This window comes from Polaromonas sp. P1_F2 (genome assembly GCF_056405735.1).
On record NZ_JBFUBN010000016.1, the window covers coordinates 1 to 57,142 of the forward strand.

Here is a 57,142-nt window from a genome sequence, read left to right on the forward strand (position 1 = left end):
CTGGCCTGCCTAGCGGCGCTTCCGGCAAAACGGTGGTGCTGCGTGGCACGGTTACAGACACGAGTACCGGCCAGGTGAAGTGGAGCTGCGGTGGCGGCACCAGCCCTGTTGAAGCCAAGTACCTGCCAAGTTCTTGCAAAGACTTCTGATCGATTGAATTGTCAAAAAAGCCCCTTGGCCTTTCGCCAAGGGGCTTTTTCTTTGCTTCTACGCTCTCCATTTCCATGCGAACTTCGCACATCATTGCGCTGGCTGCACTCGTCGTCAGTTCAGTTCTTGTGGCCGTTTATTGGCCGGGTTTGCAAGGAGGCTTCTTTTTCGATGACGGACCCAGCATCCTCTTTGCGCAGGGCGTGCGCCTGGAAAACCTTTCGCTGGAGTCGATTCATCAAGCGCTCCTGAGCGGCGGCGCGGGCCCTTCCGGGCGTCCGGTAGCGCAACTGAGTTTTGCGCTCAATTATTATTTCAGCGGTTTCAATCCGCTTGTGTTCAAGGCGACCAATCTTGCGATCCACCTGGCTTGTGGTTTCCTGGTGTTTTGCCTGGCGCACCGCATTCTGACCACCGCCACGTCCGTGGCGAAACAAAGTAACACGCTGATCGCATCCGGCGCGGTGGCTGCCTTGTGGCTGCTGCAGCCTATCCAGCTTCTTCCTGTTCTGCTCGTGGTGCAGCGCATGACGAGCTTGTCCGCTTTTTTTCTTCTCGCCGCCCTGCTGCTGCATATAAGCGGACGGGAACGAGGTGGCCAGACCGGTGCCGCCTGGATCCTGCTGGCGTGGGCGATTTTCTGGCCGCTGTCTTTTCTCAGCAAGGAAACCGGCGTACTTTTGCCTCTGTTTGTGCTCGCCTGGGAGGTGACTTTGCGCAAAGCCTCCTTTGGCAGGCTGGATCGTTTTGCCCTTGGCTTTATTGCCTTGACCGGGCTTCTGCTGGCGGGGGTGGGCGTGTATGTGCTGCTGGGGCGCGCGCAATGGTTGTGGGCCGGCTACGCTCTCCGCCCGTTCTCGCTCATTGAGCGACTGCTGTCGGAGGGGCGGATACTGTGGTTCTATCTCGGCCTGATGGTTGCGCCGCGAATAGGGTCGTTTGGCCTGTACCACGACGATATCGCTGTTTCCACCGGCCTGCTCTCTCCATGGACGACTTTGCCGGCGCTGCTCGGCTTGGCCGGCCTGGCCTGGCTGGCTTGGAGGGTCCGCAAAAGTGCGCCACTCGTGGCCTTCGGGATTACATGGTTCCTGGTTGGGCACAGCCTGGAATCCACCGTGCTGCCGCTGGAACTTGCCCATGAGCATCGCAACTACCTTCCTCTGCTGGGTGTCTTGCTGGTCGCCGCATGGGCACTGGTTCGCGCACTGGAGGGCCCGAGGCAGCACAGAACGGCGGGCCTCCTGCTTGCGGCGATCGCTCTGGGGTACTCTTCCTTTGTCACGGGGCTTCGCGCGAACCAGTTCGGCGATGAGCTGCGGCGTACCCAGATCGAAGCCCTGCACCACCCGGCCTCGGCCCGCTCCCGGCATGAAGCGGGGCTTGTCCTGTCCGACCTGCCGGACGCGACCCTGCCGGACTCGCGGATCTACGCTCTCGCCCGTGGGCACTATACGGCAGCCACCGAAGTCGATCCGAATTTCAAGATGAGCTTGCTTGGCTTGATCCAGCTGGACTGCAAGGCCAAAAATGCGGTGGAACGGGCCGAGATTGACGAGCTGTCCCGCCGCTTGCGTCAAACACGCTTTGCACCGGGCGACAGCGGCGCGCTCTACAGCCTCAAGGCAATGGCCATTGCGGGCACGGCATGCCTGACCAGGGCCGAAGTTGACGGCTTGTTCGCGGCCGCTCTTGCCAATCCCGATGTCTCGCCTGGGGTACAGTCCATCCTGCATTCCTGGCACGCAGACTACTTGTGGTTGCGCGAGCGCGACGGTCCGGCAGCCCGCACGGCCCTTGGAAGATCATTGGCGCTGAACCCGGGCAATCCGAGCAACCGCCTCAAATGGGCACAGCTGCTGCTCATTTCAGGGGAACGGGAGCAGGCGCGGCGCCTGCTGCTTGAGTTGCAAAACGAAAGCTTTTCGGCAGAAGAACGGCAAACAATCAACGAACTGCTGGCAGCAAAATAAGGTGACACGGCAGTTACGCGAACCACCCAGGCTTTCAATGACCCACACAATCAAAATCTCTGTTGTCATCCCCGCCAGAAATGAAGCGGCAAATTTGCGCGCCATCTTGCCCCAGCTTGTTGCGCTCCTGCCGGATGCCGAGATACTTGTTGTCGACGATGGATCGACTGACGACACGGCTGCCGTATGCCTTGAGTCCCGTGTCACGCACCTGTGGCATCCCTACCCCAAAGGCAACGGCGCGGCGATCAAAACCGGTGCACGCGCGGCGCAGGGCGAGGTGATTGTCTTCATGGACGGCGACGGCCAGCACAAGCCCGAAGATGTTCCCGCTCTGCTCGAAAAATACAGGCAGGGTTACGATATGGTGGTAGGCGCACGGCAGACGGGCTCGCAAGCCGGTCTTCATCGCGCCGCCGCCAATGACATCTTCAGCCGGTTTGCCAGCTGGATGGTGATGCAGCCGATTGCCGACCTGACTTCGGGATTCAGGGTGGTTCACGCAGCCCGGTTTCGCCAGTTCCTGTACCTGTTGCCCAACGGGTTTTCGTATCCCACAACCATCACCATGAGCTTTTTCCGCGCCGGTTACGGTGTGGCCTATGTTCCCATCCATTCACCCCGCAGGGCGAATGGCGCCAGCCATATTCACCCCCTGCGCGACGGCTTGCGGTTCCTGTTGATCATCATCAAGATAGGAACGCTTTTTTCACCGCAGAAACTTTTCCTCCCGATCAGCGCGGGCTTCTTCCTGAGTGGCCTGGGCTACTACCTGTACACCTATCTGACCGCCGGCCGTTTCACGAATATGAGCGCGCTGTTGTTTATCTCTGCAATTTTCACTTTTCTGATCGGCATCGTTTCCGAGCAGATCTCTGCGCTGCATTACAAGAATATCGATACCAGTGATCATGAAGGCGACTAGCGCGACCGCCGAGCAAGGCATCCCATCCATTGCCGGCCCTTGAGTACTGAACATGACTCAAAATTTCACCTTCCTCAAACTCGCTCGCAGCGTACCGCCTCCCATGAGGCTGAGCCTCATCGTCCTGGTGATGCTGGCGGCGGTGTTGGGGCTGATGCAGTATGCGACAGGTGGCCGAGTCGCCTATACGATGGACTCATTGACCTACCGCGATGCCGCGCTCCAGTTCCTCTCGGGTCACCCGATGCAGGCTACCAATGTGTTCTCGCCGGTGCCTGAGTTCCAGCCCCTGGTTCATTGGCCGCCGGCCTATCCGGCACTCTGGGCGGCTACCCTGAGCCTGGGAAGCGGGGATATCGACAAAGTCTCTTCCCTGCTGAATCCGATGCTGCTGGCGATCACCAGCCTGTCCATCTTCTGGATTTGCTGGATGGTCACCGGCAGAGCGGTCATCGCCGGCATCATGGGGATCGTCAACGCGTTTACGCCGATGAGCATGATTGTTTATGGCCATGCTTGGAGCGAAACGCTTTTTATCTCCCTGTTGTTGCTGGCCTACGCGGCATTCTGGAAGTATCGGATATCCCGGGAGAAAATCATCTGGCTTGCCGTTGCCGCCGTCCTTATAGGAAGCAGCAACTGGGTTCGATACGCCGGGGTGATTTTCCGGCCTCTGTTGGGATTCTCGGTTTTCACGGCGTCGGGTTCCGTCGTAGGCAAGCGGATCGCGCATGCTGCGGGCGCCATGCTGCTGGGCGCTGCAGTGGCCGGTCCGCTGTGGCTTCGCAACTGGCAGCTGACCGGGAACATTTCGGGCTCAAGCCGCGGGGGCGTGACCAGGGTCGACAGGTTCTTCGAGGATATGACGACCATTCTTGACCTCTTTGAGCATTCTTTTTTTGCATTCAGCATGGTGCTGCGCGCGAACCTGGAGGTTCCAATTCTCATTGCGGCTGCTTTTGTAGCCTATAAAGCTTTTCGCCGCAGTGGCATTCAGTGGCTTCGCCCCCCCGAAATCTGGCTGCCTCTTGTCTGGCTGACCGGTTATCTGATGTTCCTGCTTTATGCCAGGAAAGTCCAGGTCACGGTTGATTTGGATCTGCGCATGCTGGCAGTGGGGTTTCCCTTTCTGCTTCTCGCGATGGCGCCTGCGGTAAGTGCTGCATTCTCGGAACGTTCTTTGGAGACCCGCAAAGTATTGATGGTCTTGCTCCTGGGCCTGCTGGTTTACGCCGGTCTGGACCAGGCGCAGAGAGTCCACCAAAGCTACGCGTCCGATGGGATACCCCGCTGGCGCTCCAACTTCGGCCTTGGATTCCGGGATTTGCGCGATACCTCACCGATCAGCCGCGCGCTCAAGGAAAGTATCGGTCCCGTCAACTCTTCCACAGTCGTGCTGACGGACTATCGCGCCCTTTACCTCAGGTATTTGACCGGGGCAAAGGTGTACTCCCCCGGCAATGGCTGCGCGTACTGGCAGGATGTGCCGAATGGTGGCACTCTGTTTATCGGTGCCGCGAAATTGCCGGAATGGGCCTTGAACTGCCTGGAAGAAAAACCGCGATGGCGGCTGCTGTGGCCCTCCGGGAAAGCCGTACCGTCGATGTATGCTAATTGATGGTATGCAGATTTGGAAAGTCATAGTTTGAACATCCTGATGAGCAGCACCTCCTATCCGGAAAGCCCTCTGGACTGGCGTGGCCGTTTCATTGCCAACCAGGCGGGCGCGCTGGCGCGGCGCGATGACGTCCATCTTTCGCTTTGGGCGCCGCCGGGCGAGTTGCCGGCCGATGTGGCTGCTGCCACGACTTCAGCCGATGCACGATGGCTGAGGCGGCTGTCGCAACAAGGCGGTATCGCGCACCTGCTTCGTACTCGACGGGTGATGGCTCTTGGGAGCATCCTGATCTTGCTGGTACGACTGGGCCGCGCCTATCGACGCCGCCCCGTCGACGTCTTTCACGTCAACTGGCTCCAGAATGCCTTGCCCTTGTTGGGTACCAGGACACCGGCGCTGATCACTGTGCTGGGAAGCGATTTTGGCTTGTTGCGCCTGCCAGGCATGAAGGCCATGTTGCGAGCTGTGCTGCGGCAACGCCGCGCGATCCTGGCCCCCAACGCCGAGTGGATGCGGCCGGCCTTGGAGCAGGCCTTTGGTGACCTGACTGAAATCCGCCCGATTGCTTTTGGCGTGGATGACCCCTGGTTTAAAGTGGCGCGCCAGCCTCCGGCAGGCAACGCGCGGCATTGGCTGGCGGTGAGCCGGTTGACCCGCGACAAGATCGGCGACCTGTTCGCCTGGGGCGAAGGGCTTTTTGGGGATGCACGGCAATTGCACCTGTTTGGCCCCATGCAGGAGAAACTTGAACTTCCATCGTGGATTCAGTACCACGGCCCCACGCATCCGGCGGACCTGCTGGAAAACTGGTTCCCCAAGGCCTGCGGATTGATCACCCTGAGTCGTCACGATGAGGGGCGGCCGCAGGTGATGCTGGAGGCCATGGCCGCGGGCCTGCCAGTGCTTGCTTCCGACTTGCCGGCCCATCGAGATATGGTGCAACATCGAGGCACAGGCTGGCTTGCGGCCAGCCGTGAGGAACTGGGCCAGGGCCTGGACTGGCTGGAGGATACCGCGCATAACCAGGCGACAGGGCAGGCGGCTCGCGGCTGGGTCAGGGAATCGATAGGCACCTGGGACGATTGCGCCGGCCGCTATGCGATGGCCTACCGGGACCTTCTGGAGCACCGCACGTGATCGAGGGAGCGGGAAAATAATGAATGGTGCAGCCATGAAATCAGGCTCCGCGGAGGTGGCTCTGTCCAAGCTCGGCATAGCAGGGGCTTCTTCGCTGGAACACCCCGCCGGCCCTCTCTCAGATTCGGTGTGCGCGATCATCGTTACATACTTTCCCGGTGGGCAATTCGGTGAGCAGCTTCGAGGCTTGATGCCCCAGGTGGCGCGTGTGGTCGTTGTCGACAATACCCCGGAAGAAGGTGCGGCTCGCAAGCTGGAAGGCATGCTTCATGGCCTGCCCCAGGTCCATCTCATCTCGAACCGGGCCAACCTGGGCATTTCAGCCGCGCTGAACCAGGGCCTCCACCACGCCGTGAATGCCGGATGCAAATGGGCGCTGACGCTTGACCAGGATACCCAATGCTATCCAGACATGGTGAGCTCGCTTCTAGCCGTGTGCGAAGCCTGTATGCCTACGCCCGCCGTGGTCGGGGGCAACTATCTCGATCCCAGAAGCAGGCATCCCAAGGTCGCGATCGGCGAAGCCGGGACTTTCCTGGTGCAAAAAACGGTCATTACCTCCGGAACCTTGGTGGGCGCCCGCCTGGCGCTGGCGATAGGGGGGTTCAGGGAGGACTATTTCATCGATCAGGTGGACCATGAGTTCTGCCTGCGGGCCAGGGCGCACGGGCTGCAGGTGGTCATCAGCCGGAAGCCTGTCATGGCCCACAGCGTAGGCGAATCCGGCGGGGTGCGGATGCCCTGGCTGGGAGTCCTGCCAAACCACCCGCCGGTGCGCAAATACTATATTGCCCGCAACACGGTGGTGACGGTGAAGGCCTACTGGCGGCGGGAGCCGCAGTGGTGCCTGCGGCGGCTGGCCCGCCTGCTACTGGGGCTTGGAGGCATGGTCTTTCTGGAGAAGCAAGGCTTCGCAAAAGTCCGTGCATTCACTAGTGGAATCGCGGATGGCTTGCGCGGGCGCATGGGGCCTTGCACGCGAGAGGCGGTTCTCCACCCCCATGCCGGTGCATCCTAGATTCCCGCTGAAATTTGACTGACAGTGCCATGATTCAACGAGCCATCAAGATACTTCAATCTCGTGGAATCTCGGGCCTGCTGCACGCGGCTCGCGTCCGCGTGCGCGGCTTGTTGGCGAAGCCGTCGGCGCTCTTCGTTACCCACCAGAACGCGTTTGCAGGAAAGTCGGGAATTGAAATCGGCGGCCCTAGCCGAGCCTTCTCCCGGGGCGGCGTTTTTCCTGTCTATCCGATCGTTGGAAATCTCGACAACTGCAATTTCCGATCGAGCACGGCGTGGGAAAAGAATCTCCGACAAGGGCAAACCTTCCAGTTTGATCCGGGAAAGCCCGCTGGCCTGCAGTACCTCGCCGAGACAACAGCCTTGAGTGAACTCCCTTCCAGCGCCTACGACTTCGTGCTTTCTTCGCACATGCTGGAACATACCGCCAACCCCATACTCGCCCTGCTGGAGTGGAAGCGTTTGCTGGCCGATGGCGGAACCCTGGTGCTGCTACTTCCCGATAAACACCACACTTTTGACCACCGGCGCCCGGTGACAACCCTGGAGCACCTTATCGACGACTTCAATGCCGGAAGAGGGGAGGACGATTTGACCCATTTGCCGGAGATTCTGGCGCTGCACGACCTGGAGCGCGATCCCGATGCGGGGGACATGGAGGCCTTCAAGGCACGCTCCCTGCGCAATGTGGAAAATCGATGTTTACACCACCATGTGTTCGATAGGCATCTTGCAGTTAATTCTGTCGAACACATTGGGTTAAAAGTTCACGCAGTTGAAGAGATTAGTCCACACCACATATTGTTATTGGCTTCTTAGGGGTTAGCACGGCAATATCTTGAAAATCATGGATGCCGCCATGATGGTAATCGACTACCTCGAACCATTTGCCCCAATGTTCACGCAAGTAAGCCTCGGGTACGAAGCTAATGCCGTACTCAAACGGCATATCAATTATTTTTTCCGGTGAGTTTCCTTGAAACCAATCGCGGATTCTTTCGAAAAAGGGAAAATTCTGTACTGAGGTAGTTAAATGGCCCCGTTGCAAGATAAACGCGTGCCGATTGCTGGAAAAATCTTCTCGTGCTTTCTGGAATCGAAATTTGTCCATATCAAGCATGTTGAGAATGAGTGGCTCGTTAAGCGCGCGATCTAGCGCGCGCTTACCATGCACTGTGATGAACAATAGCCCCCCGGGACGACATACTCGGTAAAGCTCGGCAAGAAATTGGTCCTGACTGTTTTCGTTGAGATGAGTAAAGATGGAAATGGAAATAACCGCATCAAACTCATTGTCTAAATAGGGGATTGGGGGTGTGACCTTGGAAAGTTTAGCTTTCATAAAGGTCAAGTTTTCATTAACCCAGTCAACGTGCCTGCTATCAATATCGCATCCGGAAATTTTGTTTGGATGATTCATGAACATCCGGGCGAGCCTTCCGCATCCGCAGCCGAAATCAAAAATAGACTCATACTCTGTTAGTGGTTTTGGAGAGGCTAGAGTAAGTGCTCGATAGATGTCAGTACCATGCGCCGCAAAATCCCGTTCACTCTGCAAGCCCGAAACATTGCACATTAGTTCCTTGGGCGGAAAAGGGCTGACATAACGAAGCAACGAAGTATCCTCGAACACCTTCGTACGATTTAGTGTCATCCACTCGTCAAAACTCATCGAAGTTCCTGTAGATACATCCGCTAAGAAGTTCGAATTAGATGGGACCATTTTGTGGTTGCTTGTGTCTATAGTCATCTTTTTGGCTTATGGTCTGGGGGGTGTAGTGCTATTGCTCTTTAGCCACTGGACTGTCCGAGATAAGCCTTCGACAAAAGGGACTTGCGGTTTCCAGTTTAGGAGTTTGGTGGCTTTCGAGATATCTAGGATGCTTATCGGGACATCAAATGCCCTGGCCGGCAAATATGATCTTTTTACGGTTGCTCCGAGCAAGATTTCGATGGCATCGAGAATTTCGTTCAGACTTTGGCCAACACCACTACCAATGTTAAATACACGGCTACTTCCCTCGTAAGCAAGGGCTGTTGTCAAGGCCGATACAGCATCGCTCACATGAAAATAATCACGTACAACAGAGCCATCTCCCCAAATTTCAATGCTCTCATTGCGGAGTGCTTTGTCGAGAAATACTGCAACTGCCCCCTGAGCTGCCGCTATGCGTTGCCGCTCGCCAAATGGGTTGGCCATGCGTAAAACGCAGTACTCCATCCCGTGCAGCAAGTGAAACAGGTGGAGGTATTTTTCGATCGTCAACTTGGCGATCCCATATGAACAGATGGGCTCCGTGGGGTGAGACTCCTTGATGGGAACCTCCTGTGGTATCCCATAGACCGTTCCGCCGGAAGAGGCAAAAATGATCTTTCGAATCTTGTGCTCTCGCGCCGCCTCCAGCAAATGCAACGTGCCAACCACATTGGTCTCGACGTCGTAGGCCGGATTCTCGTTGGAAGAGCGCGGTAGGGTGGTGGAGACCAGGTGATAGACAACGTCACATCCAGAAACGGCATGAGCGACATGCTCGCGATTGACGAAATCACCTTCAAGCCACTCAAGCGACGCATGGGAACGCGATGACGTGAAGCGAAGCAGATTGGGGCGATCGAAGATGCGCACTTCATATCCCTGCGCCAAAAGGGCTTCACTCAGATGAGACCCCAGAAATCCCCCGCCTCCAAGAATGAGACATCTCATTTTTCCTCCCGCCGTTCCACCAGAACTGTATCGTAGAGAGTCTGAAGTTCGTCCGCATACTCCGAGATCGTTTTTGGGTAGACGGCGTTCGCCGTCAACTGTCGATGTAGATCCCGGTCACGGGCCAGCCGCTCTATGGTTCTGGCAAGGCCGGAAACGTCCCCAGCTTCGAACAGCAGGCCATTTCTTTCATGTTCGACCACTTCCGTCATACCGCCGAAATTCGAGGCAATAACCGGGCAGCCGGCCGCCTGGGCAGAGTAGATGACCAAGGGCGTATTCTCGTACCAGATTGAAGGTACGACCAGAACATCCAGATCCGCGAAGATTTTTCCAATCTGTTCATTCTTGAATGTCCCGCAGAAGCGAATGCGGTTGTCCGCGTCTGCAAGCTGTAGCAACTTCTCAAAGTACCTTGGGTAGAGATCCGTTCTTCCGTAAATTTTCAACTCCAGGGGCATGGTCTCTGGCAGAAGCCGGACCGCGCTTATCAGCAGGTGCGCCCCTTTATGTTCGCTCAGTCCGCCTATGAAACCGATGCGAATCCTTCCCGCAGCGTCCGGTATGTGCGTTTCACGCGCGACGGCGCGGATACCAAATCGGCTGAAGACTATTTTGCCCGGTTTCAAGCCATTTGCTATCAGCATCTCTTGCATGAGATGGGTGGGTGCCACTACGCGATCCAGCTTGTTCATCCGCTCCCTCAGAAAACCTGGACGCTGGTAAAGGGCGCGCACCATGGGAGAAAACCGGGATCCAGCAAATGCGCCGCGATTGACAGCTCCGATCAGTGTCGAAACCACTCGATGAGGCAGGCGGTTGAACACCCATGATATGGGTTGCGGCTGGCTATTGTTAACCGCGTGCTTCATGCAGTTAACGGCATCTGGATCAGGGCCATTGCATGATGAATTGTCCGGCAGGCGAAGTTGGTTGTTGGGACAAATTAGCCAGAAGTCCGTAGGCGTCATCACCATTGGTATGCCGAGCTCATGACATGCATCTATGGCAGATGCAGAGAGCAATCCCAAGTGAAAAAAATGCGCGATATTCGGCTTGAATTGCGCTAGGTAGCCTCGAAACCAGCGAGCAAAGAAAAGGTTGTTGTACTCCGCCTCGGCAACATTTGATTGCTCTCCCATTGGGGCGGCATCATGCATGAATCTGTGAACCTGAATGCCTTCATATTCGTATGTATCAAAGCGCTGGGAATCCACCAAGCCGGGTCGGGCCGGGAAACCGGTGCAAATCTCCACATCGTGCCCCAGACTTTGCAATTGCTTGGCCGTGTTGAAGGTCAGTATCTCCGTTCCGGATGAATAATCGGGTAGAAAAACATGGGTAGTGAGGAGGACTCGCACTGCAGCTACCTTCTTATGGATTACTACGCATCGAATCTGACAATAGATTCGTAGATGCGGACAACTTCCTCGGTCATTTCGCGAGTAGTGCGATGGTATTCAGTGGTTTTCGACATTCTGTTAATCATCGCGGGATCTTGGACGACTCTCAGCAACACTTTCTCCAGATCATCGACGCTCCCCCGGAGAAACACAAAACCGTTTCTCCCATCCTCGACAAACTCGGTCATTCCCTCTACGTCGGAAACAATGACCGGCGTGTGCGTTGCTAAAGAATTCAGGAGAACCAAGGGGCTGTTCTCGTACCAACGAGAGGGAATTACCAGGAAGTCAATTCCTAAGAACACATCAGCAAGCTGATCCTTGGGGAAAGTTCCGTGAAAGAAAATGGCCATCCCCGATGCTTTGTGCCTAAGCGAAGATACGTATTCAGGGTCTTGGTCTTCCGATCCATAAATATGCAATTCTGCACCGGATGGCAAGCGGGCAAATGCATCGACTAATACATCGGTGCCCTTGTGGGGGGTTATCTGTCCAATATAGCCAAACCTTACTGGCGCACCTACGAGGGGGGCCGTCTTTGGTGTGCGAGGGACATCGACGCCAAAGTGCATTACGTGCAGCGGCGTAGATAGCCCATTTGCCAAGTAGGCGCGCCTTAGAAAACGAGTTGGCGCAATCGCCGCTCGATACGCCGCGTAGTGACTCAACAGAATGTCAGGCCTCTCTGCGATATCCGCAACTAGTCTTGCCAGCCTCCCATGCCTTACATTGGGAAGTCGGGTAGCGAACCGCAATGCCCGTGCCATCGCCGATAAACCAGAAGGATACCGCCCCAGCAAACTAGCCGTCACGCCAGCCTGACCACTGCCAGTCCTCGCCTTCAAGTAACACGTCAGGCAGTTGGTTCGATCAGCACTTGGCCCGTCGCATAGAGTTCCGTCGGCGGCCTCTAGACGATTATTAAAACAGATTCCAAAAAAATCCGTAAGTGTCGTAATCGCAGGAATTCCCAATTCCTCGGTCGCATCGAGCAATGACGCCGTATGATTTATAAGGTGGGTAACGTGTACAAGGTCGGGCTTAATCGCGGAAAGCAATTGCTTATGCAGTTCAAGGAGAGTTGCCTGGTAGTATGTTTCTCTAACAGTATGGTGAGGGTGGTAATTCTTGTCCAAGCAGTACACCGGGATGTCCATATATTCATACATGGTGATTGCCGATTTACGCTTTGCCTCCCCTGGATACACAGCGCTTACAACAACCGGTTCATGCCCCATGGCAATCAAATTGTTCGCCAACTCCAGCGTATAAGTTTCAGTCCCGTAAAAGTGGTCTGGAAAGAAGCAGTGAACAAAAAGAGCAATCTTCATTTGCGCTCGTCAATCATGCTGCGGTAAAGAAAGTCGTATTTCTTGATCATTTGTTCAACTGGAAATAACGATTCCGCGCGTAGCCGATTTCTTTCTCCGACTCGGCGCCTCATTTTCCGATCATCCAGTAACTTGATAATGATGCTCGCAAGCCGGTCGATATCTCCGACTGCAACAAGCAGTTCATCGTCATCAACAATCTCCTCCACCCCGCCTACCTTGTAGCCAACTACGGGAATCCCCATGCTCATTGCGAAAGAGCTCACTTGACCAAAGCTTTCCTTCCACACCGGGGCCACAAAAACGCTCATCTGTGCGTAGATATCCGGAAGCTCTCCATAAGGCACGGCTCCCGTAAAAGCAAATGAGTTCGCCACCCCATGAGCAAGAACGGCCTGTTTATAAGGAACAAGAAAACTTCCATCACCAACAATGAGAATTTTCGTATCCGGCCTGCGTTTGGCCACTTCTATAAAAACGTCGATTGACTGCTGACTCAATTTGTCAGGCTCAAGTCGATAGACCATGCCGATGCAGTTCTCCGGGATATCGCCAGTTCCTCTGCGTGAAAAAAAGTTCACTTCGCTCCCCGGATGGATGACGACACTGCTCTCGCCAGAACGGCCGAAACTCCGCATGACATAGTCGCTTACATACACATAGTGCCGAACAATTTGGCAGCGATATGGGACAACGGGCGTATTTACATTCTCGACAACCTTGCAGCCAATCTCCGCCGCCGCGCGGAAGACTTTGTCGTACCAACCGAAGTCTACGTCTCCCCAATAATGCACATGAAGCACATCCGGCTGGAATTTCTTTAGAAATGCCACTATTTCATAGGGACTTCTGCACTCATGAACAGCGACCCCTTGATATGCATTGGGTGCCGGAATAAAGCCAGTAAGGATTTCCTGGTGATATATGTGGCCAAGACCCTCTACGATATCCACCACAAGGCGTGAAGAGCCACCAGTCATGAAATTTGCGATTGCATGAAGCACCCGGAACTGCGGGTGAGCGGCTGATGCCAACCGAACTTGATACGCAGCTACCTGACGAGGACCTGCAAAACGGCGAAAAATCCTCTTTAAATTTCTCGTCAAAGGCCGGAGAAGCCACTTTAGGACATCAGGAACAATGCAGGAAATCGTTAGGTAAGCGACCATGGCGATTTTCTTGCTGGAACGCTTTTCCCGGGTTAAGACATTCCAAAGACGTTCAACTTTATAAACATCGTTTTCGGCGCGCTGCAACTCAATCCGCAAAGAGTTAATACGCGATTGACTATCCATCAGCTCTTGCTGAAGTTCGTTTTGGATCGCATCGCTGCGTTCCGAACCGAATATTGATTTGTCAGGTGATGTACCGGAGTTCACGTGATTTTTTGGCGTAAAAAAGTGGATATTGGCCGCAAGACTGCTTTTAGCCTGGTGGGCACCAGAACGACCGCTAGCAGATAGAAAATCCGTATAACCCCACGAAAAGATTTCGGATCATTCTGCAACGCCTTCTGCAGTCGAACTCCAGGAGAAGATCGCAGCTCAGTCAGATCACGAATAATTTTCTCCAACTGCTCATCGTTTCCTCTGAGTCGTACGGCGAAGCTGCCATCGTCTTGAAGACCACGTCCAGCAACGTAAGCCTCCAAATGATGAAGACTGTCGGCGCAACGACTGGCAATGTCTAGAATTTGCGCGGCCTCCCGAAGTCCAAACGTGAAAGGGTGCTCGATATCGCCGTAGATTTCTCTCCAGTTGCCTCTCAAGGCTTGTTCCGCGAGAGATATTCCTCGAGTCCAGAATGCCCTGGCGCCCTCTTTGTTACCAGCCTGAAGCGACAACATGCCTGCAAGCCGACAGGCATCCACCGTCTTGGTGGCAAGCAAAGGGCTGTAGACAAGGGGATCTGCCGCCGCACAGTTTCGAAACGAATCAAGAGATTTGCCCAATTCACCAATGGATTGCCAAAGAAGGCCACGGACATACATAAGGGAAATTGCCCATCGCCTAAACTGCGGTCTGGGGTCATTCCAATCGACGTAGGTGTCAATTTTCACAATCATGGTACTGACGGAGGCCGGCGTTGGTCGATCGGGAGATTCGAGTAGACCATATGCTAGAACACACAAGGCAGCACCAGTGTCCGGAGAGCTGGCGGATGATGCAGCCAGCGCGCGTTCTGCAAGTGCAGTCCTCTGACGTAAGTTACGATTGCGCCAGCCGATGCTAACAATGCCGCGTATAAGCCAAGGGTTTTCATAGTCGCGCGCAAAAGCCACGGCGTTTGGTGCTACGCCCTTCCAACGAAGGGCCGTTTCCTTGTACGGAGCACTCTTGGATTCGACCGGGTCTTTCATTCCCACAACTAACCACCATTCGGTTTCTACGGGTTGTTTCCCTTCTGGAGGAAACTCGAATAGCGAGCGATGTTTCTTGCCAAGCTTCATGCCTCCACCGGCAGTTTGCGCATAGGCTGCCTCCAGCATAAAGTGCGATTGGACTTCTTTTGCCAAGCGTCCCCAATCGTAGACATGCAGATGATGGGAATTGGGATCCATTCCTTCCTCATTTATCCGCAGATTGGGCACGCTGGCGATAAAGCGGCCGCTAGGCCGAAGGACTCGCTTCGCCTCGGCAATCAATTGTTCCGGATCAAGAACATGCGCCAGCGTTCCAAAGGAAATGAACACATCTACGGAGTTATCTGGCAAAAAGCTCAGGTGCTGGGCATCTGCGACACGAAATGAAATACGTCCGTCTTTCTCCGAAAAATTTTCGGATGCGTAGCGAATGCACTTGTCGTCGAGATCGGTGCCTATTACAGATGCTGCAAGGCTTTGCCATACCAGGAGATGGCTGCCGTCACCCATGCCGCAGGCCGCATCCAGCACCGTATCGCCTTCCCGGATGTAGTTGGTCGCCAGATGGTAGCGCGCCATGTGCGCATCCGATTGGCGGCCGGTTTCGCGCGACATATCCCTGCGCAGGTTCCGATGCTCGATGAGTGTGCTGAGCGGATGCAGCGACAACACATCGGGGGGGATTTTTTCCAGCGGTATTGCGATGTGGTCGTCCTCCAATTCCAATGCGTGAAAGGGGATGACCTGATAGTAGTGCGGATGCTTTCGAAAGCCGGCCGCAAACGCGGCTTCTTCCCACCAGCCACGATCTCGGGTCTTGGGACTCTTTCGTCCGCCACCATCAGAGCCGACGCGCGCGCACAGGAAAAGACTTCGCCGGCAAACTCGATGCAGCTCAAGCAGTGCCGGTGTGATATCCCGCACGGCAGGATGTTCGAGGCCGCCCGTGCTGACCACGACTTCGAAACTGGCATCAGGGAAGGGCAACGCAAGCATGGGGGCGGTATGAAACCGCCCCGGCATAAAGCTGTTACCGTGCGCGGTTGCGATCGGTGAAGCCTCCACACCCTGCGCGTCCGCTCCCTGCTTGAGCAATTCGCGAACCACGGTTTGCGTGCCGCTGCCTACAACAAGGATGCGGCCCACCCCGCAAGTGCTGAGAATTTTCCGGGCAAGGAGTGCGGGATCGCCAATCGACGCCGTACCTTTGCCAGGATACTTCTCGTTTTCGTCGCTGACATCCGAATCGTCAGCCACGAAGCGTCGCCTTTCCCCGTAAGTCGCACAAGCCGCCAAAGAAATATTCACGCGAGTTCATTTCCACGCGGAAGGATCCGATTTCGTCGCGCCAATGGAGAACCTGCTGCGCTCCATAATGCCTGTCCAATTCTCGAGAGACGAACGCCTGCACCTCGTAAGTCCCCGCGCCGAGGTTGCATTCAAGGGCCAACGTGACGACGATTTTCTCCCCGCTGCGGAAGGATTTATCCCAGAAGATTTCTCCTTGATCGCGGCCTGCCCAGATTGAAATGTCCTGGTTGAGCGTCCCCCATGAATAGATTTTCCAGCCTTGCAGGGTCCTGATGACTGTGGAGACATTAAGGTGGTCGAGCGCAGTTTCCAGCGATACCGTCACCTCGAAATTCATCCGCTCCCCGGGGTGGAAAACGCTGCAGGGTTCGCCGTCGCTATCCAGCATGCGTAGCCCGACGACTTCTGCCCCGCCGATGCCATATTCGCCGTCGCGGTCTTTCGCCGCGGATACCGGAGGGCGGGTGGTGATTGATTCCTCCTTGGCCACGCGGAGTGCTTCACTTTCGAACAGGACTTTCCGATACCGATGGCTGGCTTCGGACGTCTTCCCCCAGAACAAGGCAGTGCCTTGCGCCAGCAGCAAGGCCCGGCTGGTCAGCGTGCGCACGAGCTCATGATCGTGGGATACCAGGATGACGGTCACTCCGCGCTCCTGCATCTGCTTGATTCGTGCATAACAGCGCTTCTGAAAGAACGCGTCTCCCACCGCAAGTGCTTCGTCGATAACCAGGATGTCCGGGTCGACATGGACCGCGACCGCAAACGCCAGCCGCAAATACATTCCGCTTGAATAGGTGCGAACGGGTTGGTCCATGAATTCACCAATTTCGGCGAAAGCGGCAATTTCATGGAAACGTGCCTTCATGTCCTCCTTTGGGACGCCGATTACCGCGCCCTGGAAGTAGACGTTCTCCCGACCAGTAAATTCAGGGTTGAAACCCGCGCCCAATTCCAGCAGTGCTGAAATCCGCCCGTTAATTTCCACCGAGCCCGATGTCGGCTTGAGGATTCCGCAAATCAGCTGCAGCAGCGTGCTTTTACCTGACCCATTTCGGCCGATGATGCCGATGGTCTCTCCCTTTTTGATCTCAAATGAGACATCCTCCAGGGCGGTGAATTCGCGATGAAATCGCATCCGTCCTAACGTCAAAGCTTGTTTGATCCGATCGCCGGGATGACCAAAAATACGGTAAGTCTTGGTCAGGTTTTTGACGGAAATGGCGACATCAGAGTGCATCGGCAAACTCCTCCCGGCTGTGCTGGAAGAAGGCGTAACCCAGCACCGATACAACCAGGCAAGAACCCAGCGCAATGCTCCACGCACTCCAGTCAATGGATTGCCCGGTGACGGCGGCGCGGGAGGCTTCGATGACTATTCCCAGTGGGTTGTATAAATAGGCGGGCCGTAAAACAGTGGGTACCGCATCCACCGGATAAAACACGGGAGACAGAAACATCAGCATTTGCACGAACATGGGAATGATCTGGGTCATATCTTTGATGAATACGCCCCACGCCGCCACAAACCACGAAAGACCCAGGGCCAGCAACAGGACGGGCAGTAGCAAGAGCGGGAAAAGCATGACCTGTCCGTGAATGCCGCCCACCCATGCCAGCGCGGCAACCAGGATCAGGAAGTTGAATGTGCCATGGACCAGGGCCGCACCCAGCGGAACCACGGGCAGGATATGCACAGGGAAGATGATCTTCTTCACAAAGCTGGGGTAACCGCGTACGGCTGCCGGCGCGCGGGAAACCGTCTCGGCGAAGACATTAAAAGTGATCAAGCCGCTGTAAAGCAGCAGCCAGAACGGCAGGCCGCTGTCCTGTTGGGGCCAGCGGGTCTGGAAGACCTGGCCGAAGATGAAGGCAAAAATCGCCAGCATCAGCAACGGGCTGAGGAAAATCCACAACACGCCGAACATCGCGCCCCTGTAGCGCAGCAGCACGTCCCTCTTGATGAGCTGGCCGAGCAGGTAGCGGTGGCGCCAGACGTCTGCGAAGATCCGCACCGGGTTCACGATGACCGCGCTCATGACGGGAAAGCGGGTCCGCATGCCCGCAGGAAAAGGCCGGCAGGGCCGGTGCCTGTTGGCGGGTGCTGAGGCAGAGTTTTCATTGTTTTAGTGGGCGGTGGCTTACAGGCGCCAGACCGCGAACCCCTCCGCATTGAGCCTGTCACCATCAAACCGCGCCTTGACATCGATAAAACATCCGCCATGTTTCAGCTTGTCGACATAGGACGCGTGCGGTTTGGACAGAAATGGTTCGTGGGCCACCGCAACCACCACAGCGTCCGCTTGCGGCAATGAATCCCAGGCAATCAGCTCGACGCCATACTCCAGCCGCGCCTCGGCCGCATCGGCGACCGGGTCATGCACGAACACCTCTACGCCGTAGGCGCGCAGTTCGGTGATCAGGTCCCATACTTTGGAATTGCGCAGGTCCGGCACATCTTCCTTGAAGGTGATCCCCAGCACATTGACCTTGGCGCCTTTGATGTGCCTGTCCGCCTGGATCAGCTGCTTGACGGTCTGCTCCGCAATGAACTTGCCCATGTTGTCGTTGATGCGACGCCCCGCGAGGATCACTTCGGGGTGGTAGCCCAGCATCTCGGCTTTGTACGTCAGGTAGTAGGGATCGACGCCGATGCAGTGCCCGCCGACCAGACCCGGGCGGAAAGGCAGAAAGTTCCACTTTGTCCCTGCCGCTTCCAGCACCTCCAGCGTGTCCAGGCCCAGCATGTTGAAGATGACGGCCAGCTCGTTCATCAGGGCGATATTCAGGTCCCGCTGCGTGTTCTCGATGACTTTTGCGGCCTCCGCCACCTTGAGCGACGAGACTTTGTGCACGCCTGCGCTGACGACTTTTTCATACAGCGCCGCAACACGCTCCAGGGTATCGGGGCCGTCTCCGGCCACCACCTTGACCGTGTTCGCGAGCGTGTGCTGCCTGTCGCCGGGGTTGATACGTTCCGGGGAGTAGCCGACGTGGAAGTCTTGCCGCCATTTGAGGCCCGATATCCGCTCGAGCACAGGAATGCAGATTTCTTCGGTGGCGCCTGGGTAGACGGTGGATTCGTAGATGACCGTTGCGCCCGGTTTGAGTTGCGCGCCGACGGTTTCACTGGCGCGGATAAGAGGCGTGAAATCGGGCTTGCGGGCGGCGTCGATCGGTGTTGGAACCGCGATGATGAAGACGTCGGCGCCTGCCAGTTTGGCGGAGTCTATGGTGAAGGTCAGCTGGGTGGCGGCACGCATGTCCGGCTCGGCGACCGTGCCGCTGGGGTCCAGGTGCTTGTGATAGCTCTCGATTTTTTGCGCAGAAAGATCGTAACCAATGGTCGGCATCAACCGGCCGAACGCAACGGCCAACGGAAGACCGACGTATCCGAGTCCGATTACTGCGACTACTTCCATGATTCTTGTTTCCCGTTCATACATTGGGTCCCGTCCGCCGGCGGTTTCGGGGCGGAACGGGACGATGCTAACGCATGTAGGAAGAGGGGGGCGGATTGTGTTGCGCCTGGAGCTGGTTGCGCCGCTCGACCAGGTCCGGGGGCGTGTGTTTGCTGCCAATGCACCCTGGATCCTCGCCGGATCAGGTAACCTCGCAGCCATCAGCTTTTGCGGCGCTGCCAACCTGACGCGGCACCCGCATGCCGAGCACCTCGACCCTCCGCTTATGCAATCAATGGTTTTTTCCTTTTTCATAGCCCTGCCCTGGCTCAATCCGCTTGCGCTTGGGCCCTCCCCAGGTGTTGTGCCCTGGCTGGTAACGTTCGCCGCAACGGCGGCCTTGGTTTTTTATGCCTCGCTGCGCCCCGTGTCGGGCGAACTGCCCTTGCATGCCTCTTTTGCCCAGCGTTGGGCGAGGCCGGCGGCGTGGGCCTGGTTGGCGGCCGGCCTGATCAGCAGCCTGATAGGCTTGGTCCAATACTTCGGCGCCGCGGCCGCGCTGGGGGGTTGGGTGAGCCAAACCATGCCGGGCGAGGCATTTGCCAACCTTCGCCAGCGCAACCAGTTCGCCAGCCTCACCAATATCGCCCTGGCGGCTTTGGTCTGGCTGGTTGCACAGCGCGGTGCTTCCGGGCCGCGGCAGTGGATGGTGCTCACGGGCGCCGCCCTGCTCGCCGTCGGCAACGCTGCGTCTTCCTCCCGCACGGGCCTGTTGCAGCTGCTTGCGCTCTGTGTGCTGTTTGGGGGGTGGGGGGCGTGGCGCCAGCCTCGCGTTCTACGCCTTCTGGCCACGGCGGTGCTGGCCTATGCCTTGGCGACACTCGCGCTGCCCTGGTTGTTGGGATTCGACCCGGCGGCGCACGGGATGCTGGCACGGCTGCGCGGTGGCGAGCTGGCATGCGCGAGCCGCGTCGTGCTGTGGTCCAACGTGTTGCACCTGATCGCGGAGAGACCATGGTTCGGCTGGGGCTGGGGGCAACTGGACTATGCGCACTACGCCACCCTGTATGCCGGACCGCGGTTTTGCGACATTCTGGACAACGCCCATAACCTGCCCCTGCATCTGGCGGTTGAGCTGGGCATCCCGGTGGCGCTGCTGGTTTGCGGCCTTGGGACATGGTGGGCGGCGCGGCAGCGGCCCTGGCGCGAGACGGATCCCGCGCGCCAGCTGGCCTGGGGCGTGCTGGCGGTGATCCTGCTGCACAGCCTGCTGGAATATCCGCTGTGGTACGGGCCATTTCAGATCGCTTTCGGCCTGTGCGTGGGCTTGCTGTGGCGCACCGACGATAAAACGCAAGAGCTTGGCGCGACGAGGGCTCCCTTGTCCAGGAGGCTGCTGGCTGCGGTGATGATGGGGTGTTGCGCCTACGCCGCGTGGGATTACCACCGCGTCAGCCAGATCTACATGGCACCGCAAGATCGCAGCGCGGCCTACCGCGAGGGCACCCTCGCCAAGATCGGGGACTCCTGGCTGTTTCGCAACCAGGTCCGTTTTGCCGAGCTGGCGCTGACGCCCCTGACACGGGATAACGCCCGCTGGACCTTCGATACGGCGACGGCTTTGCTGCGCTATTCGCCCGAGCCGGTGGTGATCGAAAAAGTGATTGAAAGCGCCGTCATGCTGGGCCTGGACGATGAGGCATTGGCACACTTGGCGCGCTACCGGGCGGCTTTCCCGAAGGAGCATGCGCGCTGGGCCGCAGCCAAGGCCGGCTTGCCCCCGGGCATCGAACGCCTGCCCTAGGCCGGCTCAGGAGTTGGTGAAACTGCCGGATTTACCGCCGTGCTTTTCGAGCAGCTTTACGTCGGTGATGGTCATGGCGCGATCGGCCGCCTTGCACATGTCGTAAATTGTCAACAGCGCCACCTGCACCGCCGTGAGTGCCTCCATTTCCACCCCTGTCGGGCCTACGGTTTCCACGGTGGCGCGGCAGGTGATGCTGGAATCGCTCTCTTGCGGCAGGAAGTCGATGGCCACGCGGGTCAGTGCCAGCGGGTGGCACAAGGGGATCAGTTCGCTGGTTTTCTTGGCGGCCATGATGCCGGCGACGCGCGCGATGCCCAGCACGTCCCCCTTTTTGGCGTTACCCTGGAGAATGATGGACAGCGTCGCCGAATTCATTACGATACGGCCCTGCGCAATGGCGACACGGTGTGTAGCCGCCTTGCCCGCCACGTCAACCATATGGGCCTGGCCTTGGCCGTCAAAGTGGGTGAGTACGGGAGGGGAAGCCATGCTTTTACGAAACCTTTACAACGGTCCCTCATCATAAGACCATGTTTGTGAATCAGAGTCCTCTCCAGAGCCGTCTGCTGGCGGCGGGCGTGCATTTTGGTATCAGCGTAGCGATTGCGGCTCTTGCCGCCACGCTGGTTTTTGCAGTCTGGTACCCCTATCCTTACCGGGAAATCTCGGGCGGCCGCGAATTATTCATGATCGTGGTGGCCGTTGATGTGGTCATGGGCCCCCTGCTGACATTGGCGGTGTTCAATGTTAAAAAGGGCTCCGCAGTACTGCGTCGCGACCTGACGGTGATCGGTTTGTTCCAACTCGCCGCGCTGGCCTACGGCTTATGGACGGTTGCCGTGGTGCGTCCGGTGCACCTGGTGTTTGAAATAGACCGTTTCAGGGCAGTTCATGCCATCGAGGTGCCCGCGGACGAGTTGGCGCGGGCGCCGGCGGGCTTGGACACGCTGCCGTTGACGGGGCCGACGCTTCTGTCGGTACGCGAATTCAAGGACGACAAGGAGCGCTCTGACGCCACCCTTGATGCTTTAGCGGGATTGCCGCTGGGCGCGCGTCCCGGGTTCTGGCAGCGCTACGATCAAGGCAAGTCCCAGGTTCTGGCCCGCGTCCGGCCGCTGGAGGAGCTTAAAAAGCGCTTTCCGGATAAGGCCGGTGAAATTGACGCGGCGCTGAAATCGGCCTCCGGCGGTAGCGGTAAGGCCGGGCCCATAGGCTACATCCCCATGGTGGGGCGGAAAACATTCTGGACGGTCCTGCTGGACACCAACACCGCAAAGGTCATTGCTTTTGTACCCATCGATTCGTTCTGAACACGGGCGGCCGCCAAGGCAAGGCCGGATGCTGGGCCGATTGGCGCTGGGTGTTCTCGCGTGGGTGGCCTTGGCCAACTTCTCTCTAGCCCAGGCGCCCGCCAGCGCGCCCGGCGCCGCGACGGGCTCCCTTCCTTCGCTGGGTGAAACGTCCGAGCTGGCCGCCGCCGCGGAGCGCCGTATCGGCGACCGCATCGCCGCCAGCATTTACCGGGACCCGGACTACATCGACGACCCGGTGCTGGTCGACTATGTGCAAAGCCTCTGGCTGCCGCTGGTCGCCGCGGCACGTACGCGCGGTGAATTGCATGTGGAGCTTGAGGAGCGCTTTGCCTGGCAGGTGTTCCTGATCCGGGACCGCAGCATCAATGCCTTCGCCCTGCCCGGCGGTTATTTTGGTGTGCACCTGGGCCTGATTGCCGCGGTCGGCAGCGCGGACGAAATGGCCGCCGTGCTCGGCCATGAAATCAGCCACGTTACGCAGCGGCATATTTCGCGCATGCTGACGCAGCAGTCGCGCCAGACGCCGTGGATGATCGCCGCCATGGTCCTGGGCGCACTGGCGGCCGGGAAAAACGGCGATGCCGCCAGCGCCGCCATCGTGGGTGGCCAGGCGGTTGCGGTGCAAAACCAGCTCAATTTTTCCAGGGACATGGAAAGGGAGGCGGACCGTATCGGTTTCGGCGTCATGACCGATGCCGGTTTTGAAAGCCGCGGCATGACCGCCATGTTTGAAAAGCTGCAGCAGGCCTCACGCCTGAACGATAACGGCTCCTTCCCCTATTTGCGCTCCCACCCGCTGACGACCGAACGGATCGCCGCGGCGCAGGCGCGTGTGCAACTGGCCTCCATGGAGGCCGAAAAGCCATCGCGAGAAAAATTGGTCGAAGCCGGCAAGGCCCGTGTGCTGCACGCCATGATGGCCTCGCGCGCGCGCATCCTGGCGGCGCCGGGCGTGGATGCGCTGCGGTCCATGGTGACGGAGGCCCAGCGCCGCACTTCGCCACTGGTCATGCAGGCACCGGCTTCGGCGGAAAACGTGCGCGATGTCGGTGCTGTGTACGCCGGCGCTTATGCGGCGTCGCAGCTGCGCGATTTCGCCGGCGCCCGAACCTTGCTGGCAAAACTCCGGCCGTTCGTCGCGGAGGCGCCCCAAGCGGCGAGTGCCGCGGATTTGCTGGCCGTCGACATCGACCTGCTGGCCGGTGTCGTCCCGGCGACGGCCGCAAGCGTCGATATTTCAAAAGCCACGTCGCGCGCGGAGGTCCTGACCCAGGCTCGTTCGCTGCTGGCGGCGCAGCGGGCCCAGGATGTGTCCGGCCGGCTGCAGACCTGGGTGGCGGCCCACCCCAAGGATGCGACCGCCTGGCAGTTGCTTGCCGTGGCTTATGGCAACCAGAACCAGAATGTGCGCGCGATTCGCGCCGATGCGGAAAGCCGCGCGGCGCAACTGGACTATCCGGCGGCGCTGGACCGCTTCAAGGCAGCACAGGGCCTGATGCGCAGCAATCCCGGCAGCTCGGATTACGTGGAAGGCTCCATCCTCGACACGCGAACGCGCCAGACGGAATCACTTATCAAGGAACAGGCGCTCCAGGACAAAGTCGATCACTAGCTGCAGCACCGAATAAATCAGCGAGCCTATCAGCGCGGCGCCAAAACCGGCGACGTTCAGGCTGCTGGTGAGGCTGGCAGCAGCCCAGAACATGAGCGCGTTGACGACGAAAAGGAAAAGCCCCAGCGTCACCAGCGTCACGGGCAGCGTCAGCAGTACGAGGATGGGGCGTACCACCATGTTGAGCGCGCCCAGCACGGCGGCCGCAATCAGCGCACCGGTAAAGCTGCTCACCACCACACCCGAATACAAATACGCGACCGCCAGCAGGGCGGCCGCACTGAAAAGCCATTTGAGGATGAGTTTCATGGCCGAAGAATACCATCGAGTCGCTCAAAGAAAATGCGCCCCTGGGAGCGCATTGGCAATGGGGTGATGGCCCCCGATCAGTCGGTCGCCACCAGCAATCCGGCGCTGGCCAGCGCCGTGGCATAGCCCAGCACGCCGTGGCTTTCCTGGGCCTGGGAGGCTGTCACGGGCTGCATGTCCTGGCCGAACTTCGGCCGGCGCGCATCCAGCACGCGCGCGGCGCCGTGCTGCTTGATCAGGGATTCCGTCTGGCTGATCAAGGTGGTTTGCGCCAGCTGGGTCAGCACCGTGTCACCCTCTTTTTCCAGCACGGGCATCAGCTGGGCGAAGACTTTTTCCGCCCACTTGCCGCGCCAGCTTTCGCGCGCGCTGTGCGTCACCCATTTGCTGACGCGGTGCGTCACCCGGGGGGCGCAGCCGACCACGATCCAGCGGGTCGGGTTGCGGGGGGCGCCGGCGGGCAGCATGGGTTGCAGCATTTGCAGGGCATATGCGGCGTCGTCAACGTACACGATGATGTTGTCCATGGAGTTCTCCTTGAGTTGTCGTCGTTTTAGAAAGCTTGCGGGTGACGGGTTGCCGGTTTCAGTGGGGGATCAGGTCCGCGTCGCGGGTCGAGCGGTTGCGCCGGGTGGCCCACCAGCCCGCGCCCAGCACGCCGGCCACCGCCACCGCGTAAGTAATCCATTGGGCGGCCGTGTGCAGGTTTTCGGCCGAAGGCAGCGTATTCGGGCCGCCGTAGATCGGGTCCAGCAACTGCTCGCTCACGACCATCTTGGCGGCGGTGAAGGCCAGCACGGCGGCGCCCAGGTTGATGATGATGGGGAAGCGCTCCACCAGCTTGAGGACCATGGTGCTACCGAAGACAACGATGGGGATGCTCACCAGCAGGCCGATGACGACCAGGTCGAAGGAGCCGTGCGCGGCGCCGGCGACGCCCAGCACGTTGTCGATGCCCATCAGGGCGTCGGCCACCACAATGGTTTTCATGGCGCCCCAGAAAGTGCTGGCGACGGGCCCGTCGTGTTCCTTGTCGCCCTGGTCGGCTAATAGCTTGTAGGCGATCCACAGCAGCCCCAGGCCGCCTACCAGCATCAGGCCGGGGATTTTCAGCAGCCATACCACGCCGACGGTCATGGCAGAGCGGACCACGATGGCGCCCACGGTGCCCCAGACGATGGCTTTTTTCTGCAAGTGGGACGGCAGGTTGCGCGCGGCCAGGGCGATCACGATGGCGTTGTCGCCGGCGAGCACCAGGTCAATGAGGATGATCGCCAAAAGGGCAGACCACCAGGGGGCGGTAAATAGTTCCAAGCTCACACTCCATGTCAAGTTTCGACTTGGAAATCCGAATGAACGGATTTCCGGATTCGTGAAACCGGAAAAGGCCTGTGGGTGGTTCGGGTCAGGGGGAACTGGTGCCGCGAACGCCTCGATCAAACCTGTTCAGGTTTCAATCGAAGGTCTGGCTCGACATGCAGTGTCGCTGCATGCCCAACAAGCCGGAAGTGTGAACTTCGTAATGACGACTTGTTGTTAGCGATTTTGCTGTGGTGTCTGTTATCGAATATTGCAGCAAAACGAGGGAGTTACTCCCCTTCGTCTGGATATTTGACAATAAAAATGGATTTTTTGCAAGTCGCCAGCATCTTCCCTGATCGCGGCTAAATCCGCGTCGGAAAAGCTATTTTGCCGTCTGCCCGATAATGAACGGCCCGGCCCTGCGGCTTCGCGCATCCTTCTCATTTGGCGCGGCCAGCCACCTAATTTGGTACTTTATTCCCATGCCCGGCATCCACATCACCGATATCGAAGCCGCCATCAATTACTGGCGCGACAAAAAGCCCTCGCCGGACGGCGTGACGCTGGCGCCTGAATTGCGCGCGCTGGCCGAGGTCTATGCCCTCATGGTTTTTTACCATGAGGACGAAGCAGACGAAAAAACTTTCCCGCCCAAGGCGCTCGCAGCCTGGCGCACCTGGTACGACACGACAGCCGACACGCCCTGCATCGCGATCTGTTCGACCAGCCAGGGCGACGCCCTGTGCAAGGGCTGCGGCCGCACTTTCGACGAGGTGCAGCGCTGGCCCGAAATGACGCCCGGTGAAAAGCGCACCACCTGGCGGCGTATCACGCAGGAAGCGACGGCCTGGCGCTTTGGCCGCTACGCGGACCGGGCGCTGGAAAGCAAGACACCGGCCTCTTCCGACGAGCCGCCCTGAACCTTCAGCTATCAATTTAGTAGCGATCAACGGCAGGGCGGGCTACACTGGCGGCATGCTCAGATTGGCCCGCGCTCCCAATATCGCCATTGCCGCACTATGGGTGGATGCCTTGCGGCAGGCCGGCTTTGCCGCCAGCGTGCAGCGTTACTTCCTGAGCAGCGTGGCCGGCGAACTGCCGCCCGACCAGTGCTTGCCTGAAGTCTGGCTCACCCACGACCACGAAGAGGCGCAGGCGAAGGAACTGCTGCACAGCTTGCAGAACATGCCGCAGCGGCGCTGGCTGTGCGCCTGCGGCGAGACAGTGGAAGGCGGTTTCGAGCAGTGCTGGCAGTGCGGCGCCGACATGCCGGCGCGACCTGCAGCGCCCGGCTAGACCCGTTTAGCCAGCTCGGCCGCCAGGCCGACGTAGCTGCCCGGCGTCATGGCCAGCAAGCGGGTTTTTTCGGCCTCGGGAATCTCCAGCGAGCGGATCAGCGCATGCAGGTCTTCGGCTTTCACGGTTTTGCCGCGCGTGACTTCCTTGAGCTTTTCATAGGCGCCTTGTACGCCGTAACGGCGCATCACGGTCTGTATGGGTTCGGCCAGCACTTCCCAGGAGTTGTTGAGGTCATCGCTGAGCGCTTCGCGGTTCAGTTCGAGCTTGTTCAGGCCCACGCTCAGCGAGTTGTAGGCCAGCACGGCGTAACCCAGGGCCACGCCCATGTTGCGCAGCACGGTGGAGTCGGTCAGATCGCGCTGCCAGCGGGAGATCGGGAGTTTTTCGCTCATGTGGCGCAGCAGCGCATTGGCCAGTCCCAGGTTGCCTTCGGCATTTTCAAAGTCGATGGGGTTGACTTTGTGCGGCATGGTGGACGAGCCGATCTCGCCGTCCTTCAAGCGCTGCTTGAAGTAGCCCACGCTGACGTAGCCCCAGATATCGCGGGCCAGGTCGATCAGGATGGTATTGGCGCGAGCTACCGCGTCGAACAGTTCGGCCATGTAGTCGTGCGGCTCGATCTGGATGCTGTAGGGCTGGAAAGTCAGGCCCAGGCCCAGCGGCTCGGGCGTTTCGATCACGCTGCGGCTGAAGGCTTCCCAGTCGAAATCGGGCCAGGCCGAGAGGTGGGCGTTGTAGTTGCCCACGGCGCCGTTCATCTTGCCCATCAGCTTGACGGCGGCGATTTTCTCGCGCGCATTGGCCAGGCGCACCACGACGTTGGCGATTTCCTTGCCGACGGTGGTCGGGCTGGCGGTCTGGCCGTGCGTGCGGCTGAGCATGGGCTCGCCAGCAAACAGGTGGGCCATGTCGCGCAACTGGGTAATTACCTTGTCAAGCGCCGGCAGCACGACCAGGTCGCGGCCGCTTTTGAGCTGCAGCGCGTGGCTGGTGTTGTTGATGTCTTCGCTGGTGCAGGCGAAATGCACAAATTCGCTGGCGCCCTTGAGCTCAGGCCTGGCCTCGAATTTGGATTTGATCCAGTATTCGACGGCTTTCACATCATGGTTGGTGGTTTTTTCAATCTCTTTGATGGCTGCGGCATCGGTTTCCGAGAAATTCTTGACCAGGCCCAGCAAATAGGTGCGGGCGCCGGGGCTCAGCGGCTTGAATTCGGCGAATTTGGCGTCGGACAGCGCGATGAACCACGCTACTTCCACCTGGACGCGGCGGTGCATATAGCCCTGCTCGGACATCAGGGGACGTAATTGGGCGAGTTTGCCGGCGTAGCGGCCGTCCAGCGGGGACAGGGCGTTGATGGTGGAAAACGGGGTGGAAGAGCTCATCCTCCAATTGTAGGGCGCGCCCCGGGCCGGCTCGCGGGACTGTCCAGATTTGCGACGTTTGGGGGAACCTGTCAGCCCGGGGCTGGGCTTACTCGATAGAATGCACTTCCCTCGGACCACGATCTCACACCATCATGAAACTCATTGGCTCCGCCACCAGCCCCTATGTGCGCAAAGTGCGCATAGTGATGGCCGAGAAAAAACTCGACTTCCAGTTCATCCTGGAAGATGTCTGGGCGGCGAACACCACCATCACCGCGTCCAATCCCCTGGGCAAGGTGCCTTGCCTGGTCATGGAAGGCGGCGAAGCCGTGTTCGACTCTCGCGTGATCGTCGAATACCTGGACACCTTGTCGCCTGTCGGCAAGCTGATTCCCTCCCAGGGCCGCGAGCGCGCCGAAGTCAAGACCTGGGAAGCCCTGGCCGATGGCCTAGTCGACGCCGCCATCCTGGCGCGTCTGGAGGCTACCTGGAGCGGCCGCGGCGCCAAGCAGCGCAGCGACGCCTGGATTGACCGGCAAATGGGCAAGATAGACGCCACCCTCAAGGCCATGAGCACCGGCCTGGGCGACAAGGCCTTCTGCAGCGGCATCCACTTCAGCCTCTCGGACGTGGCGGTTGGCTGTGCACTGGGCTACCTTGACCTGCGTTTCACGCAGGTCAACTGGCGTGAGCTCTACCCCAACCTGACCCGGCTGCAGGACAAGCTCATGCAGCGCGCCAGCTTCGCGGAAACGATCCCGCCGGGCTGAGCTGGCGTAGCGGTTGATCAATGCTGAAGACCCGAGCCGAGGCGAATAGCCGGCTCCGGGCAGGTTCTGTATCGCAGCAAACCGGTAATACCGGAGTCCGATAACGCGGCAGGCAGAGGCGCCCCACCCGTGGGCGGCACCTTGCTGGCTGGAATATAAAAATGCTGCGAAGCGCCCCGGCGCGAACGAGGGAGGGAGGGAGGAGGAGGAGCGCCCCGGGATTGCAGCTGAACCTGGACGGCTCAGAAGGCTTCGCAACAATGAAACTGTTTTGGTCTGCGCCGCTTGTCTCTTGCGAGAGCAAATTGCGCATACGTAAGTATGAGCGCACGAGGGCCCGGTAGTTCCCCAGGCACATGGTTTGCCAGGTAAATTTTTGTTAACGAGGCAGAGGCAAGGCGGCTCTGCCGAATGGCTGACGGCTTCGCCGCCTCGTCAGGGGGCCGCAAGCTGCTTTTCAATCTCTTTGAGAAAAGGCTGGCCGGACGGGTCGTCCCTGGAGTTGAAGCTGGTGACGCTGATACCGTCCCGGGCGATCACGTATTTGTAGAAGTTCCAGCGCGGCGTGGTGCCGGTTTTGGCCGACAGCTGCTTGAAAAGCGGGTTGGCGTCTTTGCCGGTCACGCTGGTTTTGGTGAACATGGGGAATTTCACCCCGAAGGTGTTCTCGCAGAAGTCCGCGATCTCCTTGTTGCTGCCGGTTTCCTGCGAAAAATCGTTGGAAGGAAAGCCCAGCACCACCAGGCCTCGATCCTTGTATTTGGCGTGGAGTGCCTCCAGCCCCTGGTACTGCGGCGTGAAGCCGCAGAAGCTGGCGGTGTTGACCACGACCACCACTTTTCCGCTGTATTGGCACAGGGACTGGGGTTTTTCGTCCTGCAGGCGCAAAAAGGTTTGTTGCAAAAGACCGGTGCAGGTGACAGGTGCCGGGCTGGCCGGGCTGGCCGGGGCGGCCTGCGTGGCTGGCGAAGCTGCAAGCAAGGCGCCGCAATAGAACATGCCCAGCAGGAGGATTCGGGGCTTGGAGGCTGGCATGGTTAAACTCTCGGGCTTTGGGTGGACGGCGCGTTTCATTCTGGCGGTGTTCGGTTTGCGGCACAAGTACCGGCATGGGGCATGCCTTCTGAAGGTACGCACTGCGGCGCTTGCCGGATTTTGTCTTGCTTGGGGTTTGAAAACGTGCAGTGAAACAGCGCTTGAGTAGGCCAACATGCCGGAATGGACCGCGAAATTGCCTGATTTGCCGGTAAATTGCCGACAAATCGCAAGTTGTCACATTAGCCGCCTAAAATCAGTCTAGTACCCAGGATGCGACAGCAGGCATCCAAGGCAGATTTATCTGCGAATTCGATTGCGAAGGAGTTCTCAATGCTTTACCCCGAACTGTTCAAACAGCTTGAGTCTGTCCGTTGGGACATGGACAAAGACATTCCATGGGCCAGCTTCGATCCCGCCAAGCTGACCGACGAGCAGGCCCAGACCATCAAGATGAACGCCATCACCGAATGGTCCGCGCTGCCTGCCACGGAAATGTTCCTGCGCGACAACAAGGACGACAGCGACTTCTCGGCCTTCATGTCGATATGGTTCTTCGAAGAGCAAAAGCACTCGCTGGTGCTGATGGAATACCTCAAGCGTTTCCGCCCCGACCTGGCCCCCACGGAAAAAGAGCTGCACGAAGTCCGCTTCGAGTTCGAGCCCGCGCCCGCACTGGAAACCCTGATGCTGCATTTTTGCGGCGAGATCCGCCTGAACCACTGGTACCGCCGTGCCAGCGAATGGCACACCGAGCCCGTCATCAAGCAAATCTATACCCAGCTGAGCCAGGACGAAGCGCGCCACGGCGGCGCTTACCTGCGCTATATGAAGCGCGCCATCAACAACTTCGGCAATGAGGCGAGGACTGCCTTCACCAAGGTCGGCGTGCTGATGGCCAGCGCCCGCCGCACGGCGCAGGCGCTGCACCCGACCAACCTGCACGTGAACAAAAGCCTGTTCCCGCGCGACACCATCCAGAGCCGCCTGCCCAATCCCGAATGGCTGGAGCACTGGCTGGACACGCAGATCAAGTTCGACGCGGTCTGGGAGGGCAAGGTGGTCGAGCGCATCCTGCACAACCTGAGCCTGCTGATGAACCAGAGCTTCAAGACCGTCCAGGAACTGAACCGCTACCGCAAAGAGATCGGCAAGGAAATCGCCGATTCCATCGCCGCCAAGCCGGCGCCCGCCGGCGCCTGATGCAGGACCTGCGTTGGCCAAGTTCAGCGGGCGGCAGAAGCCGGGTGCTTGCCCGCGGCGCCCAGGTGTTCGCGGTGGCCAACGCCAGCGACGCCTCGCTGGACTTCGCCGGGCAGCTTTCGCAAACCCTGGAGATGCTTGACGCCCACCTGGCGCACGTGGGCGCTTCGCGCACGGCGCTGCTCAGCGTGCAGATATTTCTGGTCGACATGCAGCATAAAAAGCAGTTGGACCTTATCTGGCGCGAGTGGATAGGCGACGACAGCACCGTCTGGCCGCAACGCGCCGTAGTGGGCGCGCAGCTGGACGGCGGCCTGCTGGTTGAGATCGTGGCCCAGGCCTTCCGTTAAAGTCGTGGGATGCCCAGCGATCCCCAGCCCCCCCTCTTTCTACAGAAAATCGTCTCCCGCGAGGAGGCGCCGCGGCGTCTGGCCGCCCTGCCCCGCCCCGTCGTCTTCACCAACGGCGTGTTTGACGTGCTGCATCGCGGGCATGCCACCTACCTGGCCCATGCGCGTGCGCTGGGCGGCAGCCTGGTGGTGGCCTTGAATACCGATGCTTCGGCCCGCCGGCTCGGCAAGGGGGTGGACCGGCCGCTCAACAACGAGCAGGACCGCGCCATCATGATGGCGGCGCTGGAATCCGTGAGCCTGGTCACCTGGTTCGGCGAGGACACACCGCTGGAACTGATCACTGAGCTGCGGCCCGACCTGCTGGTCAAGGGCGGCGACTATGACATGGACAAACTCGCTGAAACGGCGGTGGTCAGGGCTTATGGCGGCGATGCCCGGGCGATCCCGTTTGTGGACGGCTATTCGACCACTGCGCTGGTGAAGAAAATCAGGGCCGCGCCGAGCGGCCCCTGATCAGGCCGATTTGGCGATCAGCACGGCATTGGAGCCGCCGAAGGCAAAGGAATTGGACATCACCGCGCGCAGGCCTTTGGCGCTGCGCGGCGTCAGCGCCACGTAGTCCAGGTCGCAGCGTGGGTCTGGGTGGTGCAGGAAGGCCGTTGGCAGTAGTTGCCCTGTGCGCAGGGCCATCACGCTTGCAATGAATTCCATGGCGCCCGCCGCGCCCATGGCATGGCCGTGCACGCCTTTGCTGGAGCTGATGGGCAGGCGAGTGGCCAGGTCCTGGAAGGCCAGCTTGATGGCGCTGGTTTCCACCACGTCACCCACCTCGGTGGCGGTGCCGTGGGCATTGAGGTAACCGATGTCGGAGGCCTGCAGCTGCGCATCCGCCAGCGCCAGCGTCATGGCGCGAGCCTGGCCCTGGGCGTCGGGTTGCGTCAGGTGGTGGGCGTCGGTGGTGGAAGCGTAGCCGCAGAGCTCGGCCAGGATGGTGGCGCCGCGGCGTTTGGCGCTTTCCCACTCTTCCAGCACCAGCATGGCAGCGCCTTCGGCCAGCACCAGGCCGCTGCGGTCGGCGGAAAACGGGCGGCAGGATGTTTCAGGGCCGTCGGCATGGGGCCTGGCCAGCGTGTGCATGGCTTGCCAGGCCTTGATGGTGCCGCGATTGAGCAGCGCTTCCGAGCCGCCCGCCAGCATGGCGTCGGCATAGCCGTGGCGTATCTGCCGGAAAGCCTCGCCGATGGAGGTGGCCGACGAGGCGCAGGCATTGGAGATGGTGCTGCTCGGCCCCTTCAAGCCGAACTCCATCGAGACGTGGGCCGCGATGGCGTTGTTCATCGCCAGCACGACGGTCATGGGGCGCAGGCGCGCGACCTTTTGTTCCAGCAGCGCCGTGTAGGCCACGTCGGTGGAACTGGCGCCGCCGCTACCCGTGCCCAGGGACACGCCAAAGCGCTCTGCGGCAAAGCTTTTGTGCACGGAGGCGGAGTCACCCAGACCGGCCTGGGCCATGGCTTCGCGGCCAGCCACCAGCGCAAACTGGCTAACGCGGTCCATGGTCAGCAGCCGGGCGCGGGAAAAGTGGGGGTCGGGATCAAAATCGATCGCGCCGGCCAGCACGCTTTCGGTGCCGGTGGGAAAGGGAATGTCGACAGTCCGGATGCCCGAGCGGGCAGACAGCAATGAATCAAAAAACGCAGGGGTGCCGGTTCCCACGGCGGAGATGACGCCCAGACCCGTGATGGCAACGCGACGCATGGTGGTCCTGGGGGCGCCCGCCAGGGGCTTAAGCGGCGGGCTTGCCCGATGGCAGCAAAGGCTCGATCAGTTGGACCATTTCGGCCAGCGTCCGTGGCGGGTTGGCCTGGTCGGGAATCTGGATGCCGAACTGGTCTTCGATCTGGAAGAGGAATTCGATGACCGCCAGAGAGTCCAGTCCGAGGCTTTCCAGCGTGGCATCGGGCAGCAGTTTTTCTTCGCTGATGCCAAATGTCTCGGCAAAAAGATTGATCAAATCAGAATTCATCACCCAACCAGTACGTATGTATGCAAAGCGTCATTGTCCCACCATCGCCGTGACAGCTGAACATTGTTCAATGCCTCACGGTTATTTTACAAAAGCGGTGGCGTTGTTTTTGTGCTTCAGGGGGTGTACATCTGCCGGACTGCATCCGACAGGCTGAACGTTCCCAGGAGCTCCCCTAAATAACTGACGGGTGCCGGCGCAATGGCCGCCGCGCCGATTTCGGCGCGCAAACGGGCGTTGCTGAACACCGCATCGGCTGTCAAAAAAGGCAGGTAGGGTTGCAGTGCATCGAACATCCAGCGTTGGCGGGCGAATTTGGGTGTCGGCACATAATCGCGCCCCCGCATCACCAGCTTGCCTATGCCCGGCATGGTGGCCGTCAGTTCATCGGCCAGTGCCTTGAACGTCATGGAGTCTTCGCCGGTTGACACGTGATAGCAGTCATGCGCAAGTTCGTCCTTGAGCAGCATCTCGGCGAAAGCGCCGGCAATGTAGTCCACGGGCGCAAAATCGAGCCTGGCCAGCGGGTCGAGAGGAACGTCCCCGAGTTCGGCCATCACGGGGATCGACCACAGCATGTTGCGCGAGAGCTTGGCGTCGTCAATGCCGCGCGACAGCACAATGCCGGGGCGCAGGCTGACGAAGGGGTTGCCGCTGGCGCGTAACAGGGTTTCGGCATCGCGCTTGGAGCGGATGTAGTCGTTGGCATAGCCGGCGAAAGGCATGTCTTCGGTGATCACGCCGCGTGGTTCGGTGGTGACTGCGGCCGTGCCCACGAAAAAACCGCGCTGCGAGGGGTTCAGGTTTTTAAGGATGGCGGAAAAATGCTCGGCCGCCTTGAGATTGATAGGGTAAACCCCTGCCCCGGGCTTGAAGGATGTGCTGGCTGCCGAGTGCAGGATCACGTCGGCGGACTGAAGCACGGCGGTGCTCAGGCCAAAATTGGGCTCGATGACATCGCCCGCCTCGGCGGATACCATGTCGGCGAACTCGGGTTTCCACAGAACGCTCTTTTTCAGGCGCTCCAGGAGGCGGTCACGGGCTTGGTTCGAATCGGCGGCGCGCACCACTGCGGTGCTGTAGACGCCGCGCGCGGCCAGAAGAAGCATTAACTCGCCGCCAATCAGGCCGGTTGCGCCCGAAAGCAGTACGCGTTTAGACATGTGAAGAAATGTAAAGCTAAGCCCGTAAGTATAAGCCAGCCCAAATGACAGGGCCATAAAACCCCATTGGGTAAAACTGTCTAAATCCGCAAAATCGCACGCTAGCCGGGCTTTTGCGGTGTCCCCGGGCCCCGCTGTTGTTTTTATTCGCCGGCCGGTGCGGGGGTGTCCGGCTTGGCCGCATCGCCATGCTCGCCGCGCAGCCGCCTGGTGGTGCGCCGGATGAAGTGCTCCAGGTCGTCGATATAGGTGAACACCGCCGGCACCACCAGCAGGCTGAGCACGGTGGAGGTGATCAGGCCGCCGATCACGGCAATCGACATCGGCGAGCGAAAGCTCGGGTCGGCCGCGCCGAAGCCCAGGGCGATCGGCATCATGCCGGCGCCCATGGCCAGTGTGGTCATGATGATGGGCCGCGCGCGCTTGTGGCAAGCGTCCAGCAGCGCGTCCCAGCGCGACATATTGTGGTCCCGCCGCGCCACGATGGCGTATTCCACCAGCAGGATGGAGTTCTTGGTGGCGATGCCCATGAGCATGACAAGGCCGATCAGCGAGGGCATGGAAAAACTCTTTTGCGCGATCAGCAGGCCGACGAAGGCGCCGCCCAGGGACAACGGCAGGGCCGCCAGGATGGTCACCGGATGCAGGAAGTCCTTGAACAGCAGCACCAGCACGATGTAGATGCAGAGCACGCCGGTCGCCATGGCCAGGATAAAGCTGCCGAACAGTTCGCCCATCACTTCGGCATCGCCGATTTCCACTACCTTGACGCCCGCCGGCAGGTTCTTGATGGCCGGTAGCAGCTTCACGGCTTCGGTGATGTCACCCAGGGCCCGGCCCGACAGTTCGATCTCGAATTTGACGTTGCGCGAGCGGTCGTAGCGGTCTATGACGGCCGGCCCGCCGGTGACTTCCAGCGTGGCCACCTGCCCCAGCATGACCGGGCCGACGCCGGGTTTGACGCTGGGCACAGCCAGGCGCTCGAGCACGCTGAGGTCCTTGCGCGCCGCGTCGTCGAGTTTCACGACGATGGGCACCTGGCGCTGCGAGAGGTTGAGCTTGGGCAGCGATTCTTCGTAGTCGCCCACCGTGGCGATGCGCAGCGTCTCGCCCATGGCGGCGCTGGTCACGCCCAGGTCGGCGGCGCGGGCGAAGTCCGGCTTGATGGCGATCTCGGGCCGCACCAGGCTGGCGCTCGACGAAATATTGCCCAGGCCGGGGATGGTGCGCAGGTCTTTTTCCACCGCCATCGCGGCGGTCTGCAGGGCATTGGCATCCTCCGCTGTGAGCACCAGCATGTAGGCTTCGCCGGAGCCGCCCAGGCCGACCTTGCTGCGCACGCCGGGCAAGGACTCCAGCGCCGTGCGCATCTTGCTTTCGATGCCCTGCTTGCGCGGGCGGTCATTGCGCTCGTCGAGCAGCACGGTCAGCGTGGCCTTGCGGGTTTCGGCCGCGCCCTGCATGGCGAAGGGGTCGCCGCCAGCGGTGCCGCCGCCTATGGTGGTGTAGACGTTCTTGACATGCTCGACCTTGCCGATGAGCTGGCGCGCATGCTCGGCCGAGGCCTTGGTCTGGGCCAGGGTCGCGCCGGGCGGCAGTTCCAGGTAAACCTGGGTCTGCGAGTTGTCGTCGGGCGGAATGAAGCCCTTGGACAGCAGCGGGATCAAGGCCACCGAGCCGAAGAAGAACAACGTGGCCAGGATCATGGTCTTCAGGCGGTGATGCAGGCACCAGGAGGCGGCGCGCATGTACCACTTCATCCATCCCGGGTCGGTGTGCGTGCCCACGACGGGCTTGAGGATGTAGGCCGCCATCATCGGCGTCAGCACCCGCGCCACCACCAGCGAGGCGAATACGGCCAGCGAGGCCGTCCAGCCGAACTGCTTGAAGAACTTGCCGGCCACGCCGCTCATGAAGGCGGTCGGCAGGAACACCGCTATCAGCGTGAAGGTGGTGGCCACGACGGCCAGGCCGATCTCATCGGCGGCTTCCATGGCGGCTTCGTAGGGCGTTTTCCCCATGCGCAGGTGGCGCACGATGTTTTCCACCTCGACGATCGCATCGTCCACCAGGATGCCTATCACCAGCGAGAGCGCCAGCAGCGTGATCACGTTGATGGAAAAACCCAGCATATGCATGCCGATGAAGGCCGGGATCACCGACAGCGGCAGCGCCACCGCGGAGACGAAGGTGGCGCGCCAGTCGCGCAGGAACAGCCACACCACCAGCACCGCCAGGATGCCGCCCTCGTAGAGCAGGTGCATGGAGCCGTCGTACTCCTCCTGCACCGGCTTGACGAAATTGAAGGCCTCGACCAGTTCCACGTCGGGATGCTGCTGTTTCAACTCAGCCAGCGCCGCCTGCACGGCCGCGCCCACCGCTACTTCACTTTCGCCGCGGCTGCGCGCAACCTCAAAGCCGACCACGGGCTTGCCGTCCAGCAGCGCCGCCGCGCGCGGTTCGGCGGTGGTGTCGGTCACGGTGGCGACCTGGTCCAGGCGTATGCGCCGGCCGTCGCTCAGTGCCAGCTCGATGCTGGCCAGTTCCGCAGCCGATTTCACTGTCGCCAGGGTGCGCATGGGTTGTTCGCTGCCGCCCAGGTCGGCGCGCCCGCCGGCGCTTTCCGTCTGCACCTGGCGCAACTGGCGCGAGATGTCGGATGCCGTGGCGCCCAGCGCCTGCAGCCGCGACGGGTCCAGCGCGACGCGCACTTCGCGCGACACGCCGCCCACGCGGTTGACCGCGCCCACGCCGCGCACCGCCAACAGCTTGCGCGAGATGTCGTTGTCGACAAACCAGGACAGCGCTTCGTCGTCCATGCGCGGCGAGCGGATGGTGAAGGCCAGCACCGGCTGGCCGGCAATGTCGATCTTGGAGACCACCGGCTCGCGCACGTCGGCGGGCAGGTCGCCGCGTACCTTGGACACTGCGGCGCGCACGTCATCCACGGCTTCCTGCACGGGTTTCTCGAGCCGGAATTCGGCGGTGATCGTCGCCCCGCCGTCCTGTACCTTGGTATAGATGTGCTTGAGGCCTTGCACCGTGGCGATGGAGTTCTCAAGCTTTCGCGCCACTTCGGTTTCAAGCTGCGCGGGCGCCGCGCCCGGCAGTGAGGCCGTCACGGATACCGTTGGCAGGTCGATGTCGGGAAAGTTCTGCACCTTCATCGCCTTGAAGGACAGCATGCCGGCAAAGGTCAGCAGTACAAACAGCATGACCGCCGGAATCGGGTTCTTGATCGACCAGGAGGAGACATTCATGGCCTGCTCCTTACTTGCTGGCGGCCGGCGCCGGCTTGGCGGGGGCCGAGGCCGGGACGGCATCGCTCACCCTGACCAGGTCGCCGTCGTTCAGGAAACCCGCGCCGCTGATGATGATGCGCGCGTCCGCGGCCAGGCCGGACGTGATCTCGATCCGGTCTCCGGCCAGCCGGCCGGTCTGCACCTTGAGCTGGCTGATGCGGTTGTCGGCATTGAGCCGGAACAGGTAGTTGAAACCGTCGCGCACCACCAGCGCCGGCTGCGGTACGGTCAGTGCGGGCGTCTCGCCCAGCTCGAATTCTCCACGGGCAAACATGCCGGCCTTGGCCGGCGACACCATGCCGGCGGAAACCGGCAAGTCCACGTAGACCAGCGCCGCGCGGGTCTGCGGGTCCACGCTGGGGGCGATCATGCGCACCCGGCCCTTGAGCTCGGCCCCGCTGGCGGCCAGCACCCTGGCCGTCGTGCCGGCCTTGATGCGGCCCAGCTCGGCCGAGGTGACTTCCGCGCGCCACTCGAGGCGGCCGCCGCGTATCAGGCGGAACAGCTCGGTGCCCTGGGGCACCACCGAGCCGACGGTCGCGGTGCGGGCGGAGATCACACCGCTGTCGGGCGCCAGCACCTGGGTGTTTTTGCCGCGCAGCTGCTGCGCGTCGAGCACGGCCCTGGCCGCCTCTACACGCGCCTTGGCGGTCTGCTCGGCGGTGTTGTACTGGTTGATCTGCTGGTCGCTCAGCGCGCCGGAGCTGGCCAGGGTGCGCGCGCGCGCCGCGTTGTCAGCGGCGTCGGCCGCGGTGGCCTGTGCCTCGATCAGGCTGGCCCGTGCCTGCGCGGTGTCGGCCAGCACGCTGTCGCCCGAGAACACGGCCAGCACCTGCCCGGCCTTGACCTGGTCCCCGACGTTGGCCTGCACCTGCACAAGCCGCAGACCGTTGGATTCCGAGCCGATCACGGCTTCCTGCCAGGCCGTGATGTTGCCGTTGGCGCTGAGCTTGACCGGCAAGGTCATTTGTTGCGGCAGCGCCGTGGCGACGGTCAGGGCCGGCTTGGCCTCGGGGTTGACATCGCCTTTGGCTTCCGATCTGGAGAGGAAGAAGGCGGCGCCTCCCGCAAGCAGCACGGCAGCGGCGATCACGGCGATGGCAAAGGGAGTGGGCTTGAGTTTTGGCATGGTGTGCAGGGGCTCAGTCATGGTGTCGGATGATCGGATGGCGGCCTCAGGGCGCGGTGATGGCGGCGGGCGTGAAGGGAGCGGAGACCTCCGAGGCCAGGGGCGGCACCGGCGGCTCGGTGGTGGTCCAGCCGCCGCCCAGTGCGCGGTACAGCGCGACCCAGGCGCTGCGTCGCTCGCGCTGCAGCGTCACCACATTGCTTTGCGCGGCCAGCAGCGTGCGGCGCGCGTCCTCGAGTTCGACCAGGCTGGCCAGCCCGCTCTTGTAGCGGGCTTCGGTGCCGGTGAAGGAGGCGCGATAGCCCTGCGCGGCGACCCGCGCATCCTCGTTGCGTTCGGCGGTGCTCTGCAGCTTGACCAGCGCTTCCTCCACCTCCTGCACGGCTTTGCGCACGCTGGCGCGGTACTGGGCCGCGGCGTCCTCGTAGCGCGCCTTGGCGGCTTCGACGTTGGCTTCGCTGGCGCCGCCGTCAAACAGCGGTACCGTCAGCTGCAGCGGCCCGACCGTCCAGGTGTCGAAACGTTGCGTCGAGGCGCTGGTGCGGGACTTGGTAGTGAAGACCGAGCCGCTGAGGCTCAGCCGCGGAAAGCGTTGCGCGCGGGCGCTGCCCACTTCCAGGTGGGCCGCATCCACCTCGCGCGCCGCATTGAAGATGTCGGGCCGCTGGGCCAGCACCTCGGCGGGCACGCTGATCACCGGCGCCATGGACTCCTGCGTCAGGTCGACGGGCGCGCCGGCCAGCTTTTGCCGCAGCGCGGGCTCGTCGATCGCGGTGAGCGCCACCAGCGCCTTGATGTCCAGGTCGCAAAGCGTGCGCTGCTGGATGGCGTTGCCATGCCCTTCCGCGGCGCTGGCCCGGGCCAAGGCCGCAGTGGCGGGCGCCTGGAAGCCGGCCTTGGTGCTCAGGTCCGCGAGCCGCGAGGTTTCGGCCCGCGAGGCGGCGTCGGCGCGCGCGACCTCCAGCAGTTTTTCGCAGGCGCGCAGGCTGTAGTACTGCGTCGCGACTTCGGCGGCCATGGACACGCGCGCGGCATGCCAGGTCGCCTGGGCGCCTTCAAAGCGGTGCTGGTCGGCATCGCGGCTGGCCGCGTACTGGCCGAACAGGTCGATTTCCCAGGATGCCTGCAGGCCCGCCTCCAGGGTCGTGGCAATCGGCGGTACCGCACGGTTCACCGGTGCCGAGCGTCCGCGGCTCGCACTGGCCACGGCATCCAGAGTGGGCAGCATCGCCGCATCCGAGGCCACGCGTGAAGCCCGCGCCTGCTCGATATTGGAGCGCGCCGTCGACACGCTGGGGCTGACCGCTTCCGCCGCCATGATCAACTCGACAAGCAAGGGGTCGTTCTGCTGCCCCCACCACCGGGACAGCCCGGCCAGGGTGCCGTCATGGGGCAAGGCCGCGGTGGTGCCCGGCGCCGCGGCGGGCAGGGGCGCCTGCCACTGCGTGGGAATGGGCGCGGCCGGCATGCGGTAGGGGGAAAGGTCGGTGGCGCACCCGGCCAGCAGCAGCGCGCAGGCGGCCAGAAGCCCCAGCGCCGGCAGGCGGGATGGCTTGCGCCGGAAATCAGGTTTTTTCATGGCTTGCGGTTTTCAGGCGCGGCGTGCCGGCCGCGGGATGGTCGGGAAGGTGTTTTCGGCGCGCTGTTTCGACGGCGACCATGGCTTCAGCGTAAGCCACCAGGCTTTCGGCCCATTGCCCCACCGCGTCGGGTGCGCCGAACAGCTGGGGCCGGATCGCGTCCACCACCTCGCGGCTGATGAACATGTGGATCGCCAGGCCGGTGATGGAAAACGCCAGCCGGTGCACCTCGTCGTCGGCTTTGGTGAGCCCCAGGTGGCGGCACAGCACCGTCACTAGGGCCGCGTGCGCGGGCTTGATGCCCTTGTCGATTTCTTCGGCCCAGAGCCCGGTGGGCTCCAGCATCTCGCGAAAGTGCAGCCGCGTCGACAGCTGCACCAGTTCCCCCTGGCGCAAGGGCTCAAGGAAACCCGAGAAAAATCCCTCCAGCGACTGGCGCAGCGTGAAATGTGGCTGGTTGTACAGCGCGATGTCGTCGCGCGCGCTGCCCAGCGGCTCGGTGAACACGGCGCGGTAGAGCCCGGCCTTGTCGCCGAAGTAATAGCTGACGGCCGCCACGTTGGCGCCCGCGGCCTGGGCGATGTCGCGTATCGAGGTCTTGGCAAAGCCCTTTTCGGAGAACAGGCGCAACGCCGTGTGCAGCAGGTGTGTCCTGGCGTGGGCACCGTCCGAGCGCTGCTTGCGGGCTTCGCCTTCAGGGCCGGCGGCGCGCGAGGTTGTTTTGGGGCGAGGAACGGCATTCATGTGCCCGCATTAAAGCACATGAATCAAACAAATGATTGAATTAAATCAGTCGTTTGATTTGAAGGTGGAAATCCACAGTTGCCGGATGGCGTCGCACTCGGCCTGGAGCGCCGGTGGGCTGACCTGGGTCGGCTCCTCGTTGAGGCGCGCGTGGTGCTGGACGCGGCGCAGTTCGCGGTACGCGGCGGCGGCGCGCTGGCCCACGCCGGCCGGCAGCAGGCCAGCGGCCTCGGCGCGCTGCAGCAGGGAAATGTTGCCCACGTTGGAGATCAGCTCCGGATGCCGCGCGGACTCGGACAGCACCAGGAACTGCACCGCGAACTCGGCGTCCACCATGCCGCCGGGGCTGTGCTTCACGTCGAATTTGTCGCCCCGCACCGGGCGCGCGCTGCGCACCTTCTCGCGCATGGCGACAATTTCGCCGCGCAGCGCCACGGTGTCGCGCGGGGCCGTGATGACGGTTTCGCGCACCTGGTCGAAGCGCTGCCGCAGCGCATCGCCGCCGAGTACGCAGCGCGCGCGCGTCATGGCCTGGTGTTCCCAGGTCCAAGCGGTGTTGCTGCCGCGCTGCTGCTGGTAGCGGGTATAGGCCTCGAAGCTGGTGACCAGCAAGCCCGAATTGCCGTTGGGGCGCAGGGCCGTGTCGATTTCGAACAGGTCGCCTTCGCCGGTCTTGATGGTCAGCCAGTTGATCAGCTTGCGCACGAAGGCCGCATAGACCTCCGGGGCGCGCTCATCCTCGTCCTCGTAGACGAAGACGATGTCCAGGTCGCTGCCGTAGCCCAGTTCCTTGCCGCCCAGCTTGCCGTAGGCAATGATGGCGAACTGCGGCGTCTCGCGGTGCCGGTTTTTCAGGCGCTGCCAGCACCAGCGGGTGGTGATGTCCAGCACGGCTTCGGCCAGCGCGCTCAGGTCGTCGGCCACCTGCTCGACCGTGAGCACGCCTTCGAGGTCGCGCGCCAGCGTGCGGAAGACCTCCGCGTGATGGGCGCGGCGCAGCAGGTTCAGGCAGGTTTCCTCGTCGTCCTCGCCGGTGCTGCGCAGGGCCGCCAGCCGCTGTTCCACGTCGCGGGCGAAGGCCGCGCCGTCAAATCGTTCCTTGAGCAGCTCGTCGCTGGCCAGCTCGTCGATCACGCCGGGGTGCTGCAGCAAATAGCGCGCGGGCCACTTGGCCGCGCCCAGCAGGCGCAGCAGGCGCTCATGCACGGCCGGGCGTTCCAGCAGAAGCGCCAGGTAGCTCTCCCGCCTGAGCAGGGGCTCTATCCAGTCGATGATGCGCACCGCCGCTTCTTCGGTCACCGCGCCCTCGGCCAGCCAGGCCGCGGTGCGCTGCACCAGCCGCGTCAGGCGCGCGCGCGAATCCTCACGCAGGGCCAACACCCGGGGATGCTGGCGCCACAGCGCCAGGCGGGCGCGGAACTGCTCGGGCCATTGTTCGGAAAGCTGCTCCAGCAGGTCGTCGAGTTGCTGGGGCGGGGCCTTGGCCTTGCCGCCGCAGCCTTTGCAGTCGGGTTTGCCGCCCAGCAGCTTGTCGAACTCGCCGGCCACCAGTTCGCGGTGTGCGTCGAGTTCGCTGAGGAAGGGGCAGCAGTTGCCGTAGCCCAGCGTGTCCGCGATCCAGGCCAGGTCGTCGTCGCGCGTCGGCAGCACATGGGTCTGCTGGTCATCCAGGTACTGGATGCGGTGCTCCACCCGGCGCAGGAAATCGTAGGCCCGCGCCAGCGCGTCGGCCGTTTCCTGCGGCATCAGGCCCGCGCGGGCCACGCGCTGCAGGGCGTCGACGGTGGGGCGGGTGCGCAATTCCGGAAACTGGCCGCCGCGCACCACCTGCAGCAGCTGCACGGTGAATTCAATTTCGCGTATGCCGCCGCGCGACATCTTGACGTCATTGGCGCGCTCGGGATGGCCGGCGCAGCGCTTGGCCGCGTGCTCGCGGATCTGCCGGTGCAGAGTGCGCAGCGCGTCGAACACGTTGTAGTCGAGATAGCGCCGGAACACGAAGGGCAGTACCGAGCCGCGCAGGGCCTGGGCGGAGCCGCTCTGTATGCATTCCAGCGGCGCCACCACCCGGCTCTTGAGCCAGGCAAAACGCTCCCATTCGCGGCCCTGCGCCTGGAAGTATTCTTCCAGCGCGCTGAGCGAGACGGCGGCCGGCCCGGAATTGCCGTTGGGCCTGAGCGCCAGGTCCACCCGGAACACAAAGCCATGCTCGGTGGCGTCGCCGATCAGGCTGAAGACCGCCTTGACCTGGTGCGCGAAATATTCGTGGTTCGATATCTGGCCGCGCCCGTCGGCGCGCCCGGCGGTTTCACCGTCGTGGTCGTAGACGTAGATCAGGTCGATGTCGCTGGAGACATTGAGTTCGCGCGCCCCCAGCTTGCCCATGCCGACGACCCACATCCGGGCGCGCTCCTCGCCGGGGCCTTGCGGGGCGCCGTGCTGCGCATCGAGCATGCGGGCTGAATCCCGCATCGCGACATCGAGGGCGAGTTCCGCCAGTTCGGTCATGGCGCAGGTCACGACCTTCAATGGCGCCTGATCTTCGCAGGGGCCGTCGCAATCGAGCACCACCAGCCTCTCCATGACCAGCTGGCGCAGCACGCGCAAGGCGGCGCCGGTTTCCAGGCCCTGCGCCAGCAGTGCGTCCAGGGCGAGCTGCATGCCCGCGCGCACCGGCGCACCGGGAGGCAACAGTGCGAGCCATTCGGCATAGCGGCGGCGAACGCGCTGGACGAAGCGGGAATAGCCCGACGCGCCCGGTGCAGCCGGTCCGGCGGCGGAAGGAGAGTCAGGGCTGGCGGTCAGAGCAACGGTCATCACACTACTTCACAAAACTTCATGGTCCCCCGCCGGGCGCATACCGGCCCCGGCGGTCATAATTCTCAAGTCAATGGAGCCAACGATTCCCAGCCTGTCCACCCTGCCGCCGCGCCGCCTGCATTGGCTTGCCCTCATCCTGCGCGTCCTGTTGTGGCTTGTCGCCGCGGCCTGGCTGCTCTTCGGCCTGAGCTGGTTCGTGCTGCATGGCTGGATTGTGCCGCGAATCGGCGAATTCCGTCCGCGCCTGGAAATAGAGGCCAGCAAGGCCCTGGGGGTGCCTGTGCGCATCGGTGAAATCACCGCGCACACCCAGGGGATGATCCCGTCCTTCGAGTTGCGCGACGTCACCCTGCTGGACGCGCAGGGCCGCGAGGCCCTGAGGCTGCCGCGCGTGCTCGGCGCCCTGTCGCCTTCTTCCATCTGGGGGCTGGGTTTCGAGCAGATCTCCATCGACAAGCCCGAGCTGGACATCCGCCGCGCCGCGAACGGAAAAATCTATGTGGGCGGCCTGGACGTCTCGCAGGACCGGGCGGGCGGCGAGAGCGCCGCGGCCGACTGGTTCTTCTCGCAAACCGAATTTGTCATGCGCGGCGGTACCGTGCGCTGGACCGACGAATTGCAAGGCGCGCCGCCACTGGCGCTCACGCAGGTCGATTGGGTCATGCGCAACGCGCACCGCCGGCACCTGCTGCGCCTGGATGCCACGCCGCCCGCGGAATGGGGTGACCGCTTCAGCGTCAGGGGCATGTTCCGCCAATCGCTGCTGTCGGGCGGCGCCGGCGACTTCGACACCTGGACCGGGCAGCTGTTCGCCGAGTTCGGCCGCGTCGATGCCTCCCGCGTGCGGCAATACGTCAACATGGACACACTGGGCGTGGAGCTGGCGCGCGGCAACGGCGCGCTGCGCGCCTGGGCCGACGTGAGCAAAGGCCGGATCACCGGCGGGACGGCCGACGTGGCGCTGCAGGACGTGGATGCCCGTTTCGGCGCCAAGCTCCAGCCGCTGGCTTTCGAATCCGTTGCGGGGCGCATAGGCGGGAGCCAGCGCGCCAACGGTTTTGACTTCAACACCGAGGGTCTGCGTTTTCGCACCCGTGACGGCCTGCAGTGGCCCGGCGGCAACGTGACCCTGGTGCACACCGGCGACGAAGCCGGCGCGCCGCAGCACACGGAACTCAAGGCCGACAAGCTTGACCTGGCCGCGCTCGCGCAGATCGCCAACCGCCTGCCGCTGGATGCCGCCACGCACGGCTTCATCACCTCCTTCGCGCCCAAGGGGCTGGTAGAGGCCGTCGAGGCGCGCTGGCAGGGGCCCATGGCCGCGCCCAGCAGCTATGCCGCGAAAGGCCGGGTCGCGGGCTTGAGCGTTGCCGCGCTGCCGGCGCCGGCAGCCGCGGCTTCGGCGCCCGCGGGAGGTGCCCCGGCGCATCCGAAGCCCGGCAGGCCGGGCATCAGCGGCGCCGCGATCGACTTCGACCTCACGCAGGACGGCGGGCAGGCCAAGGTGAGGATCGCCAATGGCGCGCTCGACCTGCCCGGGGTCTTTGAAGACTCGCTGGTGCCCTTCGACCAATTGGCAGTCGATGCCCAATGGAAATTCTCGGGCCGGAAAGTCGAGGCGCAGCTGCGCAACCTGCAGTTCGCCAACGCGGATGCCCAGGGCGAGGCGCAGGTCAGCTGGCGCACCCAGGACGCGGCCGGCCCGGCGCCCGCCGCGGGCGCGCCCGACCACCGCTTCCCCGGTGTGCTCGATCTGCAGGGCAGCCTGAGCCGGGGCGACGGCACGCGCGTGCACCGCTACCTGCCGCTGGTGCTGCCCGACCCCGTCCGCCACTATGTGCGCGATGCGGTGGTGCAGGGCCAGGTCAGCGACGTGAAGTTCAAGGTCAAGGGCCCGCTCGAGCACCTGCCCTTTACCAACCCGGCGCAAGGGGACTTCCGGGTGTCCGCCAAAATCCGCAACGGCCACTTCGCCTATGTGCCCAAGACCATACAGCCGACCGGCGCGGCGCCATGGCCAGCCCTGACCGAGCTCGGCGGCGAACTGGTCTTCAATCGCGCGGCGCTTGAAGTGAACGGCGCCAGCGGCAAGGTTGCGGGCCTGCCGGGCCTGCAACTGGTCAAGGGCGAGGCGCGCATTCCGGACCTGACCCACAACTCGACGGTCAATGTGAACGTCGACCTCAAGGGCGCGCTGGCCGACGCCGTGGGTTTCGTCAACCAGTCGCCGGTGGGCGGCATGACCAGCCACGCGCTGGCTGCGGCTACCGCCACCGGTACGGGCGACTACCGCTTCCGCCTGGAATTGCCCATCCATTCGATCGACAAGTCCCGCGTGGAAGGGACTGTCACGCTGCCCGGCAACGACGTGCAGTTCTCGGCGGCCGCGCCCATGTTGTCTAAGCTCAAGGGCGTGATCAACGTGAGCGAAAAGGGCTTTTCCGTCGCCGGCGGCCAGGCAAAACTGCTGGGCGGCGATGTGCGGTTTGACGGCGGCCTGCGCTCGCAACCGCGTGCCACGGGCGGCGGCGAGACCGAAACCGTCACGACCTTCAAGGCGCAAGGCAGCGTCACCGCGGAAGGCCTGCGCCAGGCCAGGGAACTGGGCCCGCTCGCGCGCATGGCGCAAAACGCCAGCGGCAGCACGGCCTACACGGCGACGCTCGGGTTTCGCCGCGGCATGCCGGAGCTGACCGTCGCCAGCAACCTGCAGGGTATGGCGCTGAGCCTGCCCGCGCCCCTGAGCAAAACCGCCGATGCGGCCTTGCCGCTGCGTTTTGAAAACGTCCTGCTGCAGGGCTCCATGGCCCCCGGGCAAAAGCTGGAAGACCAGATGTCGGTCTCGGTAGGGCGCACGGCCTCCATCGTCTATGTGCGCGACCTCAGCGGCGCCGAACCGCGCGTGCTGCGCGGCGGCATCGCCGTGGGGCTGGAGCCGGGCGAGACCGTGCCGCTGCAGGAGGCCGGCGTGGCGGCCAACATCAACCTGGCCCATGTGGACCTCGACGCCTGGCAGAAGCTGCTGGGCGACTCGACGGTCGGCGGCACGCTGCAGGCGGCTCCGCCGGCGGCGTCCGCCGCGCTCAACCGCGCCGCCGCGAACGCCGCCATGAGCTACCTGCCGACCACCATGGCCATACGCGCCAAAGAGCTGGTAGTCGAAGGCCGCAAACTCAACAACGTGGTGGTGGGCGGCTCGCGCGAGGGGCTGACCTGGCGCGCCAACATCGACGCGACCGAACTCAACGGCTATGTGGAATTCCGCCAACCCGGCGGCATCGGCGCCGGGCGCGTCTACGCGCGGCTCTCGCGCCTGAGTCTCGAGCCCGGCACGGCCAGCGACGTAGAGGCCATCCTGAACGAGCAGCCCGCCAGCATCCCGGCCCTGGACATCGTGGTGGAAGACCTGGAGCTGCGCGGCAAGAAGCTGGGCCGGGTCGAGATCGAGGCTGTCAATCGCGGCGCATCGGCCGCGGCGCGCGAGGGTGTGCGCGAATGGCGGCTAAACAAGCTCAACGTGATCCTTCCCGAAGCCGTGCTGACGGCCAACGGCAACTGGGTGGCGCTGAATGCGCAGGCCGCCGCCGCGGCAGGCGCCAACCGTGCCGCCGCGCGCACGGCCGCCGAACGCCGCCGCACGGTGATGAACTTCAAGCTGGAGATCTCCGACTCGGGGGCGCTGCTCAAGCGCTTCGGCATGGGCGAGGTGATCCGCCGCGGCAAGGGCAAGCTCGAAGGCCAGGTGGCCTGGGTGGGATCGCCCCTGAGCTTTGACTACCCGTCCATGAGCGGGCAGTTCAACGTCAATGTCGAGTCGGGGCAGTTCGTCAAGGCCGACCCGGGCATCGCCAAGCTGCTGGGTGTGCTGAGCCTGCAGTCCCTGCCCCGGCGGCTGGCGCTGGATTTCCGTGATGTTTTTTCCGAGGGCTTCGCCTTCGACTTCGTCCGCGGCGACGTCAATATCAACCAGGGCGTGGCCTACACCAACAACCTGCAGATGCGCGGCGTCAACGCCGCCGTGCTCATGGAAGGCTCGGCTGATATCGCCAAGGAGACGCAGGACATCAAGGTCGTGGTGGTGCCGGAAATCAACGCCGGCACGGCCTCGCTGATCGCCACCGCCATTAATCCCGCCATCGGCCTGGGCAGCTTCCTGGCGCAGATGTTTTTGCGCCGGCCCCTGATGCAGGCGGCGACCCAGGAGTTCCACATCGACGGCACCTGGTCCGACCCCCGGGTCACCAAGCTGGACCGCAAGGCCCAGGCCGACAACAAGCCCAGCCAGGCTTCCACGGAGACACGCTGACCATGAAAGTAGCCGCTATCCAAATGGTGTCGGGCACCGGCATCGAGGACAACCTCGAAGTGGCGCACCAGCTGCTCGGGCAGGCCGCGGCGCAGGGCGCCGAGCTGGCCGTGCTGCCCGAGTATTTCTGCATCATGGGCCGCAAGGACACCGACAAGCTGCAGTTCCAGGAGACGCCCGGCCAGGGACCTCTCCAGGATTTCCTGAGCCGGTCGGCGCGCGAACTCGGGCTCTGGATTGTCGGCGGCACCTTGCCCATGGCCACGGCCGACCCCGGCCGCGCCCGCAACTGCTCGCTGGCCTATGCGCCTTCAGGTGAATGCGCGGCCCGCTACGACAAGATCCACCTGTTTCGCTTCGCCCAGGGCCAGGAAGACTACGACGAGAGGCGCGTGCTGGAGCCCGGCACGCAGCCCGTGCGTTTCGAGCTGGCATCGCGCGACGGCCATGTCTACACCATAGGCATGAGCGTCTGCTACGACCTGCGCTTTCCCGAGCTCTACCGCGCCCTGAAGGCCGACGTGCTGCTGGTGCCCAGCGCCTTTACTTACACCACCGGCCAGGCGCACTGGGAAGTGCTGCTGCGCGCGCGGGCCATCGAGAACCAGGCCTATGTGCTGGCGGCGGCCCAGGGCGGCATCCACGAAAACGGGCGCCACACCTGGGGCCACACCATGGCCATCGATCCCTGGGGCCAGATCCTGGCCGGGCGCGAGGAGGGTGCGGGAGTGGTGATGGCCGAAGTTCTGGCCACCAACCTGCAGGGCGTGCGCGACCGCCTGCCGGCCTTGCGCCACTGCGTCCTGTGAGGAGCGGCAGGGCGTGAAGTTTCCGCGCGTCAATGTGAGCCGGGCCAGCCGGCGCTGGGCGCTGTGGGCCCTGTTGCTGGTGCTGGTCGCGGCTTTGCTGGGCATCCTGGTCTGGCTGGCGGGGCGTTACGAATCCAGCATGGTGCAAAGCCGGCTCGAGCACGACGCCGCCGAAACCGTCACCGACATCCGTTCGGGCCTGACGCGCAACATCCAGACCTTCCAGGCGCTGCAGTCCGGCGAACGCTCCCCCGGCGCATGGCATGCGCCGGCCGCCGAAGTGCTGCGCGAGCACCGCGAGATCATGCGGCTCGAGTGGCGCGGCGAGTCGCTGGATGTGCTGGCCTTTGTCGAAACGCCCTACCGCAGTTCGGTGTTCGAACGGCTCGGCCGGGCCGGCATGCAAGCCGACGTGGGCTTGACCTGCACCACCGCCCGGCGGCTGAGCGGCGCGGCCTACTCCACCAGCTATTTCATGCCGCAGCGCGACGGCCTGGGCCTGGAGGTGCTGGACATGTGCCTGCCCATCGTGGTGTCCGGCCGCCTCACGGGCTACACGGTCGCCACCTATTCTCTGCAGGACATCCTGGGCGAACTGGTGGGCCGGCAGCTGGCGCGCGGCGTCGGCCTGTCCTTCACCGAGGCCGACGGCACGCGGCTGGCGCTGCACGGCGTGCCCTCGCGCGGCAACCGCATCTACATCGCGCAGCAACTGCTCGATTTGCCGGGCAACACGCTGGTGGTCCGGATGGAAAGCCGGCTGGGCACGCCGGCCCTGTTCCCCAACGTGCTGACGGCGCTGGTGACCGCCATGTCGCTGGCGCTGATGGCGGTGCTCTTCCTGCTGGCCAGGGACATGCGGCGCCGGCTCAAGGTCGAGCACGACCTGGGCGAGGCGCTGGCCTTTCGCAAGGCCATGGAAGACTCGGTGCTCACGGGCCTGCGCGCGCGCGACCTGCAGGGCCGCATCACCTATGTGAACCCGGCTTTTTGCAAGATGGTGGGCGTGGAGGCCAAGGATTTGCTGAACCAGAGTTTTCCTTCGCCCTACTGGCCGCCGGAACTCGCCGGCGTCTACCAGCAGCGCCAGGAAATCCGGCTGGCGGGCAGCAACCTGCCGCGCGAAGGCCATGAGTCGGTGTTCATGCGGCGCGACGGCACGCGCTTTCCGGTGCTGATCATGGAAGCGCCGTTGATCAACGCGGTGGGCAAGCACACCGGCTGGATGAGCGCCATCCTCGACGTGAGCGAGCAGCGCCGTGTCGAGGAACTCTCGCGCGCCAGCCAGGACCGCCTGCAGGCCACGGCCAGGCTGGCCATGGTGGGTGAAATGGCCTCGCTGCTGAGCCACGAGCTCAACCAGCCGCTGGCGGCGATTTCCAGCTACGCGACCGGCTCGCTCAACCTGCTGCAGGAGGAAACCGGCGCCGAGCGGGCGCGCGCGGCCGCCCCGACGCCGGCGCCTTTGTCCGAAGACCTGCAGCTGGCGATGCGCCGCATCGCCGAGCAGGCCGAGCGCGCTGGCAAGGTCATCAAGAGCGTGCACGACTTCGTGCGCCGGCGCGACCAGGTGCGCGAGGCGGTGCAGCCGCGCGCGCTGCTCGACGCCATCATGCCGCTGGTGAGCCTGCAGGCCCGCAAGCTCGGCGTGCGTGTCGTGATCGAGGTCGACCCGGCCTGCGAGCCCGTGCTGTGCGACCGCACCATGGTCGAGCAAGTGCTGCTCAACCTCTCGCGCAACGGCATGCAGGCCATGCAGGGGCAGCCGGAGGGCGCGCAGCCCGGTGGCGGGGCGCTCGCCGAAAAGGTGCTGACCCTGCGCATACGCCCCGCCGCTTCCAATGCGCACAGCCGCTGGGTCGAGTTCGCGGTGATCGACCGCGGCGAGGGTATCGCCGGGGATGTCGCGGAGCGCCTCTTCACGCCTTTTTTCACCACCAAGGAGGAGGGCATGGGCCTGGGGCTCAGCCTGTGCCGCACCGTGATAGAACAGCACGGCGGTTTCCTCGGATTTGAAGCGGCCGAACCGCAGGGTACGATTTTCAGTTTCACCCTGCCCGCGGCGCCGGCCCGGGACGGCGAATCACCGCAAGCCTGAAGGACAGCCATGGAACCGATTCACAATGCCACCGTCTACATCGTCGACGACGACGCCAGCGTGCGTGACGCACTGGCCTGGCTGCTGCGCTCGCGCCGCCTGCTGAGCGAGACCTTTGACAGCGCCGAGGCCTTCGACGCCCGGGTGTCAACGCGCTTCGAAGTGCGCTCGCCGTCGTGCGTGCTGCTGGACGTGCGCATGGCGGGCCTGAGCGGCTTGGCCATGTTTGAAAAGCTCATTGGTTACGGCTTGTTGCCGACGCTGCCGGTGATTTTCCTCACCGGCCATGCCGACGTTCCCACCGCCGTCGATGCCGTCAAGCGAGGTGCCTTTGACTTTTGCGAAAAACCGTTTTCGGACAACGCGCTGGTGGACCGCATCGAGCAGGCGCTCAACCATTCCGCCGCGGCGCTGGCGCAGCACAGCCAGTCCACCGGCCTGCAGGCGCGCATCGACGGCCTCACCGACCGCGAGCGCGACGTGATGCGCCTGGTGGTGGGCGGCCTGCCCAACAAGCTGGTCGCGGACCAGCTGGATATCAGCGTGCGCACGGTGGAGGTTCATCGGGCGCGGGTGTTTGACAAAATGGGTGTCAAATCGGCGGTGGAACTCGCCAACCTGCTGCGCAACCTGTAGCGCCGGAGGCCGCTTACTTCTTGTCGGATTCCAGGCCGGGCGCCGGCGGTTCCGGCTCCTTCAGTTCACCGTTCTTGCGGCCCGAGAACATCGTCCACCACACAATGAACACCAGCAGCAGCAATGCCCCCAGGGCTTCCAGCAAAAGTAAGGCCATGACATTTCCTTGGATACCGTCGATACGCGCCGTGCATGAAAAACGCTCCATGCGGCTTGGCACGATTATCGCCATCACGGCCTTGCTGGCTTCCTGCGCCAGCCCGCCGCTGCCGCCCTCATCAGTGCCGGCGGGAGGACCCACCGCGGCCGGCAGCCGGCCCGGCGATTCGGGTCCTTTGCCCGCGCCCTTGGTGCAGGGCAAAAGCCGCTGGGTGGCGGTCCGCTGGGCCGAGCTGCCGGGCTTTGAAGAAGACGCGCTGTTCGAGGCCTGGAACGCCTGGCTCAAGAGCTGTGAGCGGCCGGGTCCGGTCTTCGCACCCTTGTGCGCCGAAGTGCGGCGCCTGAGCATCGCCTCGCCCGACGCGCAGCGCAACTGGATGGTGAGCCGGCTGCAGCCCTATCGCGTCGAAAGCCTGCAGGGCGCGGCCGACGGGTTGCTGACCAGTTATTACGAACCTTTGCTCAAGGCCAGCCGCCAGGCCGGCGCGGGCTACGAGGTGCCGCTGTACCGACCGCCGGCCTCGCTGGCCAGCCGCAAGCCCTGGTTCTCGCGGCAGGAGATCGACACCTCGCCCGAAGCCAGGGCTGCGCTGCGCGGCCGCGAGATCGCCTGGCTGGCCGACCCGGTCGAGGCGATGTCTCTGCACATCCAGGGTTCGGGCCGGCTCAGCCTGACCGAGCCCGACGGCTCGCAGCGCATGGTGCGTGTGGCTTATGCCGGCTCCAATGAGCAGCCCTTTCGCAGCGTCACCCAATGGCTGCTGGAGCAGGGCGAAGGCCGCATGACCGCGCCCTGGATCGAGTCCACCAAGGCCTGGGCCGCGAAAAATACGCCACAACGCGTGCAGCAGATGCTATGGAGCAACCCGCGCTATACATTCTTCCAGGAGCAGCCCCTGAGCGAACTCGACACAGCCTTCGGCCCCAAGGGCGCGCAAGGCGTGGCGCTCACGCCGGGACGCTCCATCGCGGTCGACCCGGGCAGCATTCCCTACGGCACACCGGTGTGGCTGGCCTCTCGCGGCGCGGCGGGCAGCCTGCAAAAACTGGTGCTGGCGCAGGACACCGGCAGCGCCATCGTGGGCGCGGTGCGGGCCGATTATTTCGCCGGCACCGGGCCCGAGGCCGGCCAGTTCGCCGCGCGCATGAACCAGCCGCTGCGGCTGTGGGTGCTCTGGCCGCGCTGAACCCTTCTTCAGGAGTCATCATGAACAAGGCAAGGAATACCTTCGCGGCGCTGCTGGCAATGGCGGCGTTGGGCGGCTGCGCCGGCGGCAACTGGCAGGATGCCGGCCCGCTGTACCGCTGCGAGCAGGGCATCGAGTTTCGCGCCAGATTCATCGATGACACAGCAGTGCTGGAAGGCTCCGGCGGACGTGACCTGCTCCAGCGCGACGCCGGCGGCGAAGGGCCGCAGCAGACGGTGTACAGCAACCCGCGCATGCGCGCCGAATTCGGCCTGGGTGCCAGTGGGCGCGAGGCGGTGCTGCGCTATCCGCAGCTACCGCTGGTAGCACGTTGCGTGCGCGACTAACGTACCGAAAGACGAACCTCGACGCGCATGCCATCCCGCCGCGTCGATTGCCGGCTATCGGCAATGCCGCTGCTGTTGCCGGCGCTCGCGTCGTCGGACTCGGCCACGGTGACCCATTCCCCGAGGCGCACGCTCAGCGAGGTGCTGGTGGACGATGAGGACAAGGGTGCCATCGGCGACGAGCCTGCGCGGCTGGCTTGTCCGGCGGCCAGTTCGAGCTCCACGCTGTCGCCGCCGTACCAGAGCGGGCGTGCCGAAAAGCCGCTGTTGGCATCGATGAACACGGTGGCGGCCTGGCGCCCCTGCACCAGCCGCAGCGGCTGGCTGTTGCCCAGGTTGATGTTGGCGGGTCGGCCGTTGAGCACCAGCACCCGCTGCACCAGGTCGCGTGTGTCGCTGCGCTGGCTGTCCTGGGCTGTGATGTGGGCGTTGGCGCCCGAACGTCCCGGTTGCAACACGATACCGCCCTGCGCGCCCAAGGCGCTCTGGGAGCGCAGGCTGCTGCCGGCCTGCCGCACTTCAATTTGCAGGTTGCGCATGGGCAGCGCTTCGGCGCCGGGGCTTGAGCCGGGCGATGGCTGCGCCATGAGCCAGGCGGGAGCAAACATGGATGGCAGCAGGCACAGGGCGCACACGGCATTTCGGAATTTCGTCATGGAGATCTCCAGGGCAGGCGAACCAAGGGGGAGAGCAGAGTGCAGCCCCCCATATAAAGTGCTTGTTCCGGTCAAGGCAAGCTAACATGGTACTGAAGTCAGTTGCCCGCCCGCCGTCTCACACCGGCTCACGCCTCAGAGGGTGTGAGCGCCGTGATTAAATCCGTGTTCCCATGAGCCCAAAAACAAAAGTTATCGCCTGGATTTTTGGCATTGTTGCCGCGTACGCCGCCAGCGTTGGCCTCGGTGCTTATCGCATCGCTTCAGCGGATATGTTTCCGCTGGCGAAGAACGGCCTGGCGGCGTACCTGGTTGCCACGAAGTCACCTGAAGCCAACAAGCCGATTCACTTTAAATGGTGGTCTTCCTGGTATTTCAGAAACAGCGCCTCGGACGGGTGGGCCCAGTTTTTACTTTGCACCTCTTCGGCTGACTGCCATTCCATCATTGCCTATGTGGACCTCGGCAGGTGGCAAATCAATGTTGACGGCAATATGGTGAACACGGACAAGTGGATAGTTCTGCCCAGCGGCAACCTGGTGAACGCCGAAAAACCGCCCTCGAAATGAAGGTGAAGGCCTGAGCGCGGGTTCAGGCATTTCCAGCTTTCTCGGGGCTGCCTTGGAGAGCGCTGCCGGCCTGCGAACTAGCTTAAATGCCCGAGCGGCAGCGCGCTGCTGGCTTTGACCTCGCCCAGTGAAAAACTGGTGTGCAGGTCCTTCACATTGGGCAGGTTGATCAGGTTTTGCAGCGCGAACTTGCTGAAGGCCTCCAGGTCCTGCGCCACCACCTGCAATTCAAAGGTGCCGGTGCCGCTGATGTAGTGGCAGGAGACGATCTCCGGCAGCTTCTTGATGGCCTCCTCGAGCTGGCGCGTGGCGTCGCCGCTGTTGCGGTCGGCGTCCAGCCGCACAAAAGCCAGCACGCCCAGCCCGATCTTGTGGCGGTTGATCTCGGCCCGGTAGCCGGTGATAAAGCCGCTTTCTTCCAGTGCCCGCACACGCCGCCAGCAGGGCGCGGCCGACAAGCCCACGCGCGAGGCCAATTCGGTGTTGGTCAGGCGAGCGTCAAGCTGCAACTCATTCAGGATGGCGATGTCAAACTTATCTAATCTTTCCATGCTCGCCATTTTGCAGCAAGATTCTTTCTGAAACCACCCTAAATCAGGCAAACAAAGCAAAGACATATCAGGGCCGGCGGCATACACTTTGCATGCATATAGAGGGCCGGCCCTAGCCGGGCGGACCCTTTGCCAGCCTGCCCACAAGGCGGTACCAAAAACAGTCCTGGAGACCCACGAACATGAACGCGCCCCTACCTGAACACATCCGCAAAGCCCTGGAAACCGTCACTCTCGACGATAAATATTCTTTAGGCCACGGCCGTGCTTTCATGAGCGGAGTCCAGGCGCTGGTCCGCCTGCCCATGCTGCAGCGCACGCGCGATGCCATCGAAGGCCTGAACACGGCGGGTTTTGTCAGCGGCTACCGCGGCTCGCCGCTGGGCGGCTATGACCAGGCGCTGTGGGCCGCGAAAAAACACCTGGCCGCGCAGAACATCGTGTTCCAGCCTGGCGTCAATGAAGAGCTGGGCGCCACCGCGGTCTGGGGCACGCAGCAACTGGACCTGTACCCGCAAAGCAAGAAATTCGACGGCGTATTCGGCATCTGGTACGGCAAGGGCCCGGGTGTGGATCGCTGTTCGGACGTCTTCAAGCACGCCAACATGGCCGGCACCGCCAAACACGGCGGCGTGATCGCCATCGCCGGCGACGACCACGTCTCCAAGAGCTCTACGGCCGCCCACCAGAGCGACCACATTTTCAAGGCTTGCGGCCTGCCTGTGTTCTTCCCGTCGAATGTGCAGGACATCCTGGACATGGGGCTGCACGCCTTCGCCATGAGCCGTTTTTCGGGTGTCTGGTCGGGCATGAAAACCATCCAGGAAGTCGTGGAATCCTCGAGCTCCATCCTGGTCGACCCGGACCGCGTGAAGATCATCATCCCTGAAGACTTCGAAATGCCGCCCGGCGGGCTGCACATCCGCTGGCCCGACGCGCCGCTGGAGCAGGAAGCGCGGCTGATGGACTACAAATGGTATGCCGCGCTGGCCTACATCCGTGCCAACAAGCTCAACTACAACGTCATCGCCGGTCCCAAGGACCGCTTCGGCCTGATCGCCAGCGGCAAGGCCTTCAACGACACGCGGCAGGCGTTGGCCGACCTGGGGCTCGATGAAGAGACCTGCCACCAGCTGGGCATACGCCTGCACAAGGTCAACGTGGTCTGGCCGCTGGAGGCCACCATCACGCGGGACTTCGCCGAAGGCCTGCAGGAAATCCTGGTGGTGGAAGAAAAACGCCAGGTCATCGAATACCAGATCAAGGAAGAACTCTACAACTGGCGCGCCGACGTGCGGCCCAACGTGCTGGGCAAGTTCGACGAGCCCGAGGGCGATGCCTCTGGCGGCGAATGG

50 protein-coding genes (1 of these 50 cut by a window edge) are annotated in these 57,142 nt (G+C 62.4%); 24 read left to right on the plus strand and 26 right to left on the minus strand.

Annotated elements, in window-relative coordinates; genetic code table 11:
• Positions 1–5: 5 nt before the first annotated feature.
• The 7 genes from AC1D0O_RS23085 to AC1D0O_RS23115 all read left to right on the plus strand — a co-directional run bounded on the left by AC1D0O_RS23085 (position 6) and on the right by AC1D0O_RS23115 (position 7,642).
• Complete coding sequence (locus tag AC1D0O_RS23085; protein ID WP_477655910.1) at positions 6–149, plus strand: pilin; 144 nt, start codon at positions 6–8, stop codon at positions 147–149.
• Between the two features lie 75 nt (positions 150–224).
• Positions 225–2,123, plus strand: coding sequence for a tetratricopeptide repeat protein (locus AC1D0O_RS23090; RefSeq protein ID WP_477655817.1), 1,899 nt, complete (start codon positions 225–227; stop codon positions 2,121–2,123).
• 37 nt (positions 2,124–2,160) lie between these two features.
• A complete protein-coding gene (locus tag AC1D0O_RS23095) occupies positions 2,161–3,048 on the plus strand; it encodes a glycosyltransferase family 2 protein (protein ID WP_477655818.1) in 888 nt (295 codons plus the stop codon).
• Between the two features lie 52 nt (positions 3,049–3,100).
• Positions 3,101–4,666, plus strand: coding sequence for a hypothetical protein (locus AC1D0O_RS23100; RefSeq protein WP_477655819.1), 1,566 nt, complete (start codon positions 3,101–3,103; stop codon positions 4,664–4,666).
• Between the two features lie 39 nt (positions 4,667–4,705).
• Positions 4,706–5,803, plus strand: a complete 1,098-nt coding sequence (locus AC1D0O_RS23105) for a glycosyltransferase family 4 protein (RefSeq protein ID WP_477655820.1) — start codon at positions 4,706–4,708, stop codon at positions 5,801–5,803.
• A 34-nt stretch (positions 5,804–5,837) separates the two neighbouring features.
• On the plus strand, positions 5,838–6,821 hold the full coding sequence (locus AC1D0O_RS23110; protein ID WP_477655821.1) for a glycosyltransferase: 984 nt from the start codon (positions 5,838–5,840) through the stop codon (positions 6,819–6,821).
• A gap of 29 nt (positions 6,822–6,850) precedes the next feature.
• Entirely contained in the window at positions 6,851–7,642 is a 792-nt protein-coding gene (locus AC1D0O_RS23115) for a methyltransferase domain-containing protein (RefSeq protein WP_477655822.1), read from the plus strand.
• Here AC1D0O_RS23115 and AC1D0O_RS23120 read toward each other — a convergent pair.
• The 9 genes from AC1D0O_RS23120 to AC1D0O_RS23160 form a co-directional block, all read right to left on the minus strand.
• Positions 7,608–8,495 carry a class I SAM-dependent methyltransferase gene (locus AC1D0O_RS23120; RefSeq protein ID WP_477655823.1) on the minus strand — a complete coding sequence of 296 codons (888 nt, stop codon included), beginning with the start codon at positions 8,493–8,495 and terminating at the stop codon, positions 7,608–7,610. The genes AC1D0O_RS23115 and AC1D0O_RS23120 overlap by 35 nt on opposite strands.
• Before the next feature lie 87 nt (positions 8,496–8,582).
• The gene (locus tag AC1D0O_RS23125; RefSeq protein WP_477655824.1) at positions 8,583–9,527 is read right to left on the minus strand and encodes an NAD-dependent epimerase/dehydratase family protein; all 945 of its coding nucleotides are present in this window, start codon (positions 9,525–9,527) and stop codon (positions 8,583–8,585) included.
• The gene (locus AC1D0O_RS23130) at positions 9,524–10,888 is read right to left on the minus strand and encodes a glycosyltransferase family 4 protein (RefSeq protein WP_477655825.1); all 1,365 of its coding nucleotides are present in this window, start codon (positions 10,886–10,888) and stop codon (positions 9,524–9,526) included. Before AC1D0O_RS23130 ends, AC1D0O_RS23125 begins: the two co-directional genes overlap by 4 nt.
• Before the next feature lie 23 nt (positions 10,889–10,911).
• Positions 10,912–12,261 (minus strand): glycosyltransferase family 4 protein, encoded by a 1,350-nt coding sequence (locus tag AC1D0O_RS23135; protein WP_477655826.1) that lies wholly within the window; start codon positions 12,259–12,261, stop codon positions 10,912–10,914.
• Complete coding sequence (locus AC1D0O_RS23140; RefSeq protein ID WP_477655827.1) at positions 12,258–13,640, minus strand: glycosyltransferase family 4 protein; 1,383 nt, start codon at positions 13,638–13,640, stop codon at positions 12,258–12,260. The genes AC1D0O_RS23135 and AC1D0O_RS23140 overlap by 4 nt, the downstream gene beginning before the upstream one ends.
• Positions 13,637–15,880 carry a class I SAM-dependent methyltransferase gene (locus AC1D0O_RS23145; protein WP_477655828.1) on the minus strand — a complete coding sequence of 748 codons (2,244 nt, stop codon included), beginning with the start codon at positions 15,878–15,880 and terminating at the stop codon, positions 13,637–13,639. The genes AC1D0O_RS23140 and AC1D0O_RS23145 overlap by 4 nt, the downstream gene beginning before the upstream one ends.
• The gene (locus AC1D0O_RS23150) at positions 15,873–17,174 is read right to left on the minus strand and encodes an ABC transporter ATP-binding protein (protein ID WP_477655829.1); all 1,302 of its coding nucleotides are present in this window, start codon (positions 17,172–17,174) and stop codon (positions 15,873–15,875) included. Before AC1D0O_RS23150 ends, AC1D0O_RS23145 begins: the two co-directional genes overlap by 8 nt.
• Entirely contained in the window at positions 17,164–17,973 is an 810-nt protein-coding gene (locus tag AC1D0O_RS23155) for an ABC transporter permease (protein WP_477655830.1), read from the minus strand. The genes AC1D0O_RS23150 and AC1D0O_RS23155 overlap by 11 nt, the downstream gene beginning before the upstream one ends.
• 102 nt (positions 17,974–18,075) lie before the next feature.
• A complete protein-coding gene (locus AC1D0O_RS23160; protein WP_477655831.1) occupies positions 18,076–19,356 on the minus strand; it encodes a nucleotide sugar dehydrogenase in 1,281 nt (426 codons plus the stop codon).
• Positions 19,357–19,456: 100 nt separating this feature from the next.
• Here AC1D0O_RS23160 and AC1D0O_RS23165 point away from each other — a divergent pair, with 100 nt between their 5' ends.
• Complete coding sequence (locus tag AC1D0O_RS23165; RefSeq protein ID WP_477655832.1) at positions 19,457–21,139, plus strand: PglL family O-oligosaccharyltransferase; 1,683 nt, start codon at positions 19,457–19,459, stop codon at positions 21,137–21,139.
• Between the two features lie 6 nt (positions 21,140–21,145).
• On the opposite strand, the gene moaC is transcribed toward AC1D0O_RS23165, so the two are convergent.
• Positions 21,146–21,631, minus strand: coding sequence for a cyclic pyranopterin monophosphate synthase MoaC (gene moaC, locus AC1D0O_RS23170; RefSeq protein ID WP_477655833.1), 486 nt, complete (start codon positions 21,629–21,631; stop codon positions 21,146–21,148).
• A gap of 41 nt (positions 21,632–21,672) precedes the next feature.
• On the opposite strand from moaC, the gene tfpZ reads away from it, so the two are divergent.
• The gene (tfpZ, locus tag AC1D0O_RS23175) at positions 21,673–22,452 is read left to right on the plus strand and encodes a TfpX/TfpZ family type IV pilin accessory protein (RefSeq protein ID WP_477655834.1); all 780 of its coding nucleotides are present in this window, start codon (positions 21,673–21,675) and stop codon (positions 22,450–22,452) included.
• A 28-nt stretch (positions 22,453–22,480) separates the two neighbouring features.
• Entirely contained in the window at positions 22,481–24,067 is a 1,587-nt protein-coding gene (locus tag AC1D0O_RS23180) for a M48 family metalloprotease (RefSeq protein ID WP_477655835.1), read from the plus strand.
• Here the strand turns inward: AC1D0O_RS23180 and AC1D0O_RS23185 are convergent.
• The 3 genes from AC1D0O_RS23185 to AC1D0O_RS23195 all read right to left on the minus strand — a co-directional run bounded on the left by AC1D0O_RS23185 (position 24,023) and on the right by AC1D0O_RS23195 (position 25,690).
• A complete protein-coding gene (locus tag AC1D0O_RS23185; protein ID WP_477655836.1) occupies positions 24,023–24,376 on the minus strand; it encodes a phage holin family protein in 354 nt (117 codons plus the stop codon). The two genes, AC1D0O_RS23180 and AC1D0O_RS23185, sit on opposite strands and share 45 nt — an antisense overlap.
• 77 nt (positions 24,377–24,453) lie before the next feature.
• Complete coding sequence (locus tag AC1D0O_RS23190) at positions 24,454–24,903, minus strand: hypothetical protein (RefSeq protein WP_477655837.1); 450 nt, start codon at positions 24,901–24,903, stop codon at positions 24,454–24,456.
• 58 nt (positions 24,904–24,961) lie between these two features.
• A complete protein-coding gene (locus tag AC1D0O_RS23195) occupies positions 24,962–25,690 on the minus strand; it encodes a TerC family protein (protein WP_477655838.1) in 729 nt (242 codons plus the stop codon).
• Positions 25,691–26,160: 470 nt separating this feature from the next.
• On the opposite strand from AC1D0O_RS23195, the gene AC1D0O_RS23200 reads away from it, so the two are divergent.
• Together AC1D0O_RS23200 and AC1D0O_RS23205 are read left to right on the plus strand one after the other, a co-directional pair.
• Positions 26,161–26,598: a DUF3717 domain-containing protein gene (locus tag AC1D0O_RS23200; protein WP_477655839.1), complete on the plus strand. Its 438-nt coding sequence runs from the start codon at positions 26,161–26,163 to the stop codon at positions 26,596–26,598.
• 55 nt (positions 26,599–26,653) lie between these two features.
• A complete protein-coding gene (locus AC1D0O_RS23205; protein ID WP_477655840.1) occupies positions 26,654–26,974 on the plus strand; it encodes a DUF2007 domain-containing protein in 321 nt (106 codons plus the stop codon).
• Here the strand turns inward: AC1D0O_RS23205 and purB are convergent.
• Positions 26,971–28,362 carry an adenylosuccinate lyase gene (purB, locus tag AC1D0O_RS23210; RefSeq protein ID WP_477655841.1) on the minus strand — a complete coding sequence of 464 codons (1,392 nt, stop codon included), beginning with the start codon at positions 28,360–28,362 and terminating at the stop codon, positions 26,971–26,973. The two genes, AC1D0O_RS23205 and purB, sit on opposite strands and share 4 nt — an antisense overlap.
• Before the next feature lie 134 nt (positions 28,363–28,496).
• Here purB and AC1D0O_RS23215 point away from each other — a divergent pair, with 134 nt between their 5' ends.
• On the plus strand, positions 28,497–29,114 hold the full coding sequence (locus AC1D0O_RS23215; protein ID WP_477655842.1) for a glutathione S-transferase N-terminal domain-containing protein: 618 nt from the start codon (positions 28,497–28,499) through the stop codon (positions 29,112–29,114).
• Positions 29,115–29,549: 435 nt separating this feature from the next.
• On the opposite strand, the gene AC1D0O_RS23220 is transcribed toward AC1D0O_RS23215, so the two are convergent.
• Positions 29,550–30,149, minus strand: a complete 600-nt coding sequence (locus tag AC1D0O_RS23220; RefSeq protein WP_477655843.1) for a glutathione peroxidase — start codon at positions 30,147–30,149, stop codon at positions 29,550–29,552.
• A gap of 333 nt (positions 30,150–30,482) precedes the next feature.
• Between AC1D0O_RS23220 and AC1D0O_RS23225 the strand changes: the two genes are divergently transcribed.
• From AC1D0O_RS23225 to rfaE2, 3 genes are read left to right on the plus strand one after another with little or no spacing between them, the layout of a single operon-like run.
• On the plus strand, positions 30,483–31,352 hold the full coding sequence (locus AC1D0O_RS23225) for a ferritin family protein (RefSeq protein WP_477655844.1): 870 nt from the start codon (positions 30,483–30,485) through the stop codon (positions 31,350–31,352).
• Positions 31,353–31,396: 44 nt separating this feature from the next.
• Entirely contained in the window at positions 31,397–31,702 is a 306-nt protein-coding gene (locus AC1D0O_RS23230) for a Rid family hydrolase (protein ID WP_477655845.1), read from the plus strand.
• Positions 31,703–31,711: 9 nt separating this feature from the next.
• The gene (gene rfaE2 / locus AC1D0O_RS23235; RefSeq protein ID WP_477655846.1) at positions 31,712–32,218 is read left to right on the plus strand and encodes a D-glycero-beta-D-manno-heptose 1-phosphate adenylyltransferase; all 507 of its coding nucleotides are present in this window, start codon (positions 31,712–31,714) and stop codon (positions 32,216–32,218) included.
• On the opposite strand, the gene AC1D0O_RS23240 is transcribed toward rfaE2, so the two are convergent.
• The 8 genes from AC1D0O_RS23240 to glnE all read right to left on the minus strand — a co-directional run bounded on the left by AC1D0O_RS23240 (position 32,219) and on the right by glnE (position 44,466).
• Positions 32,219–33,463 (minus strand): beta-ketoacyl-[acyl-carrier-protein] synthase family protein, encoded by a 1,245-nt coding sequence (locus AC1D0O_RS23240; protein WP_477655847.1) that lies wholly within the window; start codon positions 33,461–33,463, stop codon positions 32,219–32,221.
• A gap of 28 nt (positions 33,464–33,491) precedes the next feature.
• A complete protein-coding gene (locus AC1D0O_RS23245; protein WP_411885120.1) occupies positions 33,492–33,731 on the minus strand; it encodes an acyl carrier protein in 240 nt (79 codons plus the stop codon).
• A 116-nt stretch (positions 33,732–33,847) separates the two neighbouring features.
• On the minus strand, positions 33,848–34,894 hold the full coding sequence (locus tag AC1D0O_RS23250; protein ID WP_477655848.1) for an SDR family oxidoreductase: 1,047 nt from the start codon (positions 34,892–34,894) through the stop codon (positions 33,848–33,850).
• A gap of 143 nt (positions 34,895–35,037) precedes the next feature.
• Entirely contained in the window at positions 35,038–38,154 is a 3,117-nt protein-coding gene (locus AC1D0O_RS23255) for an efflux RND transporter permease subunit (RefSeq protein ID WP_477655849.1), read from the minus strand.
• 10 nt (positions 38,155–38,164) lie between these two features.
• Complete coding sequence (locus AC1D0O_RS23260; RefSeq protein WP_477655850.1) at positions 38,165–39,346, minus strand: efflux RND transporter periplasmic adaptor subunit; 1,182 nt, start codon at positions 39,344–39,346, stop codon at positions 38,165–38,167.
• A 25-nt stretch (positions 39,347–39,371) separates the two neighbouring features.
• Positions 39,372–40,904, minus strand: coding sequence for an efflux transporter outer membrane subunit (locus tag AC1D0O_RS23265; RefSeq protein ID WP_477655851.1), 1,533 nt, complete (start codon positions 40,902–40,904; stop codon positions 39,372–39,374).
• Positions 40,891–41,649: a CerR family C-terminal domain-containing protein gene (locus tag AC1D0O_RS23270; RefSeq protein ID WP_477655852.1), complete on the minus strand. Its 759-nt coding sequence runs from the start codon at positions 41,647–41,649 to the stop codon at positions 40,891–40,893. Before AC1D0O_RS23270 ends, AC1D0O_RS23265 begins: the two co-directional genes overlap by 14 nt.
• A gap of 45 nt (positions 41,650–41,694) precedes the next feature.
• Entirely contained in the window at positions 41,695–44,466 is a 2,772-nt protein-coding gene (gene glnE, locus AC1D0O_RS23275) for a bifunctional [glutamate--ammonia ligase]-adenylyl-L-tyrosine phosphorylase/[glutamate--ammonia-ligase] adenylyltransferase (RefSeq protein WP_477655853.1), read from the minus strand.
• Positions 44,467–44,539: 73 nt separating this feature from the next.
• Here glnE and AC1D0O_RS23280 point away from each other — a divergent pair, with 73 nt between their 5' ends.
• The 4 genes from AC1D0O_RS23280 to AC1D0O_RS23295 are packed head-to-tail and all read left to right on the plus strand — an operon-like array spanning position 44,540 to position 52,318.
• Entirely contained in the window at positions 44,540–48,775 is a 4,236-nt protein-coding gene (locus AC1D0O_RS23280) for a YhdP family protein (RefSeq protein WP_477655854.1), read from the plus strand.
• A 2-nt stretch (positions 48,776–48,777) separates the two neighbouring features.
• Entirely contained in the window at positions 48,778–49,584 is an 807-nt protein-coding gene (locus AC1D0O_RS23285; RefSeq protein ID WP_477655855.1) for a carbon-nitrogen hydrolase family protein, read from the plus strand.
• Between the two features lie 13 nt (positions 49,585–49,597).
• Entirely contained in the window at positions 49,598–51,682 is a 2,085-nt protein-coding gene (locus tag AC1D0O_RS23290; RefSeq protein WP_477655856.1) for a two-component system sensor histidine kinase NtrB, read from the plus strand.
• Positions 51,683–51,691: 9 nt separating this feature from the next.
• A complete protein-coding gene (locus tag AC1D0O_RS23295) occupies positions 51,692–52,318 on the plus strand; it encodes a response regulator transcription factor (protein ID WP_477655857.1) in 627 nt (208 codons plus the stop codon).
• Positions 52,319–52,331: 13 nt separating this feature from the next.
• On the opposite strand, the gene AC1D0O_RS23300 is transcribed toward AC1D0O_RS23295, so the two are convergent.
• Complete coding sequence (locus tag AC1D0O_RS23300; RefSeq protein ID WP_477655858.1) at positions 52,332–52,475, minus strand: hypothetical protein; 144 nt, start codon at positions 52,473–52,475, stop codon at positions 52,332–52,334.
• Here AC1D0O_RS23300 and mltA point away from each other — a divergent pair.
• Together mltA and AC1D0O_RS23310 are read left to right on the plus strand one after the other, a co-directional pair.
• Positions 52,423–53,664, plus strand: coding sequence for a murein transglycosylase A (gene mltA / locus AC1D0O_RS23305; RefSeq protein WP_477655859.1), 1,242 nt, complete (start codon positions 52,423–52,425; stop codon positions 53,662–53,664). The genes AC1D0O_RS23300 and mltA overlap by 53 nt on opposite strands.
• Before the next feature lie 20 nt (positions 53,665–53,684).
• Positions 53,685–54,011: a hypothetical protein gene (locus tag AC1D0O_RS23310; protein WP_477655860.1), complete on the plus strand. Its 327-nt coding sequence runs from the start codon at positions 53,685–53,687 to the stop codon at positions 54,009–54,011.
• Here the strand turns inward: AC1D0O_RS23310 and AC1D0O_RS23315 are convergent.
• Positions 54,008–54,667: a hypothetical protein gene (locus AC1D0O_RS23315; RefSeq protein ID WP_477655861.1), complete on the minus strand. Its 660-nt coding sequence runs from the start codon at positions 54,665–54,667 to the stop codon at positions 54,008–54,010. The genes AC1D0O_RS23310 and AC1D0O_RS23315 overlap by 4 nt on opposite strands.
• 173 nt (positions 54,668–54,840) lie before the next feature.
• On the opposite strand from AC1D0O_RS23315, the gene AC1D0O_RS23320 reads away from it, so the two are divergent.
• The gene (locus tag AC1D0O_RS23320; RefSeq protein WP_477655862.1) at positions 54,841–55,236 is read left to right on the plus strand and encodes a hypothetical protein; all 396 of its coding nucleotides are present in this window, start codon (positions 54,841–54,843) and stop codon (positions 55,234–55,236) included.
• Between the two features lie 77 nt (positions 55,237–55,313).
• On the opposite strand, the gene AC1D0O_RS23325 is transcribed toward AC1D0O_RS23320, so the two are convergent.
• Entirely contained in the window at positions 55,314–55,787 is a 474-nt protein-coding gene (locus AC1D0O_RS23325; RefSeq protein ID WP_477655863.1) for an Lrp/AsnC family transcriptional regulator, read from the minus strand.
• A 182-nt stretch (positions 55,788–55,969) separates the two neighbouring features.
• On the opposite strand from AC1D0O_RS23325, the gene AC1D0O_RS23330 reads away from it, so the two are divergent.
• On the plus strand, positions 55,970–57,142 hold the 5' end (the start) of the coding sequence (locus tag AC1D0O_RS23330; RefSeq protein WP_477655864.1) for an indolepyruvate ferredoxin oxidoreductase family protein. It continues 2,394 nt past the right edge of the window; the window shows 1,173 of its 3,567 coding nt (coding positions 1–1,173); it begins with the start codon at positions 55,970–55,972; its stop codon lies off the right edge, out of view.

Bases quoted from the DNA above. Each gene is read 5' to 3' on its own strand.
- AC1D0O_RS23090 (WP_477655817.1), top strand. From the start codon at position 225: ATGCGAACTTCGCACATCATTGCGCTGGCTGCACTCGTCGTCAGTTCA.
- AC1D0O_RS23095 (WP_477655818.1), top strand. From the start codon at position 2,161: ATGACCCACACAATCAAAATCTCTGTTGTCATCCCCGCCAGAAATGAA.
- AC1D0O_RS23100 (WP_477655819.1), top strand. From the start codon at position 3,101: ATGACTCAAAATTTCACCTTCCTCAAACTCGCTCGCAGCGTACCGCCT.
- AC1D0O_RS23105 (WP_477655820.1), top strand. From the start codon at position 4,706: ATGAGCAGCACCTCCTATCCGGAAAGCCCTCTGGACTGGCGTGGCCGT.
- AC1D0O_RS23110 (WP_477655821.1), top strand. From the start codon at position 5,838: ATGAAATCAGGCTCCGCGGAGGTGGCTCTGTCCAAGCTCGGCATAGCA.
- AC1D0O_RS23115 (WP_477655822.1), top strand. From the start codon at position 6,851: ATGATTCAACGAGCCATCAAGATACTTCAATCTCGTGGAATCTCGGGC.
- AC1D0O_RS23120 (WP_477655823.1), bottom strand. From the start codon at position 8,495: ATGAGTTTTGACGAGTGGATGACACTAAATCGTACGAAGGTGTTCGAG.
- AC1D0O_RS23125 (WP_477655824.1), bottom strand. From the start codon at position 9,527: ATGAGATGTCTCATTCTTGGAGGCGGGGGATTTCTGGGGTCTCATCTG.
- AC1D0O_RS23135 (WP_477655826.1), bottom strand. From the start codon at position 12,261: ATGAAGATTGCTCTTTTTGTTCACTGCTTCTTTCCAGACCACTTTTAC.
- AC1D0O_RS23150 (WP_477655829.1), bottom strand. From the start codon at position 17,174: ATGCACTCTGATGTCGCCATTTCCGTCAAAAACCTGACCAAGACTTAC.
- AC1D0O_RS23155 (WP_477655830.1), bottom strand. From the start codon at position 17,973: ATGAGCGCGGTCATCGTGAACCCGGTGCGGATCTTCGCAGACGTCTGG.
- AC1D0O_RS23160 (WP_477655831.1), bottom strand. From the start codon at position 19,356: ATGGAAGTAGTCGCAGTAATCGGACTCGGATACGTCGGTCTTCCGTTG.
- moaC (WP_477655833.1), bottom strand. From the start codon at position 21,631: ATGGCTTCCCCTCCCGTACTCACCCACTTTGACGGCCAAGGCCAGGCC.
- tfpZ (WP_477655834.1), top strand. From the start codon at position 21,673: ATGTTTGTGAATCAGAGTCCTCTCCAGAGCCGTCTGCTGGCGGCGGGC.
- AC1D0O_RS23180 (WP_477655835.1), top strand. From the start codon at position 22,481: ATGCTGGGCCGATTGGCGCTGGGTGTTCTCGCGTGGGTGGCCTTGGCC.
- AC1D0O_RS23185 (WP_477655836.1), bottom strand. From the start codon at position 24,376: ATGAAACTCATCCTCAAATGGCTTTTCAGTGCGGCCGCCCTGCTGGCG.
- AC1D0O_RS23190 (WP_477655837.1), bottom strand. From the start codon at position 24,903: ATGGACAACATCATCGTGTACGTTGACGACGCCGCATATGCCCTGCAA.
- AC1D0O_RS23200 (WP_477655839.1), top strand. From the start codon at position 26,161: ATGCCCGGCATCCACATCACCGATATCGAAGCCGCCATCAATTACTGG.
- AC1D0O_RS23205 (WP_477655840.1), top strand. From the start codon at position 26,654: ATGCTCAGATTGGCCCGCGCTCCCAATATCGCCATTGCCGCACTATGG.
- purB (WP_477655841.1), bottom strand. From the start codon at position 28,362: ATGAGCTCTTCCACCCCGTTTTCCACCATCAACGCCCTGTCCCCGCTG.
- AC1D0O_RS23215 (WP_477655842.1), top strand. From the start codon at position 28,497: ATGAAACTCATTGGCTCCGCCACCAGCCCCTATGTGCGCAAAGTGCGC.
- AC1D0O_RS23220 (WP_477655843.1), bottom strand. From the start codon at position 30,149: ATGCCAGCCTCCAAGCCCCGAATCCTCCTGCTGGGCATGTTCTATTGC.
- AC1D0O_RS23225 (WP_477655844.1), top strand. From the start codon at position 30,483: ATGCTTTACCCCGAACTGTTCAAACAGCTTGAGTCTGTCCGTTGGGAC.
- rfaE2 (WP_477655846.1), top strand. From the start codon at position 31,712: ATGCCCAGCGATCCCCAGCCCCCCCTCTTTCTACAGAAAATCGTCTCC.
- AC1D0O_RS23240 (WP_477655847.1), bottom strand. From the start codon at position 33,463: ATGCGTCGCGTTGCCATCACGGGTCTGGGCGTCATCTCCGCCGTGGGA.
- AC1D0O_RS23245 (WP_411885120.1), bottom strand. From the start codon at position 33,731: ATGAATTCTGATTTGATCAATCTTTTTGCCGAGACATTTGGCATCAGC.
- AC1D0O_RS23250 (WP_477655848.1), bottom strand. From the start codon at position 34,894: ATGTCTAAACGCGTACTGCTTTCGGGCGCAACCGGCCTGATTGGCGGC.
- AC1D0O_RS23255 (WP_477655849.1), bottom strand. From the start codon at position 38,154: ATGAATGTCTCCTCCTGGTCGATCAAGAACCCGATTCCGGCGGTCATG.
- AC1D0O_RS23260 (WP_477655850.1), bottom strand. From the start codon at position 39,346: ATGACTGAGCCCCTGCACACCATGCCAAAACTCAAGCCCACTCCCTTT.
- AC1D0O_RS23265 (WP_477655851.1), bottom strand. From the start codon at position 40,904: ATGAAAAAACCTGATTTCCGGCGCAAGCCATCCCGCCTGCCGGCGCTG.
- AC1D0O_RS23270 (WP_477655852.1), bottom strand. From the start codon at position 41,649: ATGAATGCCGTTCCTCGCCCCAAAACAACCTCGCGCGCCGCCGGCCCT.
- glnE (WP_477655853.1), bottom strand. From the start codon at position 44,466: ATGACCGTTGCTCTGACCGCCAGCCCTGACTCTCCTTCCGCCGCCGGA.
- AC1D0O_RS23280 (WP_477655854.1), top strand. From the start codon at position 44,540: ATGGAGCCAACGATTCCCAGCCTGTCCACCCTGCCGCCGCGCCGCCTG.
- AC1D0O_RS23285 (WP_477655855.1), top strand. From the start codon at position 48,778: ATGAAAGTAGCCGCTATCCAAATGGTGTCGGGCACCGGCATCGAGGAC.
- AC1D0O_RS23295 (WP_477655857.1), top strand. From the start codon at position 51,692: ATGGAACCGATTCACAATGCCACCGTCTACATCGTCGACGACGACGCC.
- mltA (WP_477655859.1), top strand. From the start codon at position 52,423: ATGAACACCAGCAGCAGCAATGCCCCCAGGGCTTCCAGCAAAAGTAAG.
- AC1D0O_RS23300 (WP_477655858.1), bottom strand. From the start codon at position 52,475: ATGGCCTTACTTTTGCTGGAAGCCCTGGGGGCATTGCTGCTGCTGGTG.
- AC1D0O_RS23310 (WP_477655860.1), top strand. From the start codon at position 53,685: ATGAACAAGGCAAGGAATACCTTCGCGGCGCTGCTGGCAATGGCGGCG.
- AC1D0O_RS23315 (WP_477655861.1), bottom strand. From the start codon at position 54,667: ATGACGAAATTCCGAAATGCCGTGTGCGCCCTGTGCCTGCTGCCATCC.
- AC1D0O_RS23320 (WP_477655862.1), top strand. From the start codon at position 54,841: ATGAGCCCAAAAACAAAAGTTATCGCCTGGATTTTTGGCATTGTTGCC.
- AC1D0O_RS23325 (WP_477655863.1), bottom strand. From the start codon at position 55,787: ATGGAAAGATTAGATAAGTTTGACATCGCCATCCTGAATGAGTTGCAG.